General features: G+C 43.8%; 52 protein-coding genes (1 of these 52 cut by a window edge). 6 read left to right on the forward strand and 46 right to left on the reverse strand.

What is annotated here, in order from left to right; translation table 11 throughout:
• Positions 1-3 precede the first annotated feature (3 nt).
• The 14 genes from DXD06_RS07000 to rho all read right to left on the reverse strand — a co-directional run bounded on the left by DXD06_RS07000 (position 4) and on the right by rho (position 16,369).
• On the reverse strand, positions 4-1,497 hold the full coding sequence (locus DXD06_RS07000; RefSeq protein ID WP_117831168.1) for a glutamate synthase subunit beta: 1,494 nt from the start codon (positions 1,495-1,497) through the stop codon (positions 4-6).
• A gap of 14 nt (positions 1,498-1,511) precedes the next feature.
• Positions 1,512-6,065 (reverse strand): glutamate synthase large subunit, encoded by a 4,554-nt coding sequence (gene gltB / locus DXD06_RS07005; RefSeq protein WP_117831169.1) that lies wholly within the window; start codon positions 6,063-6,065, stop codon positions 1,512-1,514.
• 454 nt (positions 6,066-6,519) lie between these two features.
• Complete coding sequence (locus DXD06_RS07010) at positions 6,520-7,014, reverse strand: PaaI family thioesterase (RefSeq protein ID WP_117831170.1); 495 nt, start codon at positions 7,012-7,014, stop codon at positions 6,520-6,522.
• Entirely contained in the window at positions 7,007-7,249 is a 243-nt protein-coding gene (locus DXD06_RS07015) for a type II toxin-antitoxin system Phd/YefM family antitoxin (RefSeq protein ID WP_055262070.1), read from the reverse strand. Before DXD06_RS07015 ends, DXD06_RS07010 begins: the two co-directional genes overlap by 8 nt.
• A gap of 532 nt (positions 7,250-7,781) precedes the next feature.
• A complete protein-coding gene (locus tag DXD06_RS07020) occupies positions 7,782-8,000 on the reverse strand; it encodes a YdbC family protein (RefSeq protein ID WP_117831171.1) in 219 nt (72 codons plus the stop codon).
• Positions 8,001-8,014: 14 nt separating this feature from the next.
• Positions 8,015-8,857: a hypothetical protein gene (locus DXD06_RS07025; protein WP_147343614.1), complete on the reverse strand. Its 843-nt coding sequence runs from the start codon at positions 8,855-8,857 to the stop codon at positions 8,015-8,017.
• A 139-nt stretch (positions 8,858-8,996) separates the two neighbouring features.
• On the reverse strand, positions 8,997-9,269 hold the full coding sequence (locus DXD06_RS07030) for a hypothetical protein (RefSeq protein WP_055068505.1): 273 nt from the start codon (positions 9,267-9,269) through the stop codon (positions 8,997-8,999).
• Positions 9,262-10,371, reverse strand: coding sequence for a PDDEXK nuclease domain-containing protein (locus DXD06_RS07035; protein WP_117831173.1), 1,110 nt, complete (start codon positions 10,369-10,371; stop codon positions 9,262-9,264). The genes DXD06_RS07030 and DXD06_RS07035 overlap by 8 nt, the downstream gene beginning before the upstream one ends.
• A 44-nt stretch (positions 10,372-10,415) precedes the next feature.
• Positions 10,416-10,808 (reverse strand): hypothetical protein, encoded by a 393-nt coding sequence (locus tag DXD06_RS07040; protein WP_055068504.1) that lies wholly within the window; start codon positions 10,806-10,808, stop codon positions 10,416-10,418.
• 720 nt (positions 10,809-11,528) lie between these two features.
• Entirely contained in the window at positions 11,529-12,605 is a 1,077-nt protein-coding gene (prfA, locus tag DXD06_RS07045) for a peptide chain release factor 1 (RefSeq protein ID WP_055068503.1), read from the reverse strand.
• A 3-nt stretch (positions 12,606-12,608) separates the two neighbouring features.
• Entirely contained in the window at positions 12,609-13,460 is an 852-nt protein-coding gene (gene prmC / locus DXD06_RS07050) for a peptide chain release factor N(5)-glutamine methyltransferase (protein ID WP_055068502.1), read from the reverse strand.
• Positions 13,457-14,401 (reverse strand): DUF1385 domain-containing protein, encoded by a 945-nt coding sequence (locus DXD06_RS07055; protein ID WP_117831174.1) that lies wholly within the window; start codon positions 14,399-14,401, stop codon positions 13,457-13,459. The genes prmC and DXD06_RS07055 overlap by 4 nt, the downstream gene beginning before the upstream one ends.
• A gap of 69 nt (positions 14,402-14,470) precedes the next feature.
• A complete protein-coding gene (gene rpmE / locus DXD06_RS07060; RefSeq protein ID WP_015516145.1) occupies positions 14,471-14,671 on the reverse strand; it encodes a 50S ribosomal protein L31 in 201 nt (66 codons plus the stop codon).
• 195 nt (positions 14,672-14,866) lie between these two features.
• The gene (rho, locus tag DXD06_RS07065) at positions 14,867-16,369 is read right to left on the reverse strand and encodes a transcription termination factor Rho (protein WP_117831175.1); all 1,503 of its coding nucleotides are present in this window, start codon (positions 16,367-16,369) and stop codon (positions 14,867-14,869) included.
• Positions 16,370-16,593: 224 nt separating this feature from the next.
• On the opposite strand from rho, the gene DXD06_RS07070 reads away from it, so the two are divergent.
• The 3 genes from DXD06_RS07070 to DXD06_RS07080 are packed head-to-tail and all read left to right on the forward strand — an operon-like array spanning position 16,594 to position 19,160.
• Positions 16,594-17,745 (forward strand): NAD(P)-dependent malic enzyme, encoded by a 1,152-nt coding sequence (locus DXD06_RS07070; RefSeq protein ID WP_117831234.1) that lies wholly within the window; start codon positions 16,594-16,596, stop codon positions 17,743-17,745.
• On the forward strand, positions 17,735-18,670 hold the full coding sequence (locus tag DXD06_RS07075) for a TIGR01212 family radical SAM protein (protein ID WP_117831176.1): 936 nt from the start codon (positions 17,735-17,737) through the stop codon (positions 18,668-18,670). The genes DXD06_RS07070 and DXD06_RS07075 overlap by 11 nt, the downstream gene beginning before the upstream one ends.
• A complete protein-coding gene (locus tag DXD06_RS07080; protein ID WP_022046426.1) occupies positions 18,645-19,160 on the forward strand; it encodes a DUF4364 family protein in 516 nt (171 codons plus the stop codon). The genes DXD06_RS07075 and DXD06_RS07080 overlap by 26 nt, the downstream gene beginning before the upstream one ends.
• 8 nt (positions 19,161-19,168) lie before the next feature.
• On the opposite strand, the gene DXD06_RS07085 is transcribed toward DXD06_RS07080, so the two are convergent.
• The 3 genes from DXD06_RS07085 to dapF are packed head-to-tail and all read right to left on the reverse strand — an operon-like array spanning position 19,169 to position 22,089.
• The gene (locus DXD06_RS07085; RefSeq protein ID WP_055068499.1) at positions 19,169-19,738 is read right to left on the reverse strand and encodes a flavin reductase family protein; all 570 of its coding nucleotides are present in this window, start codon (positions 19,736-19,738) and stop codon (positions 19,169-19,171) included.
• A 41-nt stretch (positions 19,739-19,779) separates the two neighbouring features.
• On the reverse strand, positions 19,780-21,252 hold the full coding sequence (locus DXD06_RS07090) for a UDP-N-acetylmuramoyl-L-alanyl-D-glutamate--2,6-diaminopimelate ligase (RefSeq protein WP_117831177.1): 1,473 nt from the start codon (positions 21,250-21,252) through the stop codon (positions 19,780-19,782).
• Complete coding sequence (gene dapF, locus DXD06_RS07095; RefSeq protein ID WP_022046423.1) at positions 21,253-22,089, reverse strand: diaminopimelate epimerase; 837 nt, start codon at positions 22,087-22,089, stop codon at positions 21,253-21,255.
• 161 nt (positions 22,090-22,250) lie between these two features.
• Here dapF and DXD06_RS07100 point away from each other — a divergent pair, with 161 nt between their 5' ends.
• Positions 22,251-23,093 (forward strand): AraC family transcriptional regulator, encoded by an 843-nt coding sequence (locus DXD06_RS07100; RefSeq protein ID WP_055262086.1) that lies wholly within the window; start codon positions 22,251-22,253, stop codon positions 23,091-23,093.
• 12 nt (positions 23,094-23,105) lie between these two features.
• Here the strand turns inward: DXD06_RS07100 and DXD06_RS07105 are convergent, their stop codons facing one another.
• From DXD06_RS07105 to rpsT, 3 genes are all read right to left on the reverse strand, one after another.
• A complete protein-coding gene (locus DXD06_RS07105) occupies positions 23,106-24,779 on the reverse strand; it encodes a putative manganese-dependent inorganic diphosphatase (RefSeq protein WP_117831178.1) in 1,674 nt (557 codons plus the stop codon).
• A 101-nt stretch (positions 24,780-24,880) separates the two neighbouring features.
• Positions 24,881-25,651: a hypothetical protein gene (locus DXD06_RS07110; protein ID WP_141652743.1), complete on the reverse strand. Its 771-nt coding sequence runs from the start codon at positions 25,649-25,651 to the stop codon at positions 24,881-24,883.
• Positions 25,652-25,771: 120 nt separating this feature from the next.
• Complete coding sequence (rpsT, locus tag DXD06_RS07115; RefSeq protein ID WP_022046419.1) at positions 25,772-26,035, reverse strand: 30S ribosomal protein S20; 264 nt, start codon at positions 26,033-26,035, stop codon at positions 25,772-25,774.
• Positions 26,036-26,198: 163 nt separating this feature from the next.
• Here rpsT and holA point away from each other — a divergent pair, with 163 nt between their 5' ends.
• On the forward strand, positions 26,199-27,182 hold the full coding sequence (gene holA / locus DXD06_RS07120) for a DNA polymerase III subunit delta (protein ID WP_117831179.1): 984 nt from the start codon (positions 26,199-26,201) through the stop codon (positions 27,180-27,182).
• Between the two features lie 6 nt (positions 27,183-27,188).
• On the opposite strand, the gene DXD06_RS07125 is transcribed toward holA, so the two are convergent.
• From DXD06_RS07125 to argC, 9 genes are all read right to left on the reverse strand, one after another.
• Positions 27,189-29,591: a DNA internalization-related competence protein ComEC/Rec2 gene (locus DXD06_RS07125; protein ID WP_158569502.1), complete on the reverse strand. Its 2,403-nt coding sequence runs from the start codon at positions 29,589-29,591 to the stop codon at positions 27,189-27,191.
• An 11-nt stretch (positions 29,592-29,602) separates the two neighbouring features.
• Complete coding sequence (locus DXD06_RS07130; protein WP_158569503.1) at positions 29,603-30,544, reverse strand: GerMN domain-containing protein; 942 nt, start codon at positions 30,542-30,544, stop codon at positions 29,603-29,605.
• Between the two features lie 10 nt (positions 30,545-30,554).
• A complete protein-coding gene (locus DXD06_RS07135; RefSeq protein ID WP_022046415.1) occupies positions 30,555-32,006 on the reverse strand; it encodes a sensor histidine kinase in 1,452 nt (483 codons plus the stop codon).
• Positions 32,007-32,030: 24 nt separating this feature from the next.
• On the reverse strand, positions 32,031-32,723 hold the full coding sequence (locus tag DXD06_RS07140) for a response regulator transcription factor (protein WP_022046414.1): 693 nt from the start codon (positions 32,721-32,723) through the stop codon (positions 32,031-32,033).
• Positions 32,724-32,731: 8 nt separating this feature from the next.
• Positions 32,732-33,331, reverse strand: coding sequence for a ComEA family DNA-binding protein (locus DXD06_RS07145; RefSeq protein WP_055068492.1), 600 nt, complete (start codon positions 33,329-33,331; stop codon positions 32,732-32,734).
• An 81-nt stretch (positions 33,332-33,412) separates the two neighbouring features.
• Positions 33,413-34,612 (reverse strand): aspartate aminotransferase family protein, encoded by a 1,200-nt coding sequence (locus DXD06_RS07150; RefSeq protein WP_022046412.1) that lies wholly within the window; start codon positions 34,610-34,612, stop codon positions 33,413-33,415.
• Between the two features lie 23 nt (positions 34,613-34,635).
• Positions 34,636-35,529 (reverse strand): acetylglutamate kinase, encoded by an 894-nt coding sequence (argB, locus tag DXD06_RS07155; RefSeq protein ID WP_117831182.1) that lies wholly within the window; start codon positions 35,527-35,529, stop codon positions 34,636-34,638.
• Between the two features lie 10 nt (positions 35,530-35,539).
• Positions 35,540-35,998: a GNAT family N-acetyltransferase gene (locus DXD06_RS07160; RefSeq protein WP_117831183.1), complete on the reverse strand. Its 459-nt coding sequence runs from the start codon at positions 35,996-35,998 to the stop codon at positions 35,540-35,542.
• Between the two features lie 89 nt (positions 35,999-36,087).
• Entirely contained in the window at positions 36,088-37,146 is a 1,059-nt protein-coding gene (argC, locus tag DXD06_RS07165; protein WP_055262098.1) for an N-acetyl-gamma-glutamyl-phosphate reductase, read from the reverse strand.
• Positions 37,147-37,357: 211 nt separating this feature from the next.
• Here argC and DXD06_RS07170 point away from each other — a divergent pair, with 211 nt between their 5' ends.
• Positions 37,358-38,587 carry an argininosuccinate synthase gene (locus DXD06_RS07170; RefSeq protein ID WP_022046408.1) on the forward strand — a complete coding sequence of 410 codons (1,230 nt, stop codon included), beginning with the start codon at positions 37,358-37,360 and terminating at the stop codon, positions 38,585-38,587.
• 67 nt (positions 38,588-38,654) lie between these two features.
• On the opposite strand, the gene DXD06_RS07175 is transcribed toward DXD06_RS07170, so the two are convergent.
• The 17 genes from DXD06_RS07175 to DXD06_RS07255 all read right to left on the reverse strand — a co-directional run.
• Positions 38,655-39,734: a hypothetical protein gene (locus tag DXD06_RS07175; RefSeq protein WP_117831184.1), complete on the reverse strand. Its 1,080-nt coding sequence runs from the start codon at positions 39,732-39,734 to the stop codon at positions 38,655-38,657.
• Positions 39,735-39,861: 127 nt separating this feature from the next.
• Positions 39,862-40,593: a TraX family protein gene (locus tag DXD06_RS07180; RefSeq protein ID WP_117831185.1), complete on the reverse strand. Its 732-nt coding sequence runs from the start codon at positions 40,591-40,593 to the stop codon at positions 39,862-39,864.
• Positions 40,594-40,610: 17 nt separating this feature from the next.
• Positions 40,611-41,480 carry a deoxyribonuclease IV gene (locus tag DXD06_RS07185; RefSeq protein ID WP_117831186.1) on the reverse strand — a complete coding sequence of 290 codons (870 nt, stop codon included), beginning with the start codon at positions 41,478-41,480 and terminating at the stop codon, positions 40,611-40,613.
• Between the two features lies 1 nt (position 41,481).
• Positions 41,482-42,267: an SDR family NAD(P)-dependent oxidoreductase gene (locus DXD06_RS07190; RefSeq protein WP_117831187.1), complete on the reverse strand. Its 786-nt coding sequence runs from the start codon at positions 42,265-42,267 to the stop codon at positions 41,482-41,484.
• A 136-nt stretch (positions 42,268-42,403) separates the two neighbouring features.
• Complete coding sequence (locus tag DXD06_RS07195) at positions 42,404-46,927, reverse strand: alpha-amylase family glycosyl hydrolase (protein ID WP_243000909.1); 4,524 nt, start codon at positions 46,925-46,927, stop codon at positions 42,404-42,406.
• A gap of 161 nt (positions 46,928-47,088) precedes the next feature.
• Complete coding sequence (locus tag DXD06_RS07200) at positions 47,089-47,544, reverse strand: hypothetical protein (RefSeq protein ID WP_117831189.1); 456 nt, start codon at positions 47,542-47,544, stop codon at positions 47,089-47,091.
• 2 nt (positions 47,545-47,546) lie between these two features.
• On the reverse strand, positions 47,547-48,422 hold the full coding sequence (gene metF / locus DXD06_RS07205; RefSeq protein WP_117831190.1) for a methylenetetrahydrofolate reductase [NAD(P)H]: 876 nt from the start codon (positions 48,420-48,422) through the stop codon (positions 47,547-47,549).
• A 20-nt stretch (positions 48,423-48,442) separates the two neighbouring features.
• On the reverse strand, positions 48,443-48,946 hold the full coding sequence (locus tag DXD06_RS07210) for a GreA/GreB family elongation factor (protein ID WP_117831191.1): 504 nt from the start codon (positions 48,944-48,946) through the stop codon (positions 48,443-48,445).
• A gap of 16 nt (positions 48,947-48,962) precedes the next feature.
• Entirely contained in the window at positions 48,963-49,592 is a 630-nt protein-coding gene (locus DXD06_RS07215) for a 4'-phosphopantetheinyl transferase family protein (RefSeq protein WP_117831192.1), read from the reverse strand.
• Entirely contained in the window at positions 49,585-50,451 is an 867-nt protein-coding gene (locus DXD06_RS07220) for an undecaprenyl-diphosphate phosphatase (RefSeq protein ID WP_117831235.1), read from the reverse strand. The genes DXD06_RS07215 and DXD06_RS07220 overlap by 8 nt, the downstream gene beginning before the upstream one ends.
• A 14-nt stretch (positions 50,452-50,465) precedes the next feature.
• Positions 50,466-51,992 carry an ASKHA domain-containing protein gene (locus tag DXD06_RS07225; RefSeq protein WP_117831193.1) on the reverse strand — a complete coding sequence of 509 codons (1,527 nt, stop codon included), beginning with the start codon at positions 51,990-51,992 and terminating at the stop codon, positions 50,466-50,468.
• Positions 51,993-52,072: 80 nt separating this feature from the next.
• Complete coding sequence (locus DXD06_RS07230; RefSeq protein WP_117831194.1) at positions 52,073-53,365, reverse strand: adenylosuccinate synthase; 1,293 nt, start codon at positions 53,363-53,365, stop codon at positions 52,073-52,075.
• Positions 53,366-53,540: 175 nt separating this feature from the next.
• Positions 53,541-54,407 carry a DegV family protein gene (locus tag DXD06_RS07235; protein ID WP_117831195.1) on the reverse strand — a complete coding sequence of 289 codons (867 nt, stop codon included), beginning with the start codon at positions 54,405-54,407 and terminating at the stop codon, positions 53,541-53,543.
• 181 nt (positions 54,408-54,588) lie between these two features.
• The gene (gene groL / locus DXD06_RS07240; protein ID WP_117831196.1) at positions 54,589-56,217 is read right to left on the reverse strand and encodes a chaperonin GroEL; all 1,629 of its coding nucleotides are present in this window, start codon (positions 56,215-56,217) and stop codon (positions 54,589-54,591) included.
• Positions 56,218-56,273: 56 nt separating this feature from the next.
• Positions 56,274-56,558: a co-chaperone GroES gene (groES, locus tag DXD06_RS07245; protein WP_022045124.1), complete on the reverse strand. Its 285-nt coding sequence runs from the start codon at positions 56,556-56,558 to the stop codon at positions 56,274-56,276.
• A 112-nt stretch (positions 56,559-56,670) separates the two neighbouring features.
• The gene (locus DXD06_RS07250) at positions 56,671-57,045 is read right to left on the reverse strand and encodes a hypothetical protein (protein WP_022045123.1); all 375 of its coding nucleotides are present in this window, start codon (positions 57,043-57,045) and stop codon (positions 56,671-56,673) included.
• Between the two features lie 19 nt (positions 57,046-57,064).
• Positions 57,065-57,671 carry the 3' portion of a Cof-type HAD-IIB family hydrolase gene (locus DXD06_RS07255; RefSeq protein WP_243000911.1) on the reverse strand. The gene runs 176 nt beyond the window's last position, so the window shows 607 of its 783 coding nt (coding positions 177-783); the start codon falls outside the window, past its right edge — the gene reads right to left on this strand; the stop codon is at positions 57,065-57,067.

Genomic DNA, 57,671 nt, shown 5'->3' on the forward strand with positions numbered 1-57,671 from the left:
GTTTTACTGTACGGACAGATAAGAATATCCCATCAGACTTGTATCCACGTCATGTGCCACCTCACGGCCCTCACGAATTGCCCAGACAACCAGTGACTGTCCTCTGTGCATATCTCCCGCAACAAATACGTTCTTTACATTTGTTGCATATGTTCCAGGCTCTGTAGCTACATTTGTTCTCTGGTTCAGCTCTACACCGAATGCCTTTGCAATGTATTCCTCTGTTCCAAGGAATCCTGCAGCGATCAGTACAAGTTCTGCCGGAATTTTCTTCTCGGAACCGGAAACTTCCACCATATTTCTGCGTCCGGTCTTCTCATCCACCTTGCTCTCAAGTCTGACGATTGTCAGACCATTCAACTTGCCGTTCTTATCCTTATGGAATTCCTTTACGGTTGTCTGATAGATTCGTGGATCTGTACCGAAACATGCAATTGCTTCTTCCTGGCCATAGTCGGTCTTTAACACCTTCGGCCACTCCGGCCATGGGTTATTTGCTGCCCGCTCTGCCGGTGGACATGGCATCATCTCCAGCTGGGTTACAGACTTTGCACCCTGACGGATAGCCGTTCCCACACAGTCATTTCCGGTATCACCGCCACCGATGATCACAACATTTTTTCCCTTTGCGGAAATAAATTTGTTGTCCTTAAAATTGGAATCCAAAAGGCTCTTTGTGTTGCGTGACAGATAATCGACTGCAAAATAGATTCCTTCTGCATCACGACCTGCTGCCTTGATATCACGCGCATGCTTTGCTCCACAGCAGAGGATGACTCTGTCATACTCTTTTAACAGCTCTGCACTCTTGACATCCACACCGACATTACAGCCTGTGATAAACTTCACGCCCTCTTCTTTCATAACATTGATCTTACGGTCAATGATCTGCTTTTCGAGCTTCATATTCGGAATACCATACATCAGAAGTCCGCCGACACGGTCATCTCTCTCATATACCGTAACCTCATGTCCTCTCTGGTTCAGCTGATCTGCTGCTGCCAGTCCGGAAGGACCGGAACCGATGATGGCAACTTTCTTTCCGGTACGAACCTTTGGAATATGTGGTCCGGCATAACCTTCTTTGTATGCCGTCTCAATGATTCCATGCTCATTGTCCCGGACAGATACCGGATCTCCCCAGTGTCCACAGGTACATGCCTTCTCACACAGAGCCGGACATACACGGGAGGTAAACTCCGGGAAATTATTTGTCTTGTGCAGACGGTTATATGCCTGCTGATAGTTTCCGGTATAAAGCAGATCGTTCCACTCCGGTACCAGATTGTGCAGCGGGCAGCCGGAAGTCATTCCGGCAACTGTCATACCCGACTGACAGAACGGGACACCGCAATCCATACAGCGCGCTGCCTGCTCTCTTTGTTTTTCTTTGGAAAGGAAGATGTGGAATTCATCAAAATTTTTGATTCGTTCCTTTGGTTCCACCGAACGCGCCTCACATCTGTCGTATTCCATAAATCCTGTTGGCTTTCCCATTGTTTCTTCCCTCCTTATGCTCTCGTGCTGGCATAAAATGCCTCAATCTGTGCCTGCTCTGCATTCAGACCTTTTTCTTCCATCTGAACGATTGCCATCTGCATACGGTTATAATCATATGGGATGACTTTCTTAAACTTCGGCAGATACTCACTGAAGTGATCGAGAATTTCCTTACCTTTTTCCGAATTGGTCAGGGTAACATGTTCTTTGATCATTTCTTTGAGCTCTAATACGTCATATTTATTGGTGACTTCCTCACTGAATACCATAGACTTGTTGGTTCGCATGTACAGATCGTTGTCCTCATCTAGTACATAAGCGATACCACCGCTCATACCTGCGGCAAAGTTCTTTCCGGTTTTACCAAGGATAACGACACGACCGCCCGTCATATACTCACATCCATGATCGCCGACACCCTCAACAACCGCAGTAGCTCCGGAATTTCTGACACAGAAACGTTCTCCTGCCACACCATTGATGAATGCCTTACCGCTTGTCGCACCGTACAATGCTACGTTACCGATAATGATGTTCTCATCCTTTTTGAAGTTTACTCCTGCCGGTGGATAAACGATCAGCTTTCCGCCGGAAAGTCCCTTTCCGAAATAATCGTTGGAATCTCCCACCAGTTCGAGTGTCAGTCCCTTTGGAATAAAGGCACCAAAACTCTGTCCGCCGGCTCCGCTGCATTTAATAATGAAAGTATCCTCATCCAGTGTATCGTCGTACTTCTTTGTAATCTCTGATCCGAAGATTGTTCCAAGCGAACGGTTTACGTTTGTTACTTCGGTATCGATCATACGCTTCTGCTTCTTATCAAGTGCCGGCTTTAACTGTTTTAAGAACTCCGTGATATCTTTGGTCTTATCCAGTTCGAAATCATATACCTGCTTCGGATCAAAAATAACCTTCTGCTTTGTTCCTGCAAACGGATTATTTAAGATATTGCTCAGGTCAAGCTTTGCTTCACGCTCGGACAGATCTCCGCGAACCTTTAAGAAATCGCTTCGTCCGACGAGTTCATCCACTGTGCGGACACCAAGTTTTGCCATGTACTCCCGAAGTTCTTCTGCGATAAAGCGCATGAAGTTCTCAACATACTCCGGTTTTCCTGCGAAACGCTTACGAAGCTCCGGATTCTGGGTTGCAATACCTGCCGGACAGGTATCCAGATTACATACACGCATCATGACACAGCCCATGGTTACCAGCGGAGCGGTTGCAAAACCAAACTCTTCCGCGCCAAGACATGCAGCAATGGCCACGTCTTTACCACTCATCAGCTTTCCGTCTGTCTCAATTCTTACTTTATTACGCAGTCCGTTCATAATCAGTGTCTGATGTGTCTCTGCCAGACCAAGTTCCCACGGAAGACCTGCGTTGTGGATGGAACTACTTGGCGCAGCACCTGTACCACCGTCATATCCGGAGATCAGGACAACCTGTGCACCGGCTTTTGCAACACCGGCTGCTACGGTACCGACACCTGCCTCGGAAACCAGTTTTACGGAAATTCTTGCATCGCGGTTTGCATTCTTTAAGTCAAAGATCAGCTGTTCAAGATCCTCGATGGAATAAATATCGTGGTGTGGTGGCGGGGAGATCAAAGATACACCCGGTGTGGAAAGTCTTGTCTTGGCAATCCATGGATATACTTTCTTACCCGGAAGATGTCCACCTTCACCAGGCTTTGCTCCCTGTGCCATTTTGATCTGGATCTCCTGCGCACTGGTCAGATAACGGCTGGTAACACCGAAACGTCCGGATGCAACCTGTTTGATTGCGGAACAACGGTTCTTTCCGTCCGGTCCGACGGTCAGACGATCCTTGTCCTCACCACCTTCACCGGTGTTTGACTTACCGTGTAAGTGATTCATGGCAATGGCAAGTGTCTCATGTGCTTCCTTCGAAATAGAACCGTAAGACATCGCTCCGGTCTTAAAACGTGTCACAATAGAATCTACGCTTTCCACTTCCTCAAGCTTCACACCCTTCTTCGGGTACTCAAAATCCATCAGTCCACGCAGGTTCGTATGCTTTTCTTCTTCATCTACCAGACTCGTATACTGCTTGAACATCTCATAGTCCCCACGTTTGGTAGACTGCTGCAGCAGATGGATGGTAGCCGGATTGTACAGATGCGCATCGGCTCCGCTTCTCATCTTGTGGCGCCCCTTGCTGTCAAGGGTTACATCGGTTTCAAGTCCCAGCGGATCATAGGCTGCGGAATGAAGCGTATTGACATCATTCTCGATATCCTTGATGGAAATTCCGCCGATGCGGCTGACCGTATTGGTGAAATACTTGTCAATGACATCTTTATCAATACCAAGTGCCTCAAAAATCTTGGAACCCTGATACGACTGGATCGTAGAAATACCCATCTTGGCTGCAATCTTTACAATACCGGTGATAATTGCATGGTTATAATCATCAACTGCGGCATAATAATCTTTGTCTAACATGTGCTCGTCGATCAGCTGTTTTACGGTATCCAGTGCCAGGTATGGGTTAATTGCACTCGCACCAAAACCAAGCAGTGTTGCAAAATGATGTACCTCACGCGGCTCTCCGGATTCGAGAATCAGGGAAAGGGAAGTACGTTTCTTTGTCTTTACCAGATACTGCTGCAATGCAGATACGGCAAGCAGGGAAGGAATTGCCACATGGTTATCATCCACGCCTCTGTCGGAAAGGATCAGGATATTGGCTCCGTCTCTGTATGCACGATCCGCCTCAATAAAGAGACGATCTACGGCTTTCTCAAGACTGGTATTCTTATAATAAATAATCGGAATGGTTTCTACCTTAAATCCGTCTACTTTCATATTGCGGATTTTCATCAGGTCTGTGTTGGTCAGAATCGGATTATTGATCCGAAGTACTTTACAGTTCTCCGGCTTTTCCTCTAAGAGGTTTCCGGCAGATCCGATATACACCGTCGTAGAAGTAACAACCTCCTCACGGATGGAATCGATTGGCGGGTTGGTTACCTGTGCAAACAGCTGCTTAAAATAGTTAAACAGCGGCTCACGGTTTCCGGACAGTGCCGCAAGCGGTGTATCCGTACCCATTGCTGCGGTACCCTCAATGCCGTTCTTTGCCATCGGCAGGATGGAATCCTTTAAGGACTCATACGTGTAACCGAATGCCCTTTGCATTCTCTGGCGTTCTTCCTGTGTGTATTCCGGCACACGCTCATTCGGGATTTTTAAATCCTTTAACATGACGATGTTGCTGTCAAGCCACTCACCATACGGACGCTTATCCGCATATCTTTCTTTTAACTCATCGTCATCGATCACACGGCCCTGCACGGTATCTACAAGAAGCATTTTACCAGGGCGCAGACGGTCTTTTGTCACGATATGGGTCGGATCAATATCGAGAACTCCGACCTCGGAAGAAAGAATCAGATAATCATCGTCTGTAATGTAATAACGGGATGGACGCAGACCGTTACGATCAAGAACCGCTCCCATCATATCTCCATCGGAGAACAGGATGGATGCAGGCCCGTCCCAAGGCTCCATCATAGTTGCATAATACTGATAGAAATCTTTCTTTTTCTGTGTCATCACGGCGTTGTTTGCCCATGGCTCCGGAATCATGATCATGACTGCCAGTGGCAGATCCATGCCACTCATCACCAAAAACTCCAACGTATTGTCCAGCATTGCGGAGTCAGATCCTTCGGTGTTGACGACCGGAAGTACCTTCTGGAATTCCCCGCGCAGCTTGCCGGATGCCATCGTCTCTTCCCGGGCAAGCATCTTGTCTGCATTACCGCGGATGGTGTTGATCTCACCGTTATGTACAATAAAACGGTTTGGATGTGCTCTCTCCCAGCTTGGATTTGTGTTGGTAGAGAAACGGGAATGTACGGTTGCAATTGCAGACTCATAATCCTTATCCTGCAGATCGGAGAAGAACTGTCGCAGCTGCTCTACAAGGAACATTCCTTTATATACGATCGTTCTGCTCGAAAGAGAAGCAACGTAGCTGTCATCGTTGGACTGCTCGAATACACGGCGTGCCACATACAGCTTGCGGTCAAAATCAAGTCCCTTCTCCACATCTTCCGGTCTTTTGATGAACGCCTGCATGATGCATGGCATACATCCTCTGGCCTTGTCGGAAAGCTTGTCCGGATGAATCGGTACCTGTCTCCATCCGAGGAATTCCATTCCTTCCTTCTCGACAATTACCTCAAACATCTTCTTTGCCTGATTGGTCTTTAACTCATCCTGTGGGAAGAAAAACATTCCAACGCCGTAATCTCTCTCTTCTCCCAGCTTGATTCCAAGCGGCTCTGTCGCTTTCTTAAAGAACTTATGGGAAATCTGAAGAAGAATACCAACACCATCTCCAGTCTTTCCGTCGGCATCTTTTCCGGCTCTATGCTTTAAGTTCTCAACAATTTTCAAGGCATTTTCCACGGTCTGGTGGGTCTTGATACCTTTGATGTTTACCACAGCACCAATTCCGCAGTTATCATGTTCGAAACTCGGATCATATAATCCTTTGGCGGTTGCTGTGCTCTCATTCCATTGCTCTTTCATAGAACTATCCTTTCGTTGTAAATCATTCATGAGTTGCTTTTTCTTAACTGATTCTCATTTTACTCCTATAACCGCCGCTTGTAAATCACTTTTTTCGTTTTATTGTCTGATAATTTGTCTATTGTTCGCTTTACATAATATTGTCGGACAATAATGTATGTTTTCTTTTATATCTTTCGTTTTTCAAACAATATAGCGGTCATATTCATGAAATATTTTTTCATAAATATGACCGCATTTTCTGTTTTTATTAAGTTGTTTTTATTTTACAAACAATTTATATCTGAAATTCATTCACCGTCTGCTGCAATGTTCCGATGCTGTCCAAAACCTTTTCCCATAACTTTTCCTCCTTGGTATTTTTATATTTTAACACTACTATACTTTAACGCGATAAACAGGTAAAAAGAAAAAAGGCATCTGATTTTTTCAAATCAGATGCCTTTGAAACGCTCTATGCCTGCTGGTCAATCGCCTGTCCTGTCCGGTAATAGGTAAAATCGGCTGTAACCAGAACTCTTTGATTCTCATCCATAAGTTTCACGGTATATACGCCGATCCGTCCTCCCTGTCTTTGTACTTCTGCCTCACCGTACACATAGCCGGTATCTTTCACAGCCTCCAGATAATTCATTTTTCCGTCAATCGTTGTAACATAATTGCCATAGGTGGATGCCGCCAAACCAGCAAGCGTATCAGCAAGCGCATACGCACATCCGCCATGCATTCCACCGTAAATATTCGTAAAATGCTCATCCATGCGCATTCTTCCGTAAGCATAGCCTTCCCGCACTTCCAGCAGTTCCATTCCCAGAAGCTGTGCAAATGGATTTTTCTCCAAAAGCCGGTTCAGCTTCTGTGGTGTCAGTTCCTGTGGCTGCTGTGACTGTTGTACTGCCTTCTGTTCTGTTGTTTTCACGGCAGAAATATGTTTGTGTTTCTTACTCATGTTTTCTTCCTTTATTAACGTTTTTTATCTGTCCTGCCTCTATCTGCTTTTCAGATATTTCTATATCTCTGTACATAGCAATCTGTCTCATGGTTGACTCATAAATCTCCATGCTCATAATTACCATATCTCCATAGCCATTTTTCGTAACATAAATTGGCTCCTCTGTCTTATGACACATATCAGATATCTCCGATGTATTCTTCAAGTCTTTAATTGGAATTATTTGTGGCATAACATACACCTCCTTACTTACGTCCTAATTGTACCATAATTATACCCTTTTTCAACTTAATTATTGTTTATTTGATTTCCCATTCAAGTTGTGAACGAGCTCCACCATAAAATCCTGCATCTGCAAATAAATCCCCAGGTCTATCCATACAACCAAATAAAAAAGGGGATACAGTGCATCTAAACTATATACCCAAAAAAGACGGACAATGACATATGTCAACGTCCGTCTTCTTCATCCATTTTTTCAATTATCAGCTACTACCTATAGCAAAACGAACATCATAAACCGGACAGATTAGTTTTCATCCTGCATTTTTGCAAGTTTCTTCGCCTGGTCGCCCTCACGAAACGATTGCCTCATCGATTGTAGGCTCGGAACAAATGCCTCCATGCCATAAAAAGGCTCGAAACGTGTGCCTCCAACGAAACAAGCACGAAGCAATTACCTCTTTATAAAATTCTGCAATTTGCATCAATTATTCTCAAATCAAAGAGATATCCCATTACATTTTCCTATTTCGTTTATTGAATTACAAATTATCTTTCAGTAAGGCAGACAATTTTTCTGCCTCATCGTGAGTAAGCGTTACCCCTTTTCCCATTTTCTCATGCTCAGGTGCCCAATCCCTGATATCATACTTAAGTTCTCCACCATTCCATGAAATCTTGTTAAGTTCCTTTGTCCACCCCTTGGCACTCTCTGAAAGAGTGCCAATATGTTCAACTATTTCATATTTGAAATCTGCCATATACTTTCTCTCCTTTATATCTGCATACCCGTTACACTTCTCAAATATTCATCAAATTTTTCATCCAAAATTCCTTTATGCCTACTTACATACTCTGATACAAATGATGCTACCCAATATTGGGAACCATCTGGCGGAGTATCTCCGCAATCTAAATAATCAATGTAATCTTCTGACATAATTAATCCCGGTCTTATCAAAACTAATACCATCAAAAATGACATCGTTATATATGTAATTGTCTCTCCAAATTCTTTGCAATATTTTGAAATATTGCTATGTGTATCCATTCTTTGATATGAAAAATTATAATATAATTGTCCATTAGAATGAACAAAATTATTTAATTTTAATGCCAACTTATCAAATGCATCTTTTAACTTATACTTTTTTATTGCTTCCCCTGCACTTGATGATGCGATAGCTTTGAAAATAGTTCCAATGTAAACATCATTTTGTTGATTTCTGATCCAATCACAAATATTTCTTTCATCTTTGCCTAGGTCTTTTAATTCAACATACTTCATAAAATCTGTCTTATCTCCAACTGTCAGCATATAAATATAATAAAAGACATCATCCCTATATTTTCTCAAAAGTGAATATGCATCTGCAAAATTAGCATTCAGGCAGCAATATCGAATACTTTCTGCCGTTCTACTTACAGAATCAAGAATCTGATTTCCACTGATAACTCCGACTTTATGTAAAACTATGTTATCTCTGCCATATGCTAAGAAACTCATTTCATACATGAAATTTCTTGTTTCCTCTAGCAATGTATTCAACTCTTGGAAGGAACTATTTTCCTTAATGACACTTCTATTTATTTCAAAGTCATCTGGTATTTCAAGCATATGCACTCCTTAATCACTCTCGGCAACACCAAACTTATTTACAAAATCCTCATAGCCATTTACCCAATCAAACTTTGTATCATCGGATACTGCTTTAAAATGAAGTTCTCCGCAATGAATCTTGTTTTTTCCACATCAGTCAGGTCAGCCCATTATTACCTTCAGCAAGGACATTATCAGCAAATAATCCATTTGCTAACTGCACCTTACGCAAATTTTCTAACAATCTGCTACCAACAACAATGTCATTGTTTCTGACAGGATCACCCTCACCAAATTTGCGTGTTCGTGACGGCCTGTAAATTCCATCAACATGTCTTGATAACCCTCTGAACAATTCCACTGTAGAATGAATCGCCTGTATCTGATAATCCAGATCATCCTCAAATTGAAATATAATACGCTTAGGCATTTGGCTCTCCTCCTGCTTCCTCTTCTGCATCTTTTTGTTGCAAATAAAAAATAGCCTTTTGTGTCTCTATTTCCTCACGCAATTCTTCTTCTGTCGGCAAATACAATTTGTACTTACTTGCAAATAGCTGTTCATTTCCATGTAATATAGAATACCTTGCAATATCTTCATCCGTTTCCGAACATAATACAATTCCAAGTGTTGGATTATCATCTGGCGCTTTTTTTAATTCATCATACATACGAATATACATGTCCATTTGCCCAACATCCTGATGCGTAATCCTCTCTGTCTTCAAATCAATTAATACAAAACATTTCAAAATATAATTATAAAACACCAAATCAATATAATAATCTTGTTTCTCAGTGTGGATGTGTTGCTGTCTCGCAACAAACGCATATCCTTTTCCCATTTCCATCAGAAATTTCTGCAGATTTGTTATAATACTTGACTCAAGTTTTGTCTCGTTAAAAGATGCATCTGGCGTTAATCCCAAAAACTCCACTACTACAGGATTTTTTATAAATTCAAGCTTATCATTTTGATATGAGGATGTCTTTTCTCTCATTTCAGCTTCTACAGCTTTTTTATCCTGTGATTGAAGCATACGATAATAATATTGGCTATCAATATTTCTCTGTAAAGTACGAACACTCCATGTCTGCTCATAGGCTTCTTTCTCATACCATTTGCGAGCTGTTTCATCATGCACTTGAAGAAGAGTACGATAATGTGACCATGTGAGTCTAATATCAGATTGTCGACACGCTGTGTCGACAATCTGTGGAAAAGCCTTGTAGAATCTTAAACAGTGATATAAATTACTCCTGTCATATCCCTTTCCATATTTTTGAGTCAGGTACCTTGATAAATTTTTAATAATTTCTACACCATATTCAGCCCGTTCTTCTCCAGCTAATTCTTCCACTGCTATTCGATATCCAATCAACCAATTTCTTTGTGATAATATTGTATTTACTGAACGATAAGCTTCTTTTTGTGATACTTCTATAATAGTTTGAACATCATTTAGTATGTTGTCTGTTTTATGAAAATTATCCATAATAACATTATTTACACTATTCATAACTTCATTCATCTGCCTGCCTCCTTACGGCAGATTATACATCTCTGCCATATTTTCTATATAAATTCCACTGTATATGTAGGTTTGCTAGCTCCTGCATTCTTTTCAATAAGAGCTTTCAGTTTTCTGAATGTCTCATCCTTTAAAGAAATATCATCTTTAAATGTCGAATCTCTGAAAATAAATTTAATTGGCAATGGGTCAAGCTTTGCAAGTTTTGAAACTAAATCCTCTGTGATTGTTATTTCCAAGCATACCAAATAACTGCTTGCATAGAGATATGTACGACTCCCAATATCGGATAACTGCTCTAATGTTTCTGAAAGTGCTACATCACGCTGACGAAGCATCAATTCATATACGATATCTATGTCGTTGGCACCTGGCATGAAGTCAACAAGGTCTGGTGCATACTCAAGCTGATTAACATTGATCTGTCCCATATCCATGATGGAATTCCACTTTATATTGGTATCGGCAGTTCTAAATACTTTAAATCCAATATCGATGTCTGCATCTGGATGGTCTGATCTGATTTTATCTCCTGCTCTACGGATACGTTCTTTACCTATTTCACATATATTTTTATAACCGGCTTTGCTCGCTGTACCGTTATCATCCGTTAATTCCAGTATTTGTGTTACTATAAATTTACAATTACTTTAATAATATTAACTATTGCATCCTTCTTGTTCTGGAGAACTTCATTAATTTTCTGTATCATCTGCTCATTGGAATTTATCGCATTCATATATCAGCCAACTCCTTGCTGAACACTTTCTCTAGCTGTGTTCTTATTGATTATCTCAAAATAGGTGTCCAATAATCTGTACCTTCATCTATGTTCTCTCAAATTTTGTACTTAATATTAGTTATAAAAACTTAAGGTTAATTATATCACAAAACGCTAACCATTTCATCAATATTATGGAGTTGTCTGTTCTTCTTTAAGCTGTCTTATACTAATTTTCTTAAAAAATTTCATGGGCTATACAATTATTCACCAGACTGTGAAAAAAAGCAAAAAATCAGAGCCAGCCTTTCGGCTGACTCTGATCCACTCCAAGCAATATTACAATTTATTTTGATAATTCTCTAACTGGCGGAAAATACCAACTACATTTATCTGCTAATACCTATAGCAAAACGAACATCATAAACCGGACAGATTAGTTTTCATCCTGCATTTTTGCAAGTTTCTTCGCCTGATCGGCCGCGATACATGCATCGATAATCTCCTGGATATCTCCGTCAAGAATCTTGTCCAGCTTGTATAATGTCAGGTTGATGCGGTGATCCGTCACACGTCCCTGTGGGAAATTATAAGTACGGATCTTCTCGGAACGGTCTCCGGTTCCGATCTGGCTGCGTCGTTCCTCAGACTCTGCATCCTGCTTCTTCTGCAGTTCGAGATCATACAGCTTGGTACGCAGCAGTGCAAACGCTTTCTCCTTGTTCTGGATCTGTGATTTTTCGGTCTGACTGTAAATCACGATACCGGTCGGATAATGCGTCAGACGCACAGCAGAGTCCGTCGTATTGACACACTGTCCACCATTTCCGGACGCTCTCATAACGTCGATACGGATGTCTTTGTCGTCAATATGCACTTCCACATCCTCAGCCTCCGGCATAACTGCAACACTGCAGGTTGATGTCTGAATACGCCCCTGGGATTCCGTCTCCGGCACACGCTGTACACGGTGCACACCAGATTCATATTTCAGTACGGAATATGCGCCTGCTCCAGTCACCATAAAGTTGACCGATTTCATGCCTCCGATTCCAGTTTCATCTGCCTCAAGTGTCTCCACTTTCCAGCCACGACGCTCTGCGTAGTGTACATACATACGGTAAATTTCAGCCGCAAAAAGCGCAGCTTCCTCTCCACCGGCGCCTGCACGAATCTCCACAATAACGTTCTTGTCGTCGTTCGGGTCTTTTGGCAGAAGCAGAATCTTTAATTTCTGTTCCAGCTCTCCCAGACGGCTCTTTGCCTCATTTAATTCTTCCTTTGCCAGTTCGCGCATTTCCTCATCAGATTCCTCATCAAGAATTGCAAGGGAATCCTCTATCGTCTGCTTACATGCCTTGTATTCCTTGTAGGCATCCACGATTGGCTGCAGATCACTCTGCTCTTTCATCAGTTTACGAAAGCGGTTCGGATCGTTTGCCACATCCGGCTCGCTCAATGTATTCATTAACTCCTCATAATGATGAAGTAAATCCTCTAATTTATCAAACATAATCTATCCTCTCTTTTCACATAGGTGTTTGTGTCCGCAGACCACACGGTCATTTCGCGCAAGATCTTTTTTCACGCAGACGTCCTCAAATCCGGCCTCTTTCATCATAGACGATACCGCCCATCCCTGGTCATATCCGATCTCAAACAGCAGATACCCTCCATCGGTCAGATAATCCGGGCTTTCCTGGATGATCTTCCGGTAGAAGAACAGACCATCTTCTTTTCCGTCCAGTGCCTCATGCGGTTCAAATTCCGACACCTCCGGCATCAGAAACGGAATTTCATCGCTGCGGATGTATGGTGGATTTGACACAATCACATCAAACGTTTCATCCGCAACATCCTCAAACAGATTGCTTCTCTCGAAAATGGCAGGAACATCATTTAATTTTGCATTTTCCTTTGCAACATTGATCGCCTGTTTGGAAATATCATATCCATATCCCCCGGTACCGTGTACATTTTTCAAAATACTGATCAGCACACATCCGGAACCGGTACACATATCCAGCACCTTCATCCCCGGTTTTACAACCTTCAGTGCTTCCTCCACCAGGGTTTCCGTATCCTGTCGCGGAATCAGCACATTGGAATTCACATGAAATGTCATCCCCATGAATTCCTGTTCCCCGGTGATATACTGAAGAGGCACTCGCTCTGCCCTCTTTTTAATCAGCACTTCAAATTCATGCTGCAGTTCCTCCGGCATCTCTTCGTCAATATGCATATAATAGTAAGTGTGGTCAATTTTACATGCCATGGTCAAAAGCAGCCATGCATCATTTCTGGCATCTGCAATGCCAGCCTCACACAGGCTTTTTTCTCCCGAAACAATTGCTTCCCTATAGGTCATACATTCTCTTCCTTCTGCCACTTTCTCCAGTCAAACACAGCTTCCACCGAAGCGATTCCCACTTCGATCATCTCATCATCCGGCTCTTTTGTTGTCATCTTCTGCATCCAGAGTCCCGGTTTGCTCAGTATATTCACCAGCCGGTTATCATATCTTCCCGCCAGACGGATAAACTCATAAGATACTCCGGCGATCACCGGAATAAGAAGAAGTCTGAGCACCAGCTGCAAAATACGCGAATCCACACGGATAAACAAAAAGAACACGATAGATATCAGCATTACAATCAGCAGGAAACTAGTACCGCAGCGCTTGTGCTGCCGGGAACTTTTCCGGACATTTTCCACATTCAGTTCCATTCCGTGTTCGATGCAATTGATGCATTTGTGTTCTGCTCCGTGGTACATAAACACTCTCTTAATATCAGGTGTCAGGGAAATCAGTGCAATATATCCGATAAAAATTGCCAGACGGATCATTCCCTCCAGCAGCGCAATCACGGTATCCGATGCAATAACTTTATGGAAGATCCCGGACAGAAAATATGGCAGGAAAAAGAAAAGTCCCAGCGCAAAAACAATGGAAAATGCAACAGTGCCGCCCATCATTGCCTTCTCCTGCTTTTTTTCTTTTTCTTCCTGTGCCTTTCGTTCCTCCTGCGTCATGGCTTCTTTTTTCTTTTTTTCATCCTCATCGTCTTCAAAAAAGGAAGCCGAATACATGAGTGTCTGCATGCCAAGGATCAGTGATTCTATAAAATTAATGACACCACGGATGAACGGCAGACGCCGCAGTTTTTTATTTTTAATTGTCTCTTTAAATGTGGAGACTTTTACATCAATGGTGTGATCCGGCTTACGAACGGCAACCGCATAACGGTCTTCGTTCTTCATCATGACACCTTCCATGACTGCCTGCCCGCCAACTCCTGAATATTTCATATTTCCCCCTGTAAGAGAAAAAGGTTGAGGCAATACACAGCCTCAACCTTTTTACGTGACTTATCAATTCTATTTCATGCCATACTTCTTGTTGAACTGTTCGATACGTCCACGAGCCTGGTTAGCCTTCTGCTGTCCAGTATAGAATGGATGACACTTAGAACAGATTTCTACGTGGATCTCCGGCTTTGTAGAACCTGTAACGAATGTGTTTCCACAGTTGCAGGTAACGGTTGCCTGATAATAATCTGGATGGATTCCTTCTCTCATGATTTTCACCTCTTTATATTCTTATCGTTTTCTGTAATCAGTCTTCCGGCTGACTCTGGTTCCTGTCACACCCTTTATACCCGTATGCCCGATCCGCATATGATACTTATTACAAGAGCGACACTTTCGTCCGTTTACATCCCGATAAACAGCTTAATTATTGTAACATAGCGTCCATGCAAATGCAATAGAAATTTAAAGAATTCTGTTTTTTCTTACAAGATTGATAAAATCAGCATTTGTACGCGTGTGTGCAAACATATTTAAAATATTCTCCACAGCCTCATCCGACCGCATGCCGTTTAATGCCCGGCGCATATTCTCCACGCCCTCACGCTCCTGCGGATCAAGCAGCAGATCGTCTCTTCGCGTGCCGGACTTTACAATATCCACCGCCGGGAAAATTCTCTTTTCGGAAAGTTTCCGGTCAAGAACAAGTTCCATGTTACCGGTTCCCTTAAATTCCTCAAATACCACGTCATCCATCTTGCTTCCGGTATCGACCAGTGCCGTGGCAAGAATGGTCAGGCTTCCGCCTTCTCTCATATTCCGGGCTGCACCAAAAAATCGTTTCGGCATGTGCAGTGCCGCCGGATCAAGACCACCGGAAAGTGTACGGCCGCTCGGCGTACAGGTCAGGTTGTAGGCACGTGCCAGACGTGTGATACTGTCGAGGAGAATCATCACATCCTTTTTATGTTCCACCAGACGTTTTGCACGCTCGATTACCATTTCCGATACCCGCTTATGGTGTTCTGCGGTCTCATCGAAAGTGGAATAAATGACCTCTACATTTTCTCCCTCAATTGCCTCTTTAATATCGGTTACTTCCTCCGGCCGCTCGTCAATCAGCAGAATGATCAGATGCATCTCCGGGTTATTTTCCTTTACCGACTTGGCGACTTCCTTTAAAAGCGTTGTCTTACCTGCTTTCGGCGGGGATACAATCATGCCACGCTGGCCTTTTCCAATCGGGGAAACAATATCCATCACTCGCATTGCAACCGAACCGCCGGGACGTTCCATGCGCAGACGCACATTCGGAAAAATCGGGGTCAGGTCCTCAAAGTTTGTCCGCTTCTGTGCTTCCGAAGGATGATATCCGTTTACCGAAGTCACATACAAAAGGGCGGAAAATTTCTCCCGCTCGGATTTCACTTTGGTATTTCCACAGACAATATCCCCTGTCTTTAGATTAAATCTGCGGATCTGGGACGGCGCCACATAAACGTCATGTTCCCCCGGCAGATAGTTTTCACAGCGGATAAAACCGAATCCATCTGCCATAACCTCCAGAATACCGCTCGCTGTATTTCCACTGTCGAGGCTGACGATATCTTCTTTGATCGCAGCACTGTCATTATCCTCCTGTGCCTTATAGATCTGTTCCTGTGATGCATGTGCTCCATGTTCTGCATGCATGCTTTCTCCATGCTCCGGATGGCTGTGATCCTCCGTATGGGACGGATGCTCTTCTCTTCGCGGTTTTGGTGTATGCTTTCTTCCTTCCTGTCCGGAAGCTGTCCGCGCGGTATATACCGTCTTTGCCTTCGGCGCTGCCTCTTTTTCCCGCTCATCTTCCTGCAGCATCCGATCAATCAGTTCTCCCTTTTTCATTGTTGAGATTCCTTTGAGTCCGCGTGCCTTTGCCAGGTCTTTTAACACAACCAAAGAAAGACTCTCATATTTTTCCCTCATTCCATCTGCTCCTTCTTAAAAAATATAGACTTGTTTCGTACCGTAAATCATTTCATAAATTACACTTATTTGCATGGGATATCAGTCAGAAACGACTATGAATCATTTCAAATATTATCTAATGCAGCTATTATACACTATTTCCGGTAAAATAGGAAGTCTTTTTTTTCATGCGCAAGAATGGTATTGTGAATAAGTATGAGTATGTAAAGGAGAAAATTACTATGGATAATAAAGAAAAGGCACTTTTATGCCACAAAGAATGGAACGGAAAACTCGAAACCGTTGCAAAATCAAAAGTAAAAACCCGCGAGGATCTCGCGATTGCATACACCCCGGGTGTTGCAGAACCATGCAAAGTAATTGCGGAAGATAAAACTGCTGCCTACGCTTATACATGGAAAGCCAACACGGTTGCCGTTGTTTCCGACGGAAGTGCCGTTCTCGGTCTTGGAAATATCGGTCCTTATGCCGCTATGCCGGTCATGGAAGGAAAATGTGTATTATTCAAAGAATTTGGAAATGTTAACGCTGTACCGATCTGTCTGGACACTCAGGACACCGAAGAGATCATTCAGGCTGTGAAAAATATAGCTCCCGGATTCGGCGGTATCAATCTGGAAGACATCTCCGCTCCGCGTTGTTTCGAAATCGAGGAACGTCTGAAAGAAACGCTTGATATCCCGGTATTTCATGATGACCAGCACGGAACCGCCATCGTTGTTTTGGCCGGTATCATCAATGGTCTGCGTGTGACCGGCAAGAAAAAAGAAGACTGCCGCGTTGTGGTAAACGGTGCAGGATCTGCCGGTGTGGCAATCACCAAACTTCTTCTGACTTACGGTTTCAAACACGTGACCATGTGTGACCGTGAAGGAATCATCGGAAAAGATTATCCGAACTTAAACTGGATGCAGAAAAAAATGACAGAGGTTACCAATCTCGAAAATGCCTCCGGAACGCTGGCAGACGCACTGCGCGGTGCGGATATCTTTGTCGGTGTCTCTGCGCCAAACATTGTCACTCCGGAAATGGTTTCTTCCATGAACAAAGATGCCATCCTGTTTGCCATGGCAAATCCGGTGCCGGAGATCATGCCGGATGTGGCCAAAGCTGCCGGAGCAAAAGTTGTCGGAACCGGACGGAGCGATTTCCCAAATCAGGTAAACAACGTGATCGCTTTCCCTGGTATTTTCCGCGGTGCATTAGAGGCACATGCCACCCAGATCACAGAAGAAATGAAACTTGCAGCAGCAGAAGCACTTGCAGCCCTAGTTTCTGATGAGGAATTAAATGAAGATTTCATTATGCCGGAAGCATTTGATCCACGTGTGGCAGAAGTTGTAAGTGAAGCAGTCAAGTCTCATGTCCGCTAATCGCTACTATTCTCTGAACGATTACTGTAAAGAGCTCTTCGGGGAAAAAGTGTACCGTCTCAGTCTAAGCGGTGGGATGACGTGTCCCAACCGCGACGGAACACTCTCTTACGGAGGATGTGCATTCTGCAGTGCCGGAGGCTCCGGTGATTTTGCCGCGGATGCATTTCTGCCGGTTTCTGAGCAGTTCATACAGGCCAGACAGAAAATCGCCGCCAAAACACACTGCCAGAAATTCATTGCGTATTTCCAGTCATTTACCAACACCTATGCCCCCGTTGACATTTTGCGTCAGCTCTATTCCGAGGCAATGGCACCGGAAGAAATCGTTGCACTTTCCATAGGAACCAGAAGTGACTGCCTTCCTCCGGAAACCTTAGAACTCCTCTCCGATCTCAATCAGGAAAAACCCATATGGATAGAGCTTGGTCTGCAGAGCATCCATGCAAAGACGCTGTCTGCCATGAACACGCATACCACGGTTGCACAGTTTGATGCCGCTGTATCCAAACTTCATGCCCTTGGAATCTCCGTGATCGCACATGTTATTTTAGGATTTCCCGGTGAAACAAAAGAAATGATGAAAGATACCGTCCGGCATGTCGCCGCACTTCCGGTTTCGGGAATCAAGCTGCAGCTTCTGCATGTCCTGCGTGGCACTGCACTGGCAGAACAGTATCAGCTTCATCCGTTTCCCATGATGGAACTTGATGAATACAGCGATTTTGTGATCGACTGCCTGGAACTTCTTCCCCCGGACATGGTCGTTCACCGTCTGACGGGAGATGGTCCCCGCAGTCTATTACTCGCCCCTTCCTGGAGCACAGACAAAAAACGCATTTTAAACACCATTCATCGCCGTCTCAAAGAACGCAATACCAGACAAGGAGAACATTTTTATGGCAGAACCATTTACAATCTATAAACTTACGATCTTATATATGCTGAGCAAAGCAGGGTTTCCGCTTTCCAACACCCAGATTTCCAATTTCTTTCTGGAACAGGAATACACAGACTATTTCCGTGTACAGGAAGTAATCGGAGATCTGGTCGATGCCAATTTAATCCATGCAGAGTCCACGCACAGCAACACACAGTACTCTCTGACTTCTGCGGGAAAAGAAACACTTGGATTTTTCAAAGATAAATTAAATGATGGAATTGAAAATGATGTTCAGGGATTTTTTGAAAAGAATAAATTAGAATTCCGACAGGAAAATTCCATTCTGGCAGATTACTATAAGACAACCAATCAGAAATACGCAGTACGCTGTCAGGTACGGTCTGACGGCAATCCTCTGATCGACCTGACGCTTTGCGTAACTACAAAAGAACAGGCAGAAGCCATCTGCAATAACTGGAAAAAGAAAAGTGAAGATGTATATGCTGTACTGATGGACACGCTGCTGCAATAAGCCGCGTGTCATTTTTTCTTTTTCTGTACGCTGTATCCAAATTTGCCGAGTTTTTTCCCCAGAGCAAAATATTCTCCGTGGGAATACATGATAAGCCCGGTTCCGTTGATGTCAAATTTTCCTGTTTCATCCAGATACGCATCATCCACCGTTACGCCAAGTACTTCCGCCACAAACATCGTATGACTGCCAAGCGGATGGCTCTCCACCACCCTGCAGGCAATATTTACAGGACTTTCCGCAATTGCCGGAGCTTTCACATGCTCCACCGGAACCGGTGTAAGTCCTGTTTTTTTAAATTTATCCACATCTCTTCCGCTGACCACGCCGCAGTAATCACAGGCCTTTGCCAGTTTTTCGTTGGTCAGATTAATCACAAATTCTCCGGTTTTCTCTATGATCTCATAAGAATAACGGGATGGGCGGACGGAAATGGAAACCATCGGCGGATTGGTGCAGACGGTTCCTGCCCATGCCACGGTAATAATGTTTGGCCGATGATTCTGATCCGCCACACTGACCATCACAGCCGGCACCGGATTTAACATATTTCCCGCTTTCCAACTCTGTTTTCCCATTTTTCCACTCCTTTTGCCTGTTCCTGTTATTTATAATCCTGTTATAATTTCAGATCCGTATTTTCCCGGATAATATCCGCGATCAGTTCACGCTCATCCATATGATGCTTCACACCCTTGATCTCCTGGTAATCTTCGTGCCCTTTTCCTGCAAGAACGATGATATCGCCATCCTCGGCATGTTCCATGCAATACCTGATGGCTTCTTTCCGGTCCGGTATCGTCACATATGCGCCATCAGCTTTGTGTACCCCGACCAGAATATCGTTGATGATATCCATTGGTTCTTCATTTCTTGGATTATCCGATGTGACAACCGTCAGATCTGCCAGTTTTGAAGATACCTCTCCCATCTCATAACGGCGGGATTTTGCACGGTTTCCTCCGCATCCGAACAGGCAGACCAGTCTGCCCGGCTCATACTCTTTCAAGGTCGTTAACAGACTCTCCAGTGCCATGGCATTGTGTGCATAGTCAATCATCAGCGTATATCTCTTTGTTACCGGTACAATCTCAATTCTTCCCTTGACACTTACATGAAGCATCGCCTTTTTGATTTCTTCAACACTGACACCAAAATGATGACAGATTGCAATGGCGGTCAGGGAATTATACACCGAAAATTTTCCCGGCACATTGACTTCCACATCAAAATCCATGGAACCTCCCACATGATATTTTACACCAAGTGCCCCATGCTCCTTTTTTAACTCTACCTTCTGCGCAATCAGATCATTTTCTGCTCCATACCCAAACGTCTCAACCGTACAGGTATGTCCCTGTAAAATGCCCTGCAGATGCTCGCTGTCCCCATTAAAAATTCCATGCCTGCACTGCTGGAACAAAAGACTCTTGCAGTGCATATAATCTGCAAAATCCTTGTGCTCATTTTCTCCGATATGATCCGGTTCAAGATTGGTAAACACGCCGATATCAAACACAAATCCGGATACGCGGTGAAGCATCAGCGCCTGGGAAGAGACTTCCATCACAACAGCATCGAGTCCCGCATCTACCATTTTTGCAAAAAGCTCCTGCACCCGGTAAGATTCCGGTGTCGTATTTGCAGAAGGAATACGCTCAGAACCAACAATCGATTCGATCGTGCCGATCAGTCCGGTTTTGATTCCCGCAGACTCTAGAATCGAACGAACCATATAGGTTGTCGTTGTTTTTCCTTTTGTTCCGGTAATACCGATCGTCTTTAATTTTTTTGCCGGATGCCCAAAATATGCCGCAGACATGCAGGCAAGTGCCAGACGGCTGTCCTCTACCTTGATATATGTAATTCCATCGATCGGCGTTACATCCTTTTCTACGACAATGGCCGCTGCTCCCTTTGCTGCCACATCCGGAATAAACTCATGTGCATCACGCACACTTCCGCTGATGCACACAAACACAGAACCTTTTTCAACCTTGCGGGAATCATATACCAGAGTCGTAATCTCTGTCTCCTCGCTTCCCGCCAGTATCTCATATTCCATTTCGTTGATAAGTTCTTTAATTATCATTTAATTTTCCTCCCATATTCCATGAAACACTTCTGTCGCTGGTCCGGTCATATAAATATGATTGTTATCCGGATCATACTCGATGGTCAGATCTCCGCCCCGCAGATGCACCAGAACTTTATTTTCTGTCTTATGATTTAAGATACATGCCATAACCGTGGCACAGGTTCCGGTACCACAGGCAAGCGTCTCCGCAGATCCGCGTTCCCACACCCGCATGGATGCTTCCGTCGGAGAAATAACGTGTACGAACTCTGTGTTGGTCCGTTTTGGAAACCGTGGATGATGTTCAAACTCCGGACCGTATTTTTCCAGTTCAAAATGTTCGGTGTCCTCCACAAAAATTACCGCATGTGGATTTCCCATCGACACGCAGGTCATCTTCCACTCTCTGCCCTCTACTTCAATCGGCTCATCTACCACCTGTTCTCCCGATGCATCTACAGGAATTAAATCCGGTTTTAATATCGGTTCTCCCATATCCACACGAACCAGCGAAACCTTGCCATCCGCAACCGTCAGCTGCAACGTTTTTACCCCGGCTCCGGTTTCAATCGTAATCTCTTTCTTATCCGTCATTTTATGATCATATACATATTTTGCGACACAGCGGATTCCGTTTCCACACATCTCCGCCTCCGAGCCATCCGCATTGTAAATCCGCATCCTGAAATCCGCGATATCCGATGGGCCAATAGTGATCAGACCATCCGATCCGATTCCAAAATGGCGGTCACTCACTGCAATTGATACCTTTGCAGGATCTGCTATCTTTTCCTCAAACAAATTGACATATACATAATCATTTCCGCACCCATGCATTTTTGTAAACTTCATATTTCTACACTCCTTTTTTTCCATCCTGTCGATTCAGAGCTTCTATTCTAAGTATACCCGCACGATCCGTCTTCTAAAACAACTACAGTGCTTTTTATATTGCAAATTGTGTGGAAACATAGTACACTGAATCTAATTAATATTTACAGGAGATTTATGCAATGTCAGAACTCTCACATTATGAAAAAACAGGATATCTTCATGACGATTTTAAGATTTTTCACTTAAAAGATACCTCTATGCGCCCGATTGACTTTCATTACCACGATTTTCATAAAATTCTGATCTTTCGCAAAGGAAATATTTCTTACAATGTGGAAGGACGTACCTATGATCTGATACCGGGGGATATCGTATTCGTTCCCGCAGGTACGGTCCACCGTCCGGTTCTGCACAGTTCTGAAATTTATGAGCGCATCATCATCTATATTTCCAGACACTACCTGGATGCCTGTCATGATTCCGACGATCTCTCACTCTGCTTAAAAGAAGCGCATCAGAAAAAATCGCATGTACTGCGTATTCCGGCACTGCAGACAACACAGATTGCAAGAATTATCCACGATCTGGAACAATCTCTGGATTCCAGAGAATACGCAAACGAACTTTATCATAAACTTCTTTTTCTGGAGCTGATGGTGCAGTTAAACCGTGCAGCTCTCTCCAACCGCATTGAATATCTTTCTACCACAGCCTCAAATCATAAAATGATCCATGTGATAGATTATTTAAATGCACATTTAACAGATGACATCACCATCGACTTTCTTGCCGAACATTTCTATCTGAGCCGGTATCATCTCATGCATGCCTTCAAGGAAGAAACCGGTTATACGATCGGAAACTATCTGACCACGAAGCGCCTTTTGCTGGCAAGAGATCAGATCGCCCAGGGGGAATCCATCACCACCGCCTGTTATGCCTGTGGTTTTCACAATTATTCCACCTTTTCCCGGGCATACCGCAAACATTTTGGCTGTTCTCCCAGAGAACAGCGCAATTGATCTGTCTGCCTGTTACATTTTGCGCTCTGCAAGTGTGTTGATCAGCGCAGGAATCAGCTGTTTCTTTCTGGATACCACATTTTCCAACATAATCCCCTGATCGGAAGGCTCGCAATTATAAGCTGCCGCAACCAGCTGCGATGCATCCGCACCGCGATAAATCAGATAAGTAGACTCATTTAAGATATCCGTCAGCATGACAAAAATCATCTGGATCTGTTTTTCTCCCATCATCTGTTCCAGTTTCGGCTCGATACGTTCCTGCACCTTATCCAGTTCGGTGCGTCCCATCGCGCTGATCTGCGCCACGCCAAAACTCACATCCCCGGCATGGAAAATTTTAAAATCCTGATTTAAAATTTCTTCTTCTGTTTTATTATCAAAATTGCTTCCCGCCTGAAACATTGCTGAGGCAAGCTCCTCGACCTTAACCTCTGCAATCTCTGCCAGCCGGAGTGCTGCTTCCCTGTCTATCTGTGTACAGGTCGGTGAGCGGAACATCAGCGTGTCAGATAAAATGGCTGCACACATCAGTCCTGCCATCTGCGAGGTGATCGTAATTCCCTTTTCCAGATACATCTGATAAATGATGGTGGATGTACATCCAAGCGGCTGATTGCGGAAATACACCGGAGACATGGTCTCAAGGCTGCCCAGCCGGTGATGATCGATAATCTCTAAAATTTCCGCCTCATCGATATTGGATACTGCCTGTGATTTTTCATTGTGGTCCACAAGGATCAGTTTCTTTTTCTCTGCTCTCATCAAATTTCTGCGGGAAAACATACCCACATAGTTCTGGTTTTCATCGAGAACCGGGAAATCCCGATGCCGTATATTGGCTACGGTCTCTCTTACCTCATCCACGTAATCATCCAGATCAAAATGAATAATTCCTTTTTTTGTCATAAAATGCTTGATCGGCATACTCTGGTTGATCAGACGAGCCGCGGTAAACGTATCGTACGGTGTACTGATCAGAACGACTTCGCGTTCCTTTGCCGCCTCGATCACTTCCTGACTGATTTCATATCCGTTAGTGACAATCATGCAGCTGCAGTTTGATGCAATGGAAAGCATCTGCGACTCTTCCCCGTCCCCGATCATAACCAGGTCATCCTTGTCTATGGCAGAAGTCACTCCTTCTGGTGTACCGATTCCGATTACCACCTTGCCGTGAACAAAATACGCATGTTCATTTCCTGTCAGCAGCTGTCCGTCCAGCGTCTCTACAATATTCTTGTACTGGGTACGTGCGGTAGAAAGGATGGTATTATCATATACATCCATGTAGGATTTTGCAATATCTCCTGTTACAATCAGTCCTTCCAGCTTATTTTCCCGCACCACCGGAAGCGTAACAACCCCGAGGATCTTCATCATCTCCCATGCCTTTTTCATAGAGATATGACTGTTTACTCCCTCTGTACGGCGTATCTGAATATCCTTGATCTGTGTTCCGACATCCGAAATCATTGCCGGGGCCTCTGCATGAAACCTTTCCAGAACATACGCCGTCTCCGCATTTACAGATCCGGCTCTCTTTGCAATATAGGTCATTCCCGTAGCTGTTTTGGGATTCTTTTTTTCTATTTCATTTTTCAGGTTTGCATAAGAAATCGCTGCACATATGGAGTCTGTATCCGGATGCTTATGTCCTACAACCCAAACTTTCTTTTTTGCCATATCAGATTCTCCTATTCACATTTCTCTTTTCGAATTGTTCTATCTCTTTTTTGAGACAAAAAATGCAATCCTCATTCTTTTGAGAATTGCATATCCTTATTCTAAAACGCAATCACGCCCACACTAACCAGCAGAACCAAAAGTAACACCACCAGATTCACGATTCCAAGTATCATTCCCGTCAGGGAAAAAATACGGACCGGATGCATTCTGCTTTCCATAACGGTAAGCTTGTCCAGACGTTCATCCATGCTGCGGAACAGATCCGAAATATTTCGGTAGCATTTTACATTTTCTGTATGTACTTTCTCGGAGATTTCTGTTTTTGCCGTGGTCAGCTGTTCTTCGATCTGCGCAAGAGAATCTTTCAGTTCCTTTGCTTTTTCTTCATTTAAGCGTTTGCCGTCTGCCACATCTTCCTTCATGGAAACTTCGATTTCTTCCATCTTGGCAGACACTTTGCCGATCAGACGATCAATCTGCTTTTCCACTTCCGCAGTGAATCCATCTGCTTTTTTCTGACGCTCCTCGAGAATCTGCCCCAGAGCATCTGCTTTCTCCTGACGTTCATCCACTAACGTCTGCAGTTCCTGTGCCTCCGTCTCTCTGGAATCAAGCAATGACTGTAACTGCTTGGCGCGTTCTCTGAATTCATCAATCTGGCTAAGTAAGAAATCTTCCCTGCTCACAACATTAACTTTCCTTTCCTGTACTTCGGGCTGTATTTCCGTGTCCGGCTTTGTCTCTTTTGTCTTCTGCGAAAAAACCTCCTGCGGTTTTTCCTGAGCAGATGCACGCATCCGTTCTTCATATGCAGCTTTCCGACGATTGTGCGCAATCTGTCTGCGCAGCTCCAACAATAATCCAGACATTTTTTCCTCCGCTGTATCAGTTCCTCTGTTTATTGTATCATTCTCCCACGTATTTGTAAACAAAAAAGACTGCCAGCATGACGGTACTGGCAGTCCTTCTCCTTTTATAATATTCAGATCTTAAGCGATTCCGTTTACTAATTTTGCTAAACGGGAAACTTTACGAGCTGCGTTGTTCTTGTGATATACACCCTTAGAGCAGGCACTCTCGATAACTGAAGAAGCATCCTTATATGCAGCCTCTGCAGCAGCCTTATCCTTTGCAGCAACAGCAGCCTCTACCTTCTTGATTGAAGTCTTAACTTCAGAACGGATTGCTTTATTTCTTGCAGTCTTTGTCTCTGTAACTAAAATTCTCTTCTTAGCAGATTTAATGTTAGCCAATCTGTACACCTCCATATCAAACTGTAATTTGTTTCCTGCGGTGAAACAGACACGGACGCTTCATCGCAAACATACTAGAATATAATATGTCAAGCTGTCCCTTCTGTCAAGATGTAATTGAAAAAAAGTTGTAAAAGTCTGCCAATATGTATATAATGTAGACATGAAAACGATTGATAACGACATCAAAACAGGACAATTCAAACAGATTTATCTGTTATACGGAGAAGAACAGTATCTGATCCGTCAGTACCGGGACAAATTAAAGCATGCACTGGCAGCGGATGATGATACCATGAACTTTTCTGCTTTCTCCGGCAGCGACATCAACCAGAAAGAGATCATCGATCTGGCAGAGACACTGCCTTTTTTTGCCGACCGCAGACTCATTCTGATCGAAGACAGCGATCTGTTTAAAAAAAGCGCCGAAGAACTTGCCGATTACATGTCTTCCATTCCGGAAACCACTTATTTTGTCTTTGCGGAAAAAGAAATAGACAAGAAAACAAAGATGTACAAGCAGGTGAAAAAAAACGGAAGCATCGTGGAATTTCCGCGTCAGAATGAGACGACTCTCTCCCGCTGGATCGAGGGAAGAATCCGCAAAAACGGAAAAAATATTACAAGAGATGCCTATGCGCTCTTTATCCGTAAAACCGGTGATGACATGGAAAATATCGACAAAGAGCTGGAAAAACTTCTCTGCTACACACTGGAAAAAGACTATATTGATATCTCCGATGTGGAAGCCATCACCACCGAACAGACCGAGAATAAAATCTTTGACATGATTGACGCAGTGGCACTGCACCAGCAGAAAAAGGCACTGGATCTTTATTATGATCTTCTTGCTCTCAAAGAAGCTCCGATGCGTATTCTTTTTCTGCTTTCCAGCCAGTTTCAGCGTCTGATGATTGTCAAATCCATGACCAATCAGGGATTTGGCAACAAAGAAATTGCTTTAAAAGCCGGCTGCCCGGAGTGGGCAGTCCGCAAATACCAGTCGCAGAGCCGTGCTTTTTCCATGGATCAGCTCAAACAGGCGATCCGCGATGGTGTGGAATACGAAACTGCAGTAAAAACCGGACACATGAATGACCAGATGGCCGTTGAACTGTTTCTGGTACAGTACAGTGCCGGAAAATAATTTTCTCTATTTCACATAAGTTTCGCACACCAGCTTATTTTCGATGACGCGCACCCGTATCCGTCCACCTTCGATGGTGCAAAAAAATCTGCTGCCGCTCTCTTTGATCCTTTGTACGGCATCCGGGCTTGGATGTCCGTAACGATTATCCTTTCCGGCTGAAGCAACCGTAATTTCCGGCCGGATACACTTCAATAACGCTTCTGCGTTCGCATAGCGCGATCCATGATGATCCGCCTTAAAAATCAAAACCTTATCCCATTTTTCGCGGCAGCTCAGCTGCTCTTCCACATCTGTAGAGATATCTCCACCAAACAGGGCGCGGATATCCCCCTCTTCAAATTGCAGTACCAGACACAGATCATTGACATCCTCCGCTTTATCCGAAGCTTTGGGATACAGACAGCGCATGGCTGCACGTTTGCTTCTTACCGTATCCCCCGCCTGCATATAAAGCACTTTCGTTCCATGGCTGCGAGCCAGTTCTGCCAGCTCTTTTGTCTTTGCTTCTTTTTCCACTGCTTTTGCAAACACCAGATACTCCACACGGTATCCGGACACAAGAACCTCCTTAAGACCGGACACATGATCGGTATCCGTATGACTGACAAACCAGTAAGAAATCTCTGACACTCCTTTTGCCTTTAAAAACGGCAGAATCCGGTACTTTCCCACCTGTTTCACATCGGTGCTCCCACCATCGATAAACATGGAAGTCCCGCCGCCCGTGCACAGATAAATACCGTCTCCCTGTCCCACATCAAGGAAATCAATCTCAAACGATTTCTTCTGTGGAAAAAGAAGAAAAAGCAGAAGAAACGCAATAAAACAGGAAAAAACTATGCCCTGCAGACGTTTCTTTCTTCGGCTTACACACAGATCTGCCGTCTCCCTGCAGTCTTTATGCTTTTCATTTCTGCGTGCACAGGCATAGATCGCCAGAAGAAACACTCCAAGCCCCAGGTAATACCAAAAGATCCGCATATGCGCAGGTTTCCCTGTGATCCTCTGCGCACCCGGAATCTTTAAGGAAACCTCACACAGAAACCGGTAACTGTCGAGCATCCAGCCACAGGGCACAAACAGAACACGCCCCGCAGGCAAAAACGCCATCCCCACAATCACCCCAAGCACAGTAAGCCCCAGTAATCCGTTGACCACCGCAAGTACAAACAGGTTTATCAGCATCGCGTACACGGGAATTTCATAATAAGAATATGCGACCAGCGGGATGGTAAACAACTGGATTGCAAAACTTACCAGAATTCCTTCTTTTTGTCTTGAGAAAAATGTTTTTTTGATGGTTTCCTCTCCGGCCTGCTGTCTGCGTTTCCATGAATGTTCCCATTCCAGCAGTACATTGGCTCCCACTCCGATGGCAATCACCGCCATCACGGAAAACACAAATCCGGAATACGATAGCAGAAACGGATTTTCCCACAAAAGTACGAGCACAACAATTCCAAGCGCATTTAACATGTCATAGGCATATCCTGTCACATCCGCAAACAAATAAATCAGACACATGCCCATCGCCCGCTGTGTAGATACCCCGTTTCCGCTTAAAACCGCATAGGAAATCAAAAAAACGGTCGTTGCCAGCGCTGCTGTCACATACCGGGTATGCAGTCGTTTCCGCAGCAGGCGGTACAGTCCCATCCCCAGAAGGGAAATATGAAGTCCGGAAATAGCAAGCACATGGGCGATCCCCGCTCTCTGATACAAAGATTTTATCTCTGCATCCAGAGCCCCCTTTTCCCCTAACAGCATCGCAGAAAGCACGCCATCGTCCCGGATAGAATGCCGGATCACGTCATTTGCACTCTTTTTCATATTCTGTAGTGCGCACCGGTAACGATCCGGTTTTCCATAGACCCGGCTGATCTTTGTAACCCATATGCCGAAATCAATTTTCTGACTCTGGTAAAACTGCCGGGCATCAAACATCCCTTCATTGGATGCTTCTGTAAATAATGAAATTGTACCCTCAATATTCAGGATTTGTCCAGCCGAATGGCTGGCAGAAGAAACATATGCGATTACATCATTGCATGGCAGTGTCTGCGATTCTGCTTCCACCGTGCAATCTTTTAAATAGTAATAAACGCATCTGGTTTTCGGTTCTATCCGATCAATCTTTCCCGCCAGGCGAACCTCCTGGCCATCTGTGAGTTTCTGCAGGTACTGCTGCCTGAAATCGATCTGTCGCTGCAGCTGCAGCATCCCCAAAAGAAACATACCGGGAAGTCCTGCCGCAAACAGAACTTTCCGCATCCCCCGTTCCTTCCATGGAGTGGTATATACCAGTAACAGAACTGCCAGCACACCCCATGCCGGCAGCTGCTCTCTGACACACACAATCCCCAGCAGAAACTCTGTGGCAAGCAAAAGAAATGGTCTTTTCCTCACGCTTTCTTTTCCTATTCCGTAGATTCTACTTTCTCATCGCTTTCTTTTGTGACCAGCCGGTCATCTGCCTCGTACATCTTTGATAGTTTATACGTGTAACGGCATTTGCCACTGGTATCTCCGTTGATGGAAATCTGTACTTTATCGATTCCCGTCAGTTCCGTCAGGGAATCCACGATAGAGTATAAAACAACAGGTTCTGAGATTTCCTGATTCTGATTCAAAAACATTTCATCCAGATTGACATAGCAGACCCCATCCACCACTGTGATCGTAATCAGTTTCGTCTCCGAAGGAATCGTTGCCAAGAGTCCGCTTTTTCTTGGTCCCTCAATCAGCTGTTCCATCACCAGTTTTTCCAGTGAAATGTTGGAACTGTAATGTACCTCTCTGGTTTCCGGAACCAGTCTGGTACCCGCCTTATTTGAAAAATAAAGTTTCAGTGTTGCTTTCTGGCTGGAATTGATCTGTTCTCCCGGATTTTCCACAAAACTGTCCAGATTCATGGCACCTACATTTGCTCCCGAGGCATCCACAAGTGGTTTTCCATCCACCGTAAAGGTCACATACTGGCTCAGCTGCAACAGTGTCTTTGCAATTGCAGCCCTGGTCAGAATCTCTTCCGTCGGTTTCATATCGTAATATTCCTTGCTGAAATCCACCGTAATCTGATAAGAGATCAGATCTATATTCTGGATTTTTACTTTGCGTGGAATGGTTCTTCGAAGCGTTGCATCCTCCGGCTGTGTCTGCAGATCTTTGAGCAGTTCCTTCACCTGTGCTTTGCCGGATGAAGTATGCTGCAGGGTAATCTTTTTCGCAACAACCTTTGTCAGCTCATTGTTTACATAAAATACAAAATAGTCTTTTTTATCTTCTTTTTTTCCACATCCGGCAGCCATTGTGAGTACCATTGCCACAAGGAGTATGATTGAAATTATTTTTTTTCTCATCTTTTTCCTCCTATGCAATATAGTTGAGCGGAATACGAACATCAAAGGTTGTTCCCTCGCCCATCACAGAATGTACTTTAATTGCGCCGCGATGCATCAGTATGGAATTTCTTGTAATTGCAAGTCCCAGTCCGGTTCCTCCGATCTCACGGGAATGGGATTTATCCACCCGGTAAAATCGTTCGTAAATATGATCCAGAGACTCCTCCGGAATACCGATTCCGGAATCTTCTACTTTCAGGTAGAAATACTGGTGATCCGCATTCAGCGATACGTGTACCCAGCCCTCTCCGTCATTCCGGTTATATTTGATTGCATTCTCCACAAGATTTGTGATCGCAAGCGTGATTTTTACCTCATCCACTTCTGCGGTAACCGGGCGGAAACTCTCAAGGACAAGTTCCACTTTCTGCTTATCCGCAATCGGCTGCAGACGTTTTAAAATCTGCTCTAAAAGTTCATTGATATTGACGGAAGATACATTCAGCCCTGCTGCAGACTTATCCATCTTCACCAGAGAAAGCAGATCGTTGATGATCTTTGTCTCACGCTCAATCTCGTTGGTGATATCTTCCATAAATTCCTGATACAGTTCCTTCGGCGCATCCGGCATGCTATTGATCGAATCCGCCAGCACCTTCATGGATGTCAGCGGTGTCTTTAATTCATGTGACACATTCGATACAAACTCCTGCCGGGAATCATCCATGACTTTGATCCGGCCAAGCATCTGATTGATCTTCTCACAGATTCCCGCCGTCTCCGTGTAATCATTGACCTGAAGATTGTACTCTCCGTATCCGTTTTTGATTGCAGCGATTCCCTCTTCAATCTTCTGCAACGGCTTCAGGAAATACAAAAGCAGAAGGATTGCAAAAAACACAATTGCAATTCCGACCATGACCATAACGATCACCGCCACCTGTCGCATATATGACTGGTTGATCACAATATTGTCCGTAGAAACACTGATCAGCATAACTCCGATCACCGTTTCACTTTTATCATCAGGATCGCTGATCGGGATCGTCATCTCAATGTAATGGTTCTCCGAATCATAATGCACAATATCCTCGCCCTTGAAACTGCGCATGACCTCCTCTGCAATGATCAGCTTATGGTCATCGAGATTATACGTGTCATAATAAACTTTGCAATTGTCATCCACAACAATGACACGACCATCATAGATGGTCGTGAGCATATCAATCTGTGTCTGAATATTGCTGGACGATACATCCGCCCCCAGCTTCATATATTCACTTGTCGCTATCTGATTTGCCAGAATTTTTGCCTGGCTTAAGATTTCACTTTCCCGGATAGAAACGGCACGCTTTTCGTAATATTTTAAAACTGCTGCCGAAAGAATCAGACTCGGTACGACCGCAATCACAACGATCAAAAGAATCAGCCGAAATTTTAAACTTTTTAAGAACTGAAGAAACTGTTTACTCTTCTGCATGGAAAAACCTTTCTGCCTTCTCGTCTATTTCTGGTAATAATAATATCCCACACCCCATTTTGTGTGCACGTATTTCGGTTCACTTGGGTTGGTTTCGATCTTTTCACGCAGACGACGTACATGCACATCCACTGTACGCACGTCTCCCGGATAATCTTTTCCCCAGACCAGTCCGAGCAGATTTTCCCTGCTGTATACTTTATTTTCATTTTTCACAAGAAGTTCCAGCAGATCAAATTCTTTTGCGGTAAGGTTTACTTCCCTGCCTGAAATAAACAGCCGTCTGCTGTCACAGTCCAGACGCAGATCCCCTTTCTCCACAATCGAAGAAACTTCTTTCTTTTCTCTCGGTCCTGCGGTACGACGCATGATCGCTTTGATACGCGCTTTCACCTCAAGAATATTAAACGGCTTTGTGATATAGTCATCGGCACCATAATCGAGTCCCAGAATCTTATCCATATCGTCGCCCTTCGCTGTCAGCATAACAATCGGCATATCAGAAAATTCACGAATCGCCTGACATACTTCGAATCCGTCCATCTTCGGAAGCATGATGTCCAAAAGGATCATATCATACTCATTTGCTTTCGCCATATTCAGCGCTTCTTCTCCATCGTATGCACAATCCACTTCCATCCCGTCCTGTTCAAGACTGAACCGGATTCCTTTTACGATTAATTTCTCATCATCTACTACGAGAACTTTCTTTGCCATATTACACCTCAACGAATCGTTATATAATCTTTCATTTTTTCAAAAAGTGCGCTTTTGATTCCGGATACCTGCATGATATCTTCGACTTTCGCAAACGGCCCGTTTTTCTCCCGGTATGCAAGAATTGCCGCCGCCCGTGTCTCTCCGATTCCCGGAATGGTCACAAGCTGCGTGGCATCCGCCGTATTGATATCAATCCGCCCATCCGATTCTTCCACAGTGGCACCGGCTGCCTCTGCCGATGCTTTCCGCTCCCTTGCCTCTTCCTCTGTGGGAAAATAAATCATCTGTCCGTCCGAAAGCTTCTCGGCAAGATTCCAGTATTCGCGGCTGGCAGCTTTGGTCAGTCCTCCTGCCGCCTCCACCGCATCACAGATACGCATACCGTCTTTCAGCTGATAGACACCGGGAGCTGCTACCTCCCCGCATACATATACCTGTACCGTCTGGTCGGATTTTAATGTTTCTTTTTGTTCCGTTCGTTCCGTTTCCACCGTCTGCTCCTGTGTCTGAGTGGTATCCAGATATGGCACTTCCTCCCTGCCACATCCCGTCAGATACAGGCATGTCAGAATCATACAGCACTTTTTTATCCAATGTTTTTTCATCTCATTTCTCCCTTTCCGGGGCGAAACGAGTCTCAATGCATTTCTATTTTAACGATTTTTTGTTACTTTTACAAGTGTAAGTTATTCCTGCACCGAAAGTAATGCTTTTTCCAGCTTTTCAATCATTTCATCCACATGCTGTTTTTCGATGACAAGCGGTGGAACAAAACGAAGGACATCCGCTCCCGCTGTGATCACGATCAGTCCCTGCTCAAGTGCTGCGGCTGCCACTTTTCCAACTGGAAGCTTGCAAACCACACCCTGCATCAGACCTTTGCCTCTGCGTGTTACAAGGAAGTCATATTTTTCTACCAGCTCATCCAGTTTCTGTTCCAGATAAGGCGCTACTTCCTTTACATGACCTAAAATGTCACAGGCTTTAAACTGATCAAATACTGCCGAAACGGCTGCTCCGACAAATGGGTTTCCACCATAGGTCGTTCCGTGGTCTCCCGGTGCCAGCGATTTGTCTGCCACACGCTGTGTCAGGAAAAATGCACCGACCGGCACTCCACATCCGAGTGCTTTTGCACAGGTCATGATATCCGGTTTTACTCCGTAATTCTGCCATGCGAACATCTCGCCGGTACGTCCCATGCCACACTGGATCTCATCTAAGATTAACAGAATATCCTTTTCATCACAGAGCCTGCGCACGCCCTCGATAAATGCAGGATCGGCCGGATAAATTCCGCCTTCTCCCTGTACCGTCTCCATAATAACCGCACAGGTTTTGTCCGTTACCAGTTCTTTAACACTTTCTAAATTGTTATACTCTGCAAATTTCACACCCGGCATGAGTGGAGCAAACGGTTCCTGATAATGGGCATTTCCGGTTACGGAAAGTGCTCCGATACTTCTTCCGTGGAAAGAATGTTTCATGGCAATGATTTCATGGCCGGCATGTCCGTCTCTGGTATATGCATATTTTTTTGCAGCTTTGATGGCTCCCTCAATGGCCTCCGTACCGCTGTTTGTAAAGAAAATACGATCCATTCCGCTGGCTTTTAGTGCTTTCTTTGCCGCCTCAATGGTCGGGACATTGTAATAAAGATTTGACGTATGCAGCAGTTTATCCACCTGATCCTTCAGCGCATTTTTATACGCCTCATTGCTATAGCCCAGCGCACATACGGCGATTCCGGCTGCGAAATCCAGATACGCTTTTTTGTCTGTATCGTAAAGGTATACACCCTCACCATGATCAAGTACAAGTGAAAAACGATTGTAGGTATGCAGCAGTTCCTGCTCCGCGGTATCAATATATTCCTGTTTGTTCATTGTTTATCCACACCTCTTATCTCTTATTCATTGTAAAAATGATGTTCTTCATCACCCAAAATTGCAGTACCGATTCCGCGATTGGTGAAGATTTCCAAAAGCAGACAATGTGCGATTCTTCCATCGAGAATATGCACACGGGATACTCCGTTTTCAATGGCATCAATGCAGTTATTCAGCTTCGGAAGCATACCGCCTCCGATATATCCGTCTGTAATCAGTTTTTCTGCATCGGAAACCGTAAGTTCGGAAATCAGGGTGGACGGATCTTCCGGATCTTTGTATACTCCCTCGATATCGGTTAAGAATGCCAGTTTCTCTGCGGAAACCGCACGGGCAATCGCACATGCCGCATCATCCGCATTGATATTATATGTATCATAATTGTCATCCAGACCGATCGGGCAGATAATCGGAAGGAAATCTTTCTCCAGCAGATCATACAGAATCTTTGGATTCACTTCCTTTACTTCTCCTACATATCCGATGTCCTGACCATCCGACAATTTCTTTTCCACCTTTAACAGACCACCGTCTTTTCCACTGATGCCGACCGCCTGCACCCCAAGTTCCTGCACCATGGATACCAGTGATTTGTTGACACGGTTTAACACCATCTCTGCAATCTCCATGGTAGGCGCATCCGTCTTACGCAGTCCATTGATAAATTCCGGTTCCATTCCTGCTTTGGCAACCCATTTGCTGATCTCCTTGCCACCGCCATGCACAATGATCGGTTTGAATCCAACCAGCTTTAACAAGGTGACATCCTGGATGACCTGTTTTTTCAGTTTCTCATCTACCATCGCTGATCCACCGTATTTTACAACGATAATCTTGCGGTTAAAACGCTGGATATAAGGCAATGCCTCAATCAGCACCTGTGCTTTTTCCAATGCGTTTAAATTCTCACTCATAACATTCTCCTTACCGATTAAATCTCGTAATATTTGCTTCGTTCAATGTAAAATCGTAATAGTTTAAGTCTTCCCTGAAACACCAGCCGGCATCTTTCCAGAAATGATTTCCCAGCTCATTGCTCTTAAATGCGATCAGGCTGACCTTATTGATTTTTTCTTCCTGCAGGGCGCGCATACATGCGACTGCCATGGCTTTTCCGATTCCGTTCTTCCGGTAATCTTCATGCACACAGACATGATACAGACATCCGCGTCTCCCGTCATGTCCGCAGAGAATGGCTCCCACGATCTTTCCATCTGCTACCGCTACCATACTCGTGGTCGGATTTCTTTTTAAAAACCGCTCCACGCCTTCTTTGGAATCATCGATGGAACGGATTCCAAAACCGTGGATGCCCATCCACAACGCATACACCTCATCATAATCTTCCAGTGTCATCACACGGATTGTATATTCTTTACTCATTATTCACCTCATTATAGAGCTCATTGTATGAAAGTTCCTCTTACGCGGAAACAATGAGCGTAGGAAATGCATCAAACAGATGCCTTTCATTATGGAAACATCGGAACCATGGAAAGTCCTTCTGCCTCATCAAATCCGAACAGCAGATTCATGTTCTGTACGGCCTGTCCGGCTGCACCCTTGACCAGATTGTCCAGTGCACCCATCATCACAACTCTGCCGGTACGCTCATCAATGACAAAGTTTACGTCCACGTAATTGCTGCCCTCTACCCACTTGGTCTCCGGGCAGACACCTTTCTTTAATACACGCACGAAACGTTCCTTTGCATAATATTTATCGTAAGCAGCCTTCAGTTCCTCATAAGAAGGATAGGTACCATCCGGCTTTTTGATCAGGGTTGCATACTCTGTCGCAAGAATTCCGCGGTTCATCGGAACCAGATGCGGTGTAAAATTCACGGTAATCTCTTTTCCTGCCGCATAGCCGAGCTGCTCCTCAATCTCCGGTGTATGTCTGTGTGTTGTCACACCGTATGCTTTCATGCTCTCGTTCACTTCGCAGAACAGGTTCGGTGTCTTTGCCCCACGTCCCGCTCCGGAAGTACCGGATTTTGCATCAATAATCAATGTATCCGGATCAATCAGTCCCTCTTTTACCAGCGGATATGCTGTCAGAATGGAACAGGTCGTATAACATCCCGGATTTGCAATCAGACGGGTCTGGGTGGTCACCTTATCACGGTTAATCTCACAGAGTCCGTAAACGGCTTCCTTAATAAACTGTGGGCTTTTATGCTCAATCTTATACCATTTTTCATAGGTAGCAACATCTTTGATTCGAAAATCCGCACTCAGATCAATGATCTTTACCTTATTTAAAATATCCTCATTCAGCACACCTGCCAGAAATCCCTGTGGTGTTGCCGTGAAAATCACATCCACGCGGGAAGCAAGCTCATCCATGTTATCACCCAGACAGTCTGCATCGACAAGCTCAAAAAAGTTTCTGTAAATATCTGCATAATTTTCATCGATATAGCTTCTTGATCCAAACCATTCGATCTGTGCCTCTTTATGATTCAATAAAATACGCACCAGTTCTGCTCCTGCATAACCGGTCGCTCCGATAATTCCTACCTTTACCATGTTTCTTACCTTTTCTTTCTTTTAAAAATATGATTCTATCCTATAATAGTCCATCTTTTTCCATCCGTAAATAGCAAATATTCACAAATTTATGTATATTTATGCAATTTTATGTATATTTTTTCACTTGTGTTTTCATTTGGATTGATGTATAGTAGGGTTAGTCGTACGAGAGCGTACAATTCCATATAGAAAGAAAGGATACAATCTTATGAAAGAAAAAGTTGTTTTAGCTTACTCCGGCGGACTCGATACTACCGCTATTATCCCTTGGTTAAAGGAGACTTATGGTTATGAGGTTGTCTGCTGCTGTATCAACTGCGGACAGGGCGAAGAATTAGACGGACTGGAAGAAAGAGCCAAATTATCCGGCGCTTCTAAATTATATATCGAAGATATCACAGATGAGTTCTGTGACGATTACATCGTACCTTGTGTACAGGCTGGTGCTGTATATGAGCACAAATACTTATTAGGTACTGCCATGGCACGTCCTGGTATCGCAAAGAAACTGGTAGAGATCGCCAGAAAAGAAAACGCTGTTGCAATCTGCCACGGTGCTACCGGAAAAGGAAATGACCAGATCCGTTTCGAGCTTGGTATCAAAGCACTTGCTCCGGATATCAAAATCATTGCTCCTTGGCGTGATGACAAGTGGCAGATGGATTCCCGTGAGGCAGAGATCGCATACTGCAAAGCACACGGAATCGATCTTCCATTCGGCACAGACCAAAGTTACAGCCGTGACCGTAACTTATGGCATATCAGCCATGAAGGACTTGAGCTGGAGAATCCTGCAAACGAGCCAAATTATGATCATCTTCTGGTTCTTGGTGTTTCCCCTGAGAAAGCTCCGGACGAAGGCGAATATGTAACCATGACATTTGAAAAGGGTGTTCCAAAGACGGTAAACGGAAAAGAAATGAAAGTTTCCGATATCATCCGTGAATTAAACCGTCTCGGTGGAAAGCACGGTGTCGGCATCATCGATATCGTAGAAAACCGTGTCGTTGGTATGAAATCCCGTGGTGTATATGAGACTCCTGGCGGAACGATCCTGATGGAAGCACATGACCAGCTGGAAGAACTGGTTCTTGACCGCGATACCTTATCTGCAAAGAAAGAGATGGGCAACCGCCTTGCCAATGTTGTATACGAAGGAAAATGGTTCACTCCTCTTCGCGAAGCAATCCAGGCATTTGTTACTTCTACCCAGAAGTATGTCACCGGTGAAGTAAAATTCAAGCTCTACAAAGGAAACATCATCAAAGCCGGCACAACTTCTCCATACTCTCTCTACAGTGAGTCTCTGGCAAGTTTCACAACCGGTGATCAGTACGATCATCACGATGCAGACGGATTCATCACACTGTTCGGACTTCCTCTGAAAGTTCGTGCAATGATGCTGCAGAATGTAGATAAAAAAGATCTGGATAAATAAATCCCCAGAATAAAAGAAGCACCGCAGTCGCGGTGCTTCTTTTATTTTTTCGATTGTTACCCGGATTTTATTCTGCCGGAAACCAGGAAGCAAGCTTTACTTTGTTGCTGCCATCTGCCTTATAGCAGTAAACCGCAAGTTTCTCAGTCACATCAGCTCCCTTGTACGGAACATTTGCTTCCACGAATACATAATTTCCACAAACCGAGTATTTTTCAATGCCAAGTTTAAAGGATGCCACAAGGTTTTTCTTTCCCGTCCTGTTATCTGTCCGGTAGAGTTTCGTCTGCATGTACCGATCCTTTCCTGTCGTACTATAGGTATACGTTCCATCATTGACAGCTTCCAGTGAAACACTCAGATAATTTTCATCCTTAACAGCAAAGGAACCTCTCTGATAACTGTTTCCCTCCAGATCATAAAATGTCCTGTTCTCGTTTTCTTTGGTATAGTAAATCTTTCCCTCACTTTGAAACAGGGAATACCTATAAGCATCTCCGCTGTTTGCAATCTGTGCTACTTTCTTTTTATCCGTTCCGTCCGTCTTCATGCTCATAACGGTTCCGGTATCTTCCGAATAATTCATGCCATCTTCACTTTTACTTTTCAGTGCCAGATAATAAATCCGTCCATCTATCAGCTGTGGGTCACGTCCGAGCGCAAGTTTCTTTGCGGATTTCCCGTCTTTTGCGATCCGGTAAATATATTCTTTTGTTGCATCGGTTCCATAGTAACGATCCCAGGTTGCATAAATATATTTCTTATCCACAGATAACTGGGAAAAACCATTGCTTCCCTTTTTGTTTTTCCCTATTTTGTAGGAATATACCTCACTCTTTTTGCCTGTTTTGGTGTTGTATTTCATAATTCCCATACGCACACCCATCATTTCAAACGCATAATACAGGTTCTTTCCATCTGAAACCGTACATGACGTACCCTTCATCAACGGCTTTTCCTCCGTCTGCACGTCCGTATGGATCGGCATCACTTCATTATCATACGATACCTGACCGGTCTGTTCCGTTGTATCTGCAAAAGCTGTAACCGAAGGCATCACCGCACACCCTGTAAAAGTGATCGCTCCTGCCAGTGTCGAGGCAGCCATTGTTTTTTTAAACTGATTCCAAGATTTTTGTCTCATCATTCAAGACCTCCATTCCTATCTATCTGTCTTTCATTTCGTCTGCATTGTACTCCCGCTTTTTCAGGAACGCAAGCTGTATCTGAAAAAGATAAGAATTTCATAAGAATCGTAACATCTTCTTAAAATATTAAGCCCAAAGTCCCATTGCCCGTGCGATCATAGCAAGAAGAAACAGGTGTGCTGGATAGAATATATAAAAGAAATATTTCATCTGTTTTCCCCTGGTTCCATTGTAAAAATAAACCGGTATCATATCCAGAAATGCCGCCGCTTCAATGATACTTGCCAGCAGGGTTAAAACAAAAACACCGATACCCATTCCCTTCACTTTCTTCGGATAAAACATGTAAATTGCAAAAATTGTCACAATTCCCGACAAATCGTAATCTGTACGGAAAAGAAGTGCCAGAAATCCCCCGGCTGCAACTGTCACAATGATAAGAATCACACGGATGGCTGCTGCTTTTTCCCCGTAAACATCCGCCACAAACTTCTGCCTTATCTTTTCAACACCCCAGATCACCAAAAGTCCGAACAGCAAAGTAAAAAAGACATTGTTGCTGGAAAAATCCCACATTCTCCTGCTGAATGCCAGGTCAAACGGAACCTCGGAAATCAGGGCAAACAAAAAAAGCCTCCCCGCATATTTTGCCCTGCTGCGTGTATGGTAAAATCCCTCTACCAGAAGAAAACAGTAAATCGGAAACGCAGCTCTTCCAATGATGCGCATCAAAAATGCGGGATTTTCCAGTCCCGGAATCTGTTCTAAAATAACGGCTGACGTGTGATCAATCAGCATGGAAACCACGGCGATCACCTTTAACCAATAGCCGGAAATTCCCTGTTGTTTAACATTCATAATCCTTCTCCTCTTTATTATTTTGCAAGAAGCTGTGCAATCTCTTCTTTGTATGGCGGAATCGTCTTTTTGGTCTCTCCCTCGGCACAAAGCCACGGTGTCTCTAAAATCTTTGGAATTTCCACAAAACGCGGATCGTGGACCAGACGGTACAATGTCTCAAATCCAATGGTTCCTTTTCCAATGTTTGCATGACGGTCTTTATGTGCTCCCAGAGGATTTAAACTGTCATTGATATGAAAAACCGCAATCTGATCCAGCCCGATCACCTGATCAAAAGTCTCGAACACGCCTTCATAATCATGCACCAGATCATAGCCGGCATCGTTTACATGACAGGTATCAAAACAGACTCTCAACCGTTCCTTTTTGTGCACTCCGTCATAGATTGCCCTGATCTCTTCAAACGTTCTTCCAATCTCGCTGCCTTTTCCTGCCATCGTTTCCAACGCAATAAACACATCATCCCCGTTGGCATCAAGCACCATATTCAGTCCCCGGACAGTCTGTGCAATTCCTGCCTCCGCCCCCGCGTCTAATGCAGATCCCGGATGCAGTACCAGAATTTTACTGCGCATGGCAGCCGTGCGCCGGATCTCTTTTTCCAAAAATTCCACAGCAAGCTCAAATGTCTCCGGCTTTACCGTATTGGCAAGATTGATGATATACGGTGCATGAACCACGATTTCCCGGATTCCAGCCTTTGTGGCATACTCCCAGCCCGCCTCAATATTTAAGTCTTTGATTTCTTTTCTCCGGGTATTCTGCGGTGCCCCTGTGTAGAGCATCAGCACATTTGCCCCATAACGCTCCGCTTCCTTCACGGATGCCAGAAACATCTCTTTTCCTGCCATTCCCACATGAGAGCCTATTTTAATTTCTTCCATTTTATATGTCCTCTGCTTTCAGCTTTTTCTTCTGCTGATGTGCAGTAATTGCAATCAGCAGATTTTGCGGAATAAATCTTCCGCATATCGTTGCTGCCTTAATTTCAGTCGTCGGAACAATGAGCACTTTGCGTCTTTTCATCTGCTTTAATGCATATCCGGCGCAATACTCCGGTGTGATTCCGGCCAGTGCAAATTCAACATTTGCCACTTCATTGAATTCCGTATTCACCGGACCCGGACACAATGCCCCTACATACACCCGGCTGCCTCTCTGCTTCAGTTCCAGCGCCACTGCCCGCGTCAGACTCGCCATATAGGCTTTGGTCGCATAATAGGTGGCCATATAAGGGCCTGCCGGAAGCAGTCCTGCCGAAGAAGCGACATTTAAAATGTAACCGCCCTCCTGCTTTTCCATGCGGCGAAGCATCAGTTTCATCAAAAGATGCATGGCCTTGACATTCACATCAATCATCTGCATTTCCTTCTCTGCATCTGTCTCGAGAAAACTGCCGCAATCCCCAAAACCGGCATTGTTGATCAATATTCCGACCGGAACCGGCTCCAGCTGCTGCATCAGACGGTAACACGCTTCTTTTTCGGACAAATCTGCCGTGATAACCATGCTTTCCGTCCCACTTTTTTTCAATTCCTCCGCCAGTGCCTGCAGCCGGTTTTCCCGTCGCGCAACCAGTACCAGACGGTATCCTTCTGCCGCGAGCTGTCTTGCAAATGCCATACCAATTCCAGAGCTTGCCCCTGTAATAACTGCATATGTTTTTTTCATTTTACATCCTCCTAAAGCATAATGAGTATAACACAGCAGCCCCCGGTTGTCTAATAAAATCAGGGCTTACAGAGGTTTCCCCCTGTAAGCCCTATGGCAGAAAATGAGTATAAAACGATTGTTTTAAGGTTCTGGCTTATTTCACCTTTACCTTCATCTTTACTGTTTTCTTGGTTCCGTCTTTTAATGTAACCTCTGCGGTCACTTTTCCGGTTCCTTTCTTCTTTCCGGTAATCTTTCCATTTTTATTTACGGAAACCACAGACTTCTTGGAAGACTTATAGGTAATCTTTGCCACGTTTTCCATATTCAGCTTCTTGTTCCATTTAAATACGGTTGTCTTTTTTGCAGCAACATTTACTGTGGTCTTTGCTGGCTTAACGGTTTTTGCGATCTGCTTTGCCTCAGCCTTTACCTCAGCCTGTGTCTTTACGACATAAGTTCCCTCACCCTTAAATGTCAGTGAGACAGAACCATCCTTTGCGACCTTGTAAGCTTTCTGGTTTACAAGAACCAGTTCCCCGGTCTTTTCATCTTTCTTCATTACGGCAAGTTTTGCACCTGCTTTGACATCTGCTGCATTTACCTGTAAGGTGTATGCTGTTGTTCCATCTGCTTTCTTGACTTCCTGTGTGATGGTTACGTCTTTTGTTCCGGCAGCTTCTGTTACAGCTTGGATCACATCGGCATTTACGGTTGCTTTCACGCCTGTTTTGCTTGTCTTTCCAGTTGCTGCTACTGCTGCCTCTGCGGTTACTTTTCCGCTTGCATCCTTTGTGACTGTTACGGTTGCAGTCGTTCCTTCCGGAAGTTTTTCTGCAGGAATAACGCTCTCTGTCGTTGTTGCATCCTTTTTGGTATCTTCAGAAGGCTTGGTTTCGGTTGTTGTGCTTCCGCTGGAGGAACTTCCACCGGTAGATCCGCCGTTTGTACTTGAATTATTTTTCAGAACAACGGTACCACCATCTGTTGCCGCTGGAATGATCACTTTAATCTTTCCGTTACTTACCGTATATGTTTTTCCAGAATACAGATCCTTCAAAACAGTTCCATTATTTTCACTAACCGGAATTTCTACAGTCTGTGCAACATCTTTGATATTTAAACCAACATATAATTTGGTTCCTTTGTAGCTTCTGGATACAATATCATAACCATTTTCATCAGATGCTAAAATTGTTTTTCTGTCTCCTCTTGCAAATACATCTGTATATGCATTACGGATAGAAAGCATCTTCTTATAATGCTGATAGGTCTTATTGTCACTGTTTACCATTGTCCAGTCAAAATCATAACGGTTTGTCTGATATGGATAATTATTTAATCCCGTCAGACCGATCTCTTCCCCATAGTAAATAACCGGCTGTCCTTTTGCAGTAATCTGCAGGCTTGCGGCTACCATGGATGCCGCAGTTGCTGCATCTTCAGCCATTCCACCATCCAAAAGTTTCTTCTTAAATCCATCCTCGTCATGACTTCCAAGGAACTGACCTGTCATATATGTATTGTTTAATACACTATTTCTGGATGTCAGGAAACTTTCTACGGAAGAAATATTTCCCTTTACAAAATTAGTTGCCTGATCATTAAAATCAAAATCCAGATCCGAATCCATTTCTCCGGTTCCTAAAGTATTGCCATTAGAAGCATAGCCTCCTCCTGCATACTCTCCAATCATCTTAAAATCTGAATCTACTTCCGTCAGAGCATTCTTTAATTCCGCCCAGGTATCATTTTCCACATGTTTAACTGTATCAACACGGAAATAGTCGATACCAAAATCCTTTACCCACTGTGTCTGCCACTTTACAAGCTGCGCGCTGACTGCAGGATCTTCTGTTCTAAAATCTGGTAAATTGCTTAAGGAATCTTTCTGATCACTTCCAGATACAATATCGTCTCCGCTTCGGATCATATCACCAAAATCCGTATCATATCCTGCATGATTGACCACAATATCTACCATAATACGAATACCGCGGTTATGTGCCTGGTCGATCAATGTCTGGAATTCTTCTTCTGTTCCAAGCGTTGGGTTCAGTTTTTTAAAATCGCTTGCCCAATATCCATGGTATGCAGCATTGTACGGAACATCTTCTTTTCCCGTGTCAGTTACCGTAACTCCCGGAATATTTTCTACAATAGGAGTAATCCAGATTGTATTAATTCCCAAATCCTCTAAATAATCTAACTTTTGTGTAATTCCTGCGAAATCACCACCATGATACAGACCTGCATTATCCTTTCCGTAAGTCTGTGCTCCGCTTGCTGTATTGTTTGATTCATTTCCATCAAAGAAGCGGTCCGTTACCATAAAATAAATAACGGATTCATCCCAATCAAAATCTTTCGCATTTTTCTTGGTTCGAGCAGTCACTTCAACCTGTACACTTGTTGAATACTCATTTCCATACTGATCTGTTACAACAATTGGCAATGTTTTCTTACCTAGCGAAGTATCTGTTGTGGCTGATATTGTTACCGCCTGCAAATCCGGTACAATTGCCAATGTACTGCTTCCACCTAAAGAAGAAACATCAATACTTGCAGATGCAACTTCCATCTTCTTTGTATCATTCTCATCCTGATTTACAGTAAATTTTACGACATTATTCTCATTATAATTAAATGATGCATTCATTACCTCTGCCTGAATAGTGGCATTCAGCTTATAATACTCAATATAAGAATAATCGTTTCCCTCTTTTTGTTCCTGCTTATCGTTATATTTGTCTAAAATATATTCATCCCCGACTTTATAACGATAATATGTACGTCCGCTTTCCAGTTTGTTATAGTTATACTCAAAACGCTTATTCCCAGCATTATAAGTCATTTCATATTCCGTACCATTGATATCTACAGATACCTTCATATCTGCAAGCTTATCATCAATTAAGGCGTTATCATCCCGATAATAAAATGCAATCTTATTTTCTTTTGGAAGGACTTCATATCCCTTATTGTATGGAGCACTCAATACAGGTTCTTCGCCCTGTTTCATGTTCGCACATACAACATTCTGATCCTCTGGAAATGCAATAGAATGATCTCCACCATCCTTGACCCAGTCAGAACCGGAAGAATCCACTGCAATAACGAAATCAACTTTTGTACAGCTTGACTTTACCGGAACCTTAATTTTCCATTTTCCAGCTCCTGCGGATTCAAATTTTTTCAATTCTGCCGCAAAACCAGTAGTCCACGAATAAAACTCCGGAATGGTTGTTAAAGTATCATTTTCATATTCCAGATAAAAATATCTTGGATCTTCTTTGGTAATGGTAGGTTTTTTTGTGACAGGTGTTTTTCCATACACATACCATAAGGTTACTTCTGAAGTATTCTCATCAATAACATAATATTGATTGCCATCTTTTCCACCATCCCAAGATCCAGCTTGATCTCTAGCAATAATTCCAAGTGAATTGTATGGCACCGTAACTGTTCCCTGTACCCATGTTACATTATTTTCTGCATCTTCTACCGTTTTATCTAAAGTAACGGTCGTATTGTTATCCCCGCCATTCTCAAAAATGTAAATGTCCGATACCTCAGGCTTCATTTCCAAATCCTGAGAATACATATTTATGGTTACCTGATACTGCTTTTCTACAACTGGAATTGTCAGTTCCTGTTCGAAATCACCATAAGAAACAATAACCGTCACTTCCGTCAAAGACGTGTCTTTTGCAACAGAAAGCGTATTGTCTTTCAATGTTACTCCCGCTATTTCTTCTTTTAACCTATAAGAAACATTAACATCATTTGCATCAGCTGAAGTGCCATCATAATACTTTGCAGATATTTTTAATTCTTTTGCTTTTCCCTTTGAAATATTTCCATTATCAACTACAAGTTTCTTTAACTTTTTCTGGATAACCTCTACATTTTTTGATGCATCTGTAAGATCAATGGTAAACGTAACATCTGAAGGTGCTTCGACTGTTACGCTGCGGTTACCATCACTACCAGTTCCATATCCCCAAGGTTTATCCCAGCCACAATTCTTAGGATCCTGTAAAATCTTATATGAATATGTACCTTTTGCAACATTATGAAAAGTAATACTGAACTTATTTTCATTTGAATCATCCTGCATCAATACATTTCTTGTATCATTTGCATCCCATTTGCTATTTCCAGTCAATTCGGAATCTCCTGCAAGTGTAAATGTATTTTTAATTTCAGCAGCTTTAATTTCTGTTGTTTTTTCAGTACTTGTATACCATTTTTCCACTGAAGGATCAAAATATGCTTCTTTATGTCCTTCATTTGCAATTTGAGCATTCCAGCATTTGTATTCTTTACCATCTGTATTAACAAACTGCAAGCCATCTATAGTCCCAGATATTTCGACATATCCCCATCCTTTATTTGTTTGATCAGCTAATAATGTTGGATATTTATCGCCTGTTGTTCCCCAAGTTTTTGGACGGAATGCGTTCTCTGTATCCCCTTTAGAAACTTTAGCAGCAGACCAAACATTTACGCCCCAATCCGTTACTGTTGTTCCATCCGGCAACTCAAAATACAATTTTACCGTTGCATCTTCTGCTTTTGCCTGTACCGCCCCAATCGGTAAAAGTGTCAGAACCATCGCAATTGCAAGTAAAAAACTTACAAAACGGTTCTTTGTTGAAAACCTTCTCTCTCCCATTTTTTCCTCCTTTTGAATGATATTTCGGTTTTTTTCGTTTTTCATTATACTTGAAAATGTATACGAAATAAAGTTGGAAAAACTGCCAAAAAACCTCTGGAAATTTTGTCTAAAAATTCCAGAGGTTTTTTTAACTTATTATACACATTGTATATTCATGTTTATTGCTGCAGTACCAGCTCGCGCCCTGTCACATCCAGCTCGATGTTCTGCGGCTCCTTCTTGTACTGCTCCAGCACGGTCAGCCACAGCATATGTACTTCGTAGACCAGCATCTGATCCGCCTCCACTGCATACGGAGCTAAAACATCCACATCGAAGAAGCGGATGCCAAGCGGTGGCTGGAAAATTAAATTGCAGGACTTCTTTTTTTCTCCGCAGGTATAAATCTGCTCATAAGAAACCAATAGAAATTCTTTTTCCTGATCCATACAGTGATAGGAAACAAAACACTCATCAATCACCCATGTCTCTCCCTCTTCGGTTTCCACTGGTTTCTTCGCCGGATCGTTGTACTCGGTAGTCTGGCACTGAATATCCCAGTGCAGTTTTCCTTCCCGCGTTTTTTGTATCATATCGGTCACTTTACGGACCAGCTGTTCTTCCTTTTTCTTCATTCTTATGCCTGCTCTCTCACATAAATCTGTGACAGATTATTCATGATCGCCGCTGCGACATCCGGTTTATTCATGGAATAAATATGAATGTGGTTGACTCCATTGGCAATCAGATCAATGATCTGCTCGGTTGCATAGGCAATTCCAGCCTGTTTCATGGCTGCAGGATTATCCCCAAACCGATCCACAATACTCAAAAATTTGGCTGGAACGAGGTTTCCTGTCAGGGAAATTGTCCGCTTCACCTGTGCTGCATTGGTAACCGGCATGATTCCGGCAGTCACCGGAACATCAATTCCTTTTGCAAGTGCCTTATACAGAAAACGATAGTAAATGTTATTATCAAAAAACATCTGTGTGGTCAGATATTCACAGCCTGCATCCACTTTTTCTTTCAGATGATCCAGATCTTCATTCATATTGGCAGCCTCCGGATGTCCCTCCGGATAACATGCACCGCCGATACAGAAGTCTCCTGCCTCCCTGATCTCACGAATCAGCTCAATCGCATGGTGATACTGATCCGGAAGCGGAAAATCCGTGTTTGTCGGAATATCCCCGCGAAGTGCAAGGATGTTTTCGATTCCGCGCTCTTTCAGCTCATAGATTACAGTATGTACCTTTTCTCTTGTGGAAGAGACGCAGGTCAGATGTGCGATTGCCGGCACCCCATAAGAGTTGATCGCATCTGCGATCTCTACGGTATAATCACTCGTTCCACCGGTTGCTCCATATGTACAGCTGATATATGCCGGTTTCAGCTTTGCGATTTCTGCTGCAATTGCCTTATAATTCTGCAGCTGTGCTCCCTGTTTTGGTGGAAAAATCTCACATGAGATGGTCACCTCATTCTTCTTTAAAATTTCCGATACTTTCATTTTATTTTTGTCTCCTGTTGTTAAAATTTTCGAAGCTCATCTGTGCCGTCATCCACAGTATTGACAATACGCTTAATCTGTACAAAATAGGAATAATTATCATTTACATGAACTTCACAGCGATCTCCGGCTTTATGCCCGAAAATAGCTGCGCCAAGCGGTGATTCCCGGCTGATCAGATTTTTCAGTGAATTGCTTCTGACTGTTGTCACCAGTTTATATGTTTCCGTCACATCGTCCTCTTCAAAATAAATATCGACGGTATTGTTCATTCCAACTTCATCTTCCGGAGAGTCTTCAGAAACAATCACTGCTGTCTTGATCATTTTTTCCAGATAACGGATACGGCTTTCATTTTCGTTTTTAAACTTTTTGGCTGCCTTATATTCAAAATTTTCGCTCAGGTCTCCCTGGGCACGTGCTTCTTTTACATCTTCGAGGGCTTCCTTCCGAACCACCAGCTTCCGGTGCTCGATCTCTGCCTCCATTTTTTCAATATCCTTTTTTGTTAATTCATCATGCATATTCTGCCTCCAGATATTAATCTAACATTTTACATACAAAATCGCAAGTCCTATCTTCCTGCGTACAGACACTGATCAGATATCTGTCTTTTATGGTTCCCAGCGGAATTTCTTTATAGTATTTCCCATGCAGGGTATCCACGGTATGAAATGCCTTTGTCATTCCTTCCCCGGTCATTTTCACATAGCTTTCTTTTCTTGTCCAGAACCGGAGCAGTTCCTGCGGATCATCCCCGGCATCTTTCCACCAGTTCCATTCCGCTTCCGTTAATATCCGCTTTGCCAGCTTCTGATTGCGGGCTTCCTGCCAAAAACGGTTCTGCTGTTCCACATCCACACCTACCGGGACATCCGACAGTGCTCCCACTGCGTATGCTCCCGCATGGCTTAAATTAAAGAAAACCCCATCTTTTTTCAGACGCGGCTTTCCATGTCCTTCCAGCCCAAAAGATTCTTCGGCATAAGGGATCTGTTCTTCCAGCAGCATATGCCGGAGCAGAAGACCCGCCGCAATGGATCTGCTGCGGTTTTCTTTTCCTTTTATTGTTCTTACTTTCTCCCTGCGGCTCTCCACAAGAAGAGACAGCGAATTCTCCTCTTCTTCCGGACGCTGGAAACAGACCGGCCGGATATATAGTTTAAGCATGTAATGCTCCTAAAAATCCACACGCCAGCACAAAAATGCCAAGAATGATCCTGTAATATCCAAACACCTTGAAATCATGTTTTTTAATATATCCCATCAGAAAACGGATAACGATCAGGGAAACCACAAATGCAATGACACATCCTACAAACAGGATAATGACCTCAGATGTCGAAAAATCCAGTCCAAACTTTGCAATCTTTAGGATACTGGCACCAAACATAACCGGAATGGCAAGGAAAAACGTATACTCTGCCGCAACAGTTCTGGACACCCCGATCAAAAGTGCTCCGACAATCGTTGCACCGGACCGGGAGGTTCCCGGAAAGATCGCAGCGATCAGCTGAAACAGGCCGATAAAAAGTGCCGTATCGTAACCGATATCCGCAAGCGTATGGATTCTGACATTTTTCCCTTTATGGGAATTCTCAATCAGAATAAACGCAATACCAAACAGAATCAGCATGACAGATACCATCTGGTAATTGTAAAAATGTTTCTCCACCCAGTCATCCGCGAGAATACCAATCACCGCTGCCGGAATGACAGAAACCAGAATATGAAACCACAATTTAAAAATATCTGTTTTGATCCATGCGCCCGGTCCCCGTTTTGCCAAAGGTGCCACGTTATTTTTTCTTCCAAACGGCCAGATCTGACTCCAGAATAAAACAACGACTGCAAGAATCGCCCCCAGCTGGATTACGACCTCAAACATGCTGTAAAATTCATCACTTACCTTCAGTTTGACCACTTCATTCAGCAGAATCAGGTGTCCGGTACTGCTAATGGGAAGCCACTCGGTCACGCCTTCCACAATTCCAAATAAAACGGCTTTTAATACCTCAATCAGTTCTATCATTTTTTTCCTTTCTATCGCTTACTTTCGTCAAAATCCATCTGATCCATATATTCCTGCGAAAAATCCGGATGGGTAGACAGCTCTATATAATGCATACTTTTCCGGATTGTTAAAAGCTGCTCTCTTGCTTTTTGGGAAATAGCTGCGGATACCGCACCTTCTCCGGCCGCGTTTCCAACCGACTCCGTAATCGGAAGTAATTCCTTTGGAATCAGTCCAATCGCCGCTGCCGATTCTTTTTTCAGATAGCTGCCAAAACCACCAGCAAGAACGACATGATCCAGCTGTTCATACGGAGTGTGGCTATCCTGCAGCAGAATCCGCATTCCGGCTGCAAATGCTGCCTTTGCAAGCTGTAGTCCCCGGATATCTTCCTGCGTCACACATACCTTATGTGCCAGCCAGACACATGGCTGTCCGGCATATTCTCCCAGATATTTCCGGTAAGCAACTGAGACCGACTGTTTCTGCTTTAACAATCCTGTGTGATCAAGAAGCCCCATCTCTAAAATAACCGCAAGTGCATCAATCAGACCGGAACCGCAAATACCACATGCCTCCTCGTCTCCGATTACCTGCACTCGGATTCTCCGCTGGTCAAGCCAGACATGGGATATTGCTCCGACCGCTGCCGGCATTCCCATCGCCATCTCCGCACCTTCAAATGCAGATCCGACCGCCGTGGCACAGCAGTAAATCTGCTCTTCGTTTCCGACCGCCATCTCTCCGTTCGTTCCAATATCCAGAAGAAGCACTTTCTCTTTGGGGTTCTTCTGCATCACTGCCAAAAGATCCGAAGTAATATCCCCTCCGACAAATCCGGCAACCGCCGGTGCTATGTATACCGATCTGCAATCCGTAAGTCCAAGCTGCTCTCCGGTATACTCTTTTCCAAAGAATTCCTGCGGCATAAACGGCGTCACCCCGATGGAAACAGGCGAAATTCCCGCAAACAGATGACACATTACCGTATTTCCCACCACGGCAAGACGGTGAATCTGTTCCTCTCTCCCTGCTTTTTTCTGCAGCGTCCGAAGCATCTGTGCAATCTGAAAAATGATCTGTTCTTTTAATATCTCCAGTTTTCCTGCTTCAGATGCCTGAATGCGTGAAAGCACATCCGCACCAAAGCTTCTCTGTGCGCTTGGTTCACTGACCGTTGCCAGCTTTTCTCCTGTCTTTCCATCAATCAGATGGCAGACTACTGTCGTTGTGCCGATATCGCATGCCGCATCCAGCCCTTCTCCGTCATCCGCCGGATAATGTGTGACAGTTCCGTTTTCTGCAATTTTAGACTTCTGTGCACGAAGCTGCACCTCCGGAATTGTGATGCGCATCCCATCGGTTACTTTTGTCATACAGGCGAGTACCTCCCCCATATGTTCCACCTCTACGGTACACTTTCCGCATCTTCCCCTGCCACCGCATGGTGCCGTCAGCACATGGATTCCATGTTCCTGAAGTGTCTCTAAAATGGTTTTTCCTTCTTCTGCATCAAGTTTATGTGATTTTTTTTCAATTATTACTTCTATCTGCATAGGCTTTCTTATACTCTAAAAGCAGCAAACCGGATCAGATTCGATTCGCTGCTTTTTACAGGCTCTGTTACTTGTTTCGATTACTTGTTCAGAGAAGACTCACGGTAAATGATATCATCTCTTCCCGGTCCGTTGGAAACCATGGTGATCGGATATCCAATCTGTCCCTCGATAAACTCAATGTACTTGCGGCAATTTTCCGGAAGTTCTTCATACTTCTTGATACCGCGGATGTCACATTTCCATCCCGGAAGCTTTGTGAGTACCGGCTTTGCCTTCTCCAAGAGACTGGTAACCGGAAATTCGGTTGTCACTTCTCCGTTGATCTCGTATCCGGTACATACCGGAATCTCATCCAGATATCCTAATACATCAAGTACCGTAAATGCCACATCGGTTGTTCCCTGCAGACGACAGCCATATTTGCTGGCTACACAGTCGAACCATCCCATTCTTCTCGGACGTCCGGTGGTTGCACCGAACTCTCCACCATCTCCACCGCGACGGCGAAGTTCGTCTGCCTCATCTCCGAAAATCTCACTTACAAATGCACCGGCACCTACAGCAGAAGAATATGCCTTACATACGGTAATGATCTGTTTGATCTCATATGGCGGAACTCCTGCCCCGATTGCACCGTATGCAGCCAGTGTGGAAGATGAGGTAACCATTGGATAAATTCCGTGATCCGGATCTTTTAATGTTCCAAGCTGTCCTTCTAAGAGAACCGTCTTTCCTTCTTTGAGTGCCTTGTCCAGGAATAAGGAAACATCACATACATATGGAGCTACCATATCGCGGTACTCATGTAATGTATTTAATAATTCATCGGTATCAATCAGTGGCTTGTGATACAGATGCTCTAAGATAACATTCTTCTGTTCTGCAACACGTGCTACCTTTTCTTTTAACAGTTCATCGTCGAAAAGTTCACTTACCTGGAAACCGATCTTTGCGTATTTATCTGAATAAAACGGAGCAATACCAGATTTTGTCGATCCGAAAGATTTTCCTCCCAGACGTTCCTCCTCGTACTGATCAAACAGTACGTGATACGGCATCACAATCTGTGCACGGTTGGACACAAGAATCTTTGGCATCGGAACGTTGCGGTCTGTGATGGACTTAATCTCTTTGAAAAGACGTGGAATATCAAGTGCCACACCATTTCCAATCACACTCGTTGTATGACTGTAAAATACTCCGGACGGAAGTGTATGTAATGCAAACTTTCCGTAGTCATTTACGATTGTGTGTCCTGCGTTCGCACCTCCCTGAAAACGTACAATAATATCGGCCTGCTTTGCAAGCATGTCCGTAATCTTGCCTTTGCCTTCGTCGCCCCAGTTAGCGCCAACAACTGCTTTAACCATCTTTTATTCCTCCTGTATGTCTGCTTTAACTTTCCGTGCGCACTTTTTTACGCACGAAAACGGACAGGTGTAAAAACCCATCCGTTTTTACTTTATGATTATAAAGGATTCCCACTGAAATTACAAGTCATAAACTTTAATTTGTTAGCATATTAAAGTTTCCAAAAGCTGCCTGCTACGCTTCAATCTTTTTGGAACATGCGATCGCAAGTGCTCCCGGTCCGATATGACAGGCAATGGATAATGACAGTGGCTGCATGACGATCTCATTGTCCGGAAAGACAGCCTGCACTTCTTCTTTGAATGCCTCAGCGGCTGCAGTGTCAAATGTATAGGCCAGTTCCAGATTCATCTTCTCCCCATTTGGGCTGTGAAAACGCTTCTCAAAATCATTTTTCATAGCTTCGGTCATGATGGTTTTTGCCTGCTTTACCGTACGTGCCTTTGCAAATGCATCCAGCTTTTCTCCCTGGATCTGTAATACCGGTTTCAGTTTCAGTAAGGTTCCCAGTGCTGCTGCAGCCGGTGTAATACGTCCGCCCTTTTTCAGATACTCCAGTGTATCGACCATAATGTATATAGAGGATTCAAATTTTTCCTTTTCCAGAATCTCTTTGATTTCTTCTGCACCTTTTCCCTGCTCTGCCAGCATTTTGGCATCGAGCACGGACTGCCGCATTGTTACGGAAATACGCTGGTTATTGACTACCTGTACTTTTCCGTCATAGTCCTGGGAAAGCATATATGCCGTCTCACAGGAACTGCTTAAGCCCGAAGACATCGGTATGTATACAATTTCATCGTATTCTTTCAAAAGTTCATCCCATTTATCGGTCACATCTCCAACCAGCGGCATGGAGGTTTTGATCTCTCCGCCCTCTTTGAGTTTCTGATAAAACTGCTCCTGTGTCAGGTCAATATCTTCATAAAACATCTGTCCGTTAATATAAAAAGGCATCGGCATTACCACTACGCCAAGTTCTTTTGCCTCGCTTTGTGTAATACCACTGTTACTGTCCGTTACAACAATCACTCGACTCATTTTTTCCACTCCTGATTTTCGTTGTTTTTCCAAACGGTTCCTTTGTCTTTGAACCGTTACGCTTTTACTATCATATCATAGGACAAAAAAAATGAAAAGCCTTGATTTTCAAGGCTTTTCATATCTATTTCACATAGTTTTTGATACTATGTTTACTTTATAACGCAACGGTTATGTCCGATTACATCATTCCGCCCATTCCCGGAGCACCGCCAGCTGGCATTGCAGGAGTATCCTCCTTAATGTTTGCAACTGCAGACTCTGTAGTAAGTAAGGTAGAAGCAACGGATGTTGCATTCTGCAGGGCACTTCTTGTAACTTTGACTGGATCAAGAATTCCAGACTCTACCATATCAACGTATTCTTCTGTAGCTGCGTTGAAACCGGTTCCTGCTGCAGATTCTTTTACTTTATTGATGATAACAGCGCCTTCGAGACCTGCGTTTGCTGCAATGTAATATAACGGAGCTTCCAGTGCTTTTAAGATAACCTTCGCACCTGTCTTCTCGTCTCCCTCTAAGGTATCAGCAAGCTCTGCAACCTTCTTGGAAGCATGGATATATGCAGATCCACCACCTGCGATAATACCTTCCTCGACTGCTGCACGGGTAGCATTTAAGGCATCTTCCATACGAAGCTTTGCTTCTTTCATCTCGGTCTCTGTTGCAGCACCGACACGGATGACTGCTACGCCGCCTGCCATCTTTGCAAGTCTTTCCTGTAACTTTTCTTTGTCAAATTCAGAAGTAGTTTCCTCGATCTGTCCACGGATCTGTTTGATACGTCCCTGAATCTTATCCTTGTCTCCGGCGCCATCCACGATAACGGTGTTCTCTTTCTGAACCTTAACGGATTTTGCACGTCCGAGCATATCCATGGTGGTATCTTTCAGCTCTAATCCAAGATCGGAACTGATTACCTGACCACCGGTAAGGATAGCGATATCCTCAAGCATAGCCTTTCTTCTGTCACCATATCCAGGAGCCTTGACAGCTACTACATTGAATGTACCACGCAGTTTGTTTACGATCAGTGTGGTAAGTGCTTCTCCCTCGATATCCTCAGCGATAATCAGAAGTCTTGCACCGGACTGTACGATCTGCTCCAGCAGTGGCAGGATATCCTGAATATTGGAAATCTTCTTGTCAGTGATTAAGATATATGGATCATCGAGATTTGCTTCCATCTTATCCATATCGGTGCACATATAAGCAGATAAATAACCTCTGTCAAACTGCATACCTTCTACCAGATCAAGCTCTGTCTGCATGGTCTTGGATTCTTCAATTGTGATGACACCATCGTTGGTAACTTTCTCCATAGCATCTGCTACCAGATTACCAACCCCTTCGTCACCAGCAGAAATAGCTGCAACTTTTGCAATCTGCTCCTTGCCCTTAACCTTCTGGCTCATTTCCTTTAATGCCTCAACAGCAGCATCTGTTGCCTTTTTCATACCACGTCTTAACACGATCGGATTTGCTCCTGCTTCCAGGTTCTTCATTCCTTCCTGAACCATAGCCTGTGTTAAAACGGTAGCGGTAGTTGTACCATCACCAGCAACATCATTGGTCTTTGTTGCAACTTCTTTTACGAGCTGTGCACCCATGTTCTCAAATGCATCCTCAAGCTCCACTTCTTTTGCGATTGTTACACCATCGTTTGTGATCAGTGGAGCACCAAAGGATTTATCCAGTACAACGTTACGTCCTTTCGGTCCTAATGTTACACGAACGGTATTTGCTAATTTATCGACACCTGCACCAAGTGCTGCTCTGGCGTCTGAACCATATTTAATCTCTTTTGCCATGACTACAATAACCTCTCTTCTTTAAAATTCAGCCTATAATTTCCAATTTATAAAAACTACTCAACAATTGCAAGAATATCATTCTGTCTTACGATAATGTACTCTTCCCCATCCAGTTTTACTTCTGTCCCTGCATATTTGGAATAGATTACTTTCTGGCCTTCTTTTACCTGCATAACGATTTCTTTTCCGTCTACTACTCCGCCAGGACCTACAGCGATTACTTCTGCTTCCTGTGGCTTCTCCTGTGCTGCTCCCGGTAATACGATACCGGATGCGGTAGTCTCTTCTGCTTCTAACTGTTTTAATACTACTCTGTCTGTTAATGGCACTAATTTCATTACAAATAGCCTCCTTTTCGCCTTTACTAGCACTCACTTTATTCGAGTGCTAACTCTTTCTGTAAATAAAATATCACTGTTGTTTTTCATTGTCAACAGTGATACTCAATTTTTATATTTTTTTTAGATTCCCGGAATTCACTTTCTTTGTATGCTTTATTATTTCATCGTACTGTGCATACATTTTTTGTGTTTCGTTTTCAAGTGTATAATAATGAAAAATATACGGCACAAGAAGCACAAGGAGCAGCATGGTAAAACCATAGAGTGTCATGATCCCCGTCAAAAGCGGAGCAAACAACGACAGTACCGTTATCACAGCAAATGTAACCGTTACAATCAGATGAATCAGACGTTCGTGCTGGAAAAATCCAATCTGAACCAGATGTTCTTCCAAAATACATTCCCATTCCTCATATGTTTTCTCTTCTTCGTCTGCCAGAAGCCGGTCCACACGTTTCCGGTACTCTGTAATTCTTTTTTTCATTTCTGCCTCGATTCAGACTCTATATTAATCCATAGTGTTCCATTGCATGCTTTATTCCATCATCGTAGATATCCGTTGTCACAAATTCAGCCGCCTCTTTTGCCGGAGGTGTTCCGTTTCCCATGGCAATTCCATGTCCCACAAAAGAAAGCATATCCAGATCATTGACACTGTCACCAATCGCATAGGTATCCTCATTTTTAATACCCATATGCCTGCAGAGCCAGTCTATCCCGGTCGCTTTCGATGTTCCTTTCGGAACAAATTCCACAACATGTCCCTCGTGTTCGAGACAGTCAAAATCCGCATCCAGCTCCTTGCGCACCCGTTTATAATCGGTTGTTGGCAGGATATCCCCTGACATTTTATTAATGCGGATCTCCGGTGAATAACCTTTTAATATTTTAGCAGATGCTCCCATTGCCTCAAAAAGATACAGCACATAGGGATCCGTCCTGAAATTTTCTTTATCTATCCAGTGGCAGTCCGGGCCTTCCAGCACAATCGGCATCCGGCATTCTTCCATGACCCGGACAATTTTTTCTGTCAGTTCCGGGGAAAGAATATTTTCATACAGAACCTTTCCATCCATCTCCACATGGTTTCCGCATGCTGCAACAATTCCG

The organism is Roseburia sp. TF10-5, from assembly GCF_003462365.1.
Taxonomy (GTDB): Bacteria; Bacillota; Clostridia; order Lachnospirales; family Lachnospiraceae; genus Roseburia; species Roseburia faecis.

Bases quoted from the DNA above. Each gene is read 5' to 3' on its own strand.
- DXD06_RS07000 (WP_117831168.1), bottom strand. From the start codon at position 1,497: ATGGGAAAGCCAACAGGATTTATGGAATACGACAGATGTGAGGCGCGT.
- gltB (WP_117831169.1), bottom strand. From the start codon at position 6,065: ATGAAAGAGCAATGGAATGAGAGCACAGCAACCGCCAAAGGATTATAT.
- DXD06_RS07010 (WP_117831170.1), bottom strand. From the start codon at position 7,014: ATGAGTAAGAAACACAAACATATTTCTGCCGTGAAAACAACAGAACAG.
- DXD06_RS07015 (WP_055262070.1), bottom strand. From the start codon at position 7,249: ATGCCACAAATAATTCCAATTAAAGACTTGAAGAATACATCGGAGATA.
- DXD06_RS07020 (WP_117831171.1), bottom strand. From the start codon at position 8,000: ATGGCAGATTTCAAATATGAAATAGTTGAACATATTGGCACTCTTTCA.
- DXD06_RS07025 (WP_147343614.1), bottom strand. From the start codon at position 8,857: ATGCTTGAAATACCAGATGACTTTGAAATAAATAGAAGTGTCATTAAG.
- DXD06_RS07030 (WP_055068505.1), bottom strand. From the start codon at position 9,269: ATGCCTAAGCGTATTATATTTCAATTTGAGGATGATCTGGATTATCAG.
- DXD06_RS07035 (WP_117831173.1), bottom strand. From the start codon at position 10,371: ATGAATGAAGTTATGAATAGTGTAAATAATGTTATTATGGATAATTTT.
- DXD06_RS07040 (WP_055068504.1), bottom strand. From the start codon at position 10,808: ATGGATATGGGACAGATCAATGTTAATCAGCTTGAGTATGCACCAGAC.
- prfA (WP_055068503.1), bottom strand. From the start codon at position 12,605: ATGTTTGATAAATTAGAGGATTTACTTCATCATTATGAGGAGTTAATG.
- prmC (WP_055068502.1), bottom strand. From the start codon at position 13,460: ATGACCTATAGGGAAGCAATTGTTTCGGGAGAAAAAAGCCTGTGTGAG.
- DXD06_RS07055 (WP_117831174.1), bottom strand. From the start codon at position 14,401: ATGAAATATTCAGGAGTTGGCGGGCAGGCAGTCATGGAAGGTGTCATG.
- rpmE (WP_015516145.1), bottom strand. From the start codon at position 14,671: ATGAGAGAAGGAATCCATCCAGATTATTATCAGGCAACCGTTACCTGC.
- rho (WP_117831175.1), bottom strand. From the start codon at position 16,369: ATGAGGGAAAAATATGAGAGTCTTTCTTTGGTTGTGTTAAAAGACCTG.
- DXD06_RS07070 (WP_117831234.1), top strand. From the start codon at position 16,594: ATGGATAATAAAGAAAAGGCACTTTTATGCCACAAAGAATGGAACGGA.
- DXD06_RS07075 (WP_117831176.1), top strand. From the start codon at position 17,735: ATGTCCGCTAATCGCTACTATTCTCTGAACGATTACTGTAAAGAGCTC.
- DXD06_RS07080 (WP_022046426.1), top strand. From the start codon at position 18,645: ATGGCAGAACCATTTACAATCTATAAACTTACGATCTTATATATGCTG.
- DXD06_RS07085 (WP_055068499.1), bottom strand. From the start codon at position 19,738: ATGGGAAAACAGAGTTGGAAAGCGGGAAATATGTTAAATCCGGTGCCG.
- DXD06_RS07090 (WP_117831177.1), bottom strand. From the start codon at position 21,252: ATGATAATTAAAGAACTTATCAACGAAATGGAATATGAGATACTGGCG.
- dapF (WP_022046423.1), bottom strand. From the start codon at position 22,089: ATGAAGTTTACAAAAATGCATGGGTGCGGAAATGATTATGTATATGTC.
- DXD06_RS07100 (WP_055262086.1), top strand. From the start codon at position 22,251: ATGTCAGAACTCTCACATTATGAAAAAACAGGATATCTTCATGACGAT.
- DXD06_RS07105 (WP_117831178.1), bottom strand. From the start codon at position 24,779: ATGGCAAAAAAGAAAGTTTGGGTTGTAGGACATAAGCATCCGGATACA.
- DXD06_RS07110 (WP_141652743.1), bottom strand. From the start codon at position 25,651: ATGTCTGGATTATTGTTGGAGCTGCGCAGACAGATTGCGCACAATCGT.
- holA (WP_117831179.1), top strand. From the start codon at position 26,199: ATGAAAACGATTGATAACGACATCAAAACAGGACAATTCAAACAGATT.
- DXD06_RS07130 (WP_158569503.1), bottom strand. From the start codon at position 30,544: ATGAGAAAAAAAATAATTTCAATCATACTCCTTGTGGCAATGGTACTC.
- DXD06_RS07135 (WP_022046415.1), bottom strand. From the start codon at position 32,006: ATGCAGAAGAGTAAACAGTTTCTTCAGTTCTTAAAAAGTTTAAAATTT.
- DXD06_RS07140 (WP_022046414.1), bottom strand. From the start codon at position 32,723: ATGGCAAAGAAAGTTCTCGTAGTAGATGATGAGAAATTAATCGTAAAA.
- DXD06_RS07145 (WP_055068492.1), bottom strand. From the start codon at position 33,331: ATGAAAAAACATTGGATAAAAAAGTGCTGTATGATTCTGACATGCCTG.
- DXD06_RS07150 (WP_022046412.1), bottom strand. From the start codon at position 34,612: ATGAACAAACAGGAATATATTGATACCGCGGAGCAGGAACTGCTGCAT.
- argB (WP_117831182.1), bottom strand. From the start codon at position 35,529: ATGAGTGAGAATTTAAACGCATTGGAAAAAGCACAGGTGCTGATTGAG.
- DXD06_RS07160 (WP_117831183.1), bottom strand. From the start codon at position 35,998: ATGAGTAAAGAATATACAATCCGTGTGATGACACTGGAAGATTATGAT.
- argC (WP_055262098.1), bottom strand. From the start codon at position 37,146: ATGGTAAAGGTAGGAATTATCGGAGCGACCGGTTATGCAGGAGCAGAA.
- DXD06_RS07170 (WP_022046408.1), top strand. From the start codon at position 37,358: ATGAAAGAAAAAGTTGTTTTAGCTTACTCCGGCGGACTCGATACTACC.
- DXD06_RS07175 (WP_117831184.1), bottom strand. From the start codon at position 39,734: ATGATGAGACAAAAATCTTGGAATCAGTTTAAAAAAACAATGGCTGCC.
- DXD06_RS07180 (WP_117831185.1), bottom strand. From the start codon at position 40,593: ATGAATGTTAAACAACAGGGAATTTCCGGCTATTGGTTAAAGGTGATC.
- DXD06_RS07185 (WP_117831186.1), bottom strand. From the start codon at position 41,480: ATGGAAGAAATTAAAATAGGCTCTCATGTGGGAATGGCAGGAAAAGAG.
- DXD06_RS07190 (WP_117831187.1), bottom strand. From the start codon at position 42,267: ATGAAAAAAACATATGCAGTTATTACAGGGGCAAGCTCTGGAATTGGT.
- DXD06_RS07195 (WP_243000909.1), bottom strand. From the start codon at position 46,927: ATGGGAGAGAGAAGGTTTTCAACAAAGAACCGTTTTGTAAGTTTTTTA.
- DXD06_RS07200 (WP_117831189.1), bottom strand. From the start codon at position 47,544: ATGAAGAAAAAGGAAGAACAGCTGGTCCGTAAAGTGACCGATATGATA.
- metF (WP_117831190.1), bottom strand. From the start codon at position 48,422: ATGAAAGTATCGGAAATTTTAAAGAAGAATGAGGTGACCATCTCATGT.
- DXD06_RS07210 (WP_117831191.1), bottom strand. From the start codon at position 48,946: ATGCATGATGAATTAACAAAAAAGGATATTGAAAAAATGGAGGCAGAG.
- DXD06_RS07215 (WP_117831192.1), bottom strand. From the start codon at position 49,592: ATGCTTAAACTATATATCCGGCCGGTCTGTTTCCAGCGTCCGGAAGAA.
- DXD06_RS07225 (WP_117831193.1), bottom strand. From the start codon at position 51,992: ATGCAGATAGAAGTAATAATTGAAAAAAAATCACATAAACTTGATGCA.
- DXD06_RS07230 (WP_117831194.1), bottom strand. From the start codon at position 53,365: ATGGTTAAAGCAGTTGTTGGCGCTAACTGGGGCGACGAAGGCAAAGGC.
- DXD06_RS07235 (WP_117831195.1), bottom strand. From the start codon at position 54,407: ATGAGTCGAGTGATTGTTGTAACGGACAGTAACAGTGGTATTACACAA.
- groL (WP_117831196.1), bottom strand. From the start codon at position 56,217: ATGGCAAAAGAGATTAAATATGGTTCAGACGCCAGAGCAGCACTTGGT.
- groES (WP_022045124.1), bottom strand. From the start codon at position 56,558: ATGAAATTAGTGCCATTAACAGACAGAGTAGTATTAAAACAGTTAGAA.
- DXD06_RS07250 (WP_022045123.1), bottom strand. From the start codon at position 57,045: ATGAAAAAAAGAATTACAGAGTACCGGAAACGTGTGGACCGGCTTCTG.